This window comes from Flavobacterium franklandianum (assembly GCF_007097365.1).
GTDB classification, from domain to species: Bacteria; Bacteroidota; Bacteroidia; order Flavobacteriales; family Flavobacteriaceae; genus Flavobacterium; species Flavobacterium franklandianum.
In genome coordinates, this window is sequence record NZ_VJZR01000014.1 from 29,404 (window position 1) to 87,074 (window position 57,671).

At 33.6% G+C, this 57,671-nt stretch carries 58 protein-coding genes (1 of these 58 running past the window's edge); 36 read left to right on the top strand and 22 right to left on the bottom strand.

Annotated elements, in window-relative coordinates; all coding sequences use genetic code 11:
- Positions 1–111 precede the first annotated feature (111 nt).
- The 3 genes from mazG to def all read right to left on the bottom strand — a co-directional run bounded on the left by mazG (position 112) and on the right by def (position 2,123).
- Positions 112–885, bottom strand: a complete 774-nt coding sequence (mazG, locus tag FNW17_RS13470; RefSeq protein ID WP_144071904.1) for a nucleoside triphosphate pyrophosphohydrolase — start codon at positions 883–885, stop codon at positions 112–114.
- 81 nt (positions 886–966) lie between these two features.
- Positions 967–1,479, bottom strand: coding sequence for a DUF5606 family protein (locus FNW17_RS13475; RefSeq protein WP_144071905.1), 513 nt, complete (start codon positions 1,477–1,479; stop codon positions 967–969).
- 56 nt (positions 1,480–1,535) lie between these two features.
- Positions 1,536–2,123 (bottom strand): peptide deformylase, encoded by a 588-nt coding sequence (gene def, locus FNW17_RS13480; protein ID WP_143390757.1) that lies wholly within the window; start codon positions 2,121–2,123, stop codon positions 1,536–1,538.
- Positions 2,124–2,312: 189 nt separating this feature from the next.
- On the opposite strand from def, the gene FNW17_RS13485 reads away from it, so the two are divergent.
- Complete coding sequence (locus FNW17_RS13485) at positions 2,313–4,589, top strand: FUSC family protein (protein ID WP_144071906.1); 2,277 nt, start codon at positions 2,313–2,315, stop codon at positions 4,587–4,589.
- Here the strand turns inward: FNW17_RS13485 and ruvX are convergent.
- From ruvX to FNW17_RS13500, 3 genes are read right to left on the bottom strand one after another with little or no spacing between them, the layout of a single operon-like run.
- On the bottom strand, positions 4,552–4,968 hold the full coding sequence (gene ruvX / locus FNW17_RS13490; RefSeq protein WP_143390755.1) for a Holliday junction resolvase RuvX: 417 nt from the start codon (positions 4,966–4,968) through the stop codon (positions 4,552–4,554). The genes FNW17_RS13485 and ruvX overlap by 38 nt on opposite strands.
- The gene (locus FNW17_RS13495) at positions 4,969–5,250 is read right to left on the bottom strand and encodes a type II toxin-antitoxin system RelE/ParE family toxin (protein ID WP_143390754.1); all 282 of its coding nucleotides are present in this window, start codon (positions 5,248–5,250) and stop codon (positions 4,969–4,971) included.
- Entirely contained in the window at positions 5,240–5,473 is a 234-nt protein-coding gene (locus tag FNW17_RS13500; protein WP_143390753.1) for a hypothetical protein, read from the bottom strand. The genes FNW17_RS13495 and FNW17_RS13500 overlap by 11 nt, the downstream gene beginning before the upstream one ends.
- A 98-nt stretch (positions 5,474–5,571) precedes the next feature.
- On the opposite strand from FNW17_RS13500, the gene FNW17_RS13505 reads away from it, so the two are divergent.
- Together FNW17_RS13505 and FNW17_RS13510 are read left to right on the top strand one after the other, a co-directional pair.
- A complete protein-coding gene (locus FNW17_RS13505; RefSeq protein WP_144071907.1) occupies positions 5,572–6,387 on the top strand; it encodes a 2,3,4,5-tetrahydropyridine-2,6-dicarboxylate N-succinyltransferase in 816 nt (271 codons plus the stop codon).
- A gap of 150 nt (positions 6,388–6,537) precedes the next feature.
- Positions 6,538–7,602, top strand: coding sequence for a glycosyltransferase family 9 protein (locus tag FNW17_RS13510; protein ID WP_144071908.1), 1,065 nt, complete (start codon positions 6,538–6,540; stop codon positions 7,600–7,602).
- Between the two features lie 2 nt (positions 7,603–7,604).
- On the opposite strand, the gene FNW17_RS13515 is transcribed toward FNW17_RS13510, so the two are convergent.
- The 3 genes from FNW17_RS13515 to FNW17_RS13525 are packed head-to-tail and all read right to left on the bottom strand — an operon-like array spanning position 7,605 to position 10,013.
- A complete protein-coding gene (locus FNW17_RS13515) occupies positions 7,605–8,378 on the bottom strand; it encodes a PhoP regulatory network YrbL family protein (protein ID WP_235893285.1) in 774 nt (257 codons plus the stop codon).
- Between the two features lie 21 nt (positions 8,379–8,399).
- On the bottom strand, positions 8,400–9,182 hold the full coding sequence (locus FNW17_RS13520; protein WP_143390750.1) for a DUF5672 family protein: 783 nt from the start codon (positions 9,180–9,182) through the stop codon (positions 8,400–8,402).
- A gap of 30 nt (positions 9,183–9,212) precedes the next feature.
- The gene (locus FNW17_RS13525; protein WP_143390749.1) at positions 9,213–10,013 is read right to left on the bottom strand and encodes a glycosyltransferase family protein; all 801 of its coding nucleotides are present in this window, start codon (positions 10,011–10,013) and stop codon (positions 9,213–9,215) included.
- Positions 10,014–10,202: 189 nt separating this feature from the next.
- Here FNW17_RS13525 and FNW17_RS13530 point away from each other — a divergent pair, with 189 nt between their 5' ends.
- The 7 genes from FNW17_RS13530 to FNW17_RS13560 all read left to right on the top strand — a co-directional run bounded on the left by FNW17_RS13530 (position 10,203) and on the right by FNW17_RS13560 (position 15,121).
- Positions 10,203–10,769, top strand: a complete 567-nt coding sequence (locus FNW17_RS13530; RefSeq protein ID WP_144071909.1) for an L-threonylcarbamoyladenylate synthase — start codon at positions 10,203–10,205, stop codon at positions 10,767–10,769.
- Positions 10,770–10,803: 34 nt separating this feature from the next.
- On the top strand, positions 10,804–11,187 hold the full coding sequence (locus tag FNW17_RS13535) for a GxxExxY protein (protein ID WP_144071910.1): 384 nt from the start codon (positions 10,804–10,806) through the stop codon (positions 11,185–11,187).
- A gap of 22 nt (positions 11,188–11,209) precedes the next feature.
- The gene (locus FNW17_RS13540) at positions 11,210–12,625 is read left to right on the top strand and encodes a CCA tRNA nucleotidyltransferase (protein WP_144071911.1); all 1,416 of its coding nucleotides are present in this window, start codon (positions 11,210–11,212) and stop codon (positions 12,623–12,625) included.
- A 55-nt stretch (positions 12,626–12,680) separates the two neighbouring features.
- A complete protein-coding gene (locus tag FNW17_RS13545; protein ID WP_144071912.1) occupies positions 12,681–12,947 on the top strand; it encodes a hypothetical protein in 267 nt (88 codons plus the stop codon).
- Positions 12,932–13,228 (top strand): type II toxin-antitoxin system RelE/ParE family toxin, encoded by a 297-nt coding sequence (locus FNW17_RS13550; RefSeq protein ID WP_144071913.1) that lies wholly within the window; start codon positions 12,932–12,934, stop codon positions 13,226–13,228. The genes FNW17_RS13545 and FNW17_RS13550 overlap by 16 nt, the downstream gene beginning before the upstream one ends.
- A 1-nt stretch (position 13,229) precedes the next feature.
- Entirely contained in the window at positions 13,230–14,252 is a 1,023-nt protein-coding gene (locus FNW17_RS13555) for a COX15/CtaA family protein (RefSeq protein ID WP_144071914.1), read from the top strand.
- 95 nt (positions 14,253–14,347) lie between these two features.
- Positions 14,348–15,121, top strand: coding sequence for a CDP-alcohol phosphatidyltransferase family protein (locus FNW17_RS13560; protein WP_144071915.1), 774 nt, complete (start codon positions 14,348–14,350; stop codon positions 15,119–15,121).
- Between the two features lie 94 nt (positions 15,122–15,215).
- Here FNW17_RS13560 and FNW17_RS13565 read toward each other — a convergent pair whose 3' ends face one another.
- The 8 genes from FNW17_RS13565 to FNW17_RS13600 all read right to left on the bottom strand — a co-directional run bounded on the left by FNW17_RS13565 (position 15,216) and on the right by FNW17_RS13600 (position 21,600).
- Positions 15,216–15,974 carry a LytR/AlgR family response regulator transcription factor gene (locus FNW17_RS13565; RefSeq protein ID WP_144071916.1) on the bottom strand — a complete coding sequence of 253 codons (759 nt, stop codon included), beginning with the start codon at positions 15,972–15,974 and terminating at the stop codon, positions 15,216–15,218.
- Positions 15,975–16,046: 72 nt separating this feature from the next.
- Complete coding sequence (locus FNW17_RS13570; protein ID WP_144071917.1) at positions 16,047–16,400, bottom strand: 2TM domain-containing protein; 354 nt, start codon at positions 16,398–16,400, stop codon at positions 16,047–16,049.
- A gap of 14 nt (positions 16,401–16,414) precedes the next feature.
- The gene (locus FNW17_RS13575) at positions 16,415–16,732 is read right to left on the bottom strand and encodes a 2TM domain-containing protein (RefSeq protein ID WP_185965310.1); all 318 of its coding nucleotides are present in this window, start codon (positions 16,730–16,732) and stop codon (positions 16,415–16,417) included.
- Between the two features lie 14 nt (positions 16,733–16,746).
- On the bottom strand, positions 16,747–17,028 hold the full coding sequence (locus FNW17_RS13580) for a 2TM domain-containing protein (RefSeq protein ID WP_144071919.1): 282 nt from the start codon (positions 17,026–17,028) through the stop codon (positions 16,747–16,749).
- A gap of 10 nt (positions 17,029–17,038) precedes the next feature.
- Positions 17,039–17,341 (bottom strand): 2TM domain-containing protein, encoded by a 303-nt coding sequence (locus FNW17_RS13585; protein WP_144071949.1) that lies wholly within the window; start codon positions 17,339–17,341, stop codon positions 17,039–17,041.
- A gap of 16 nt (positions 17,342–17,357) precedes the next feature.
- On the bottom strand, positions 17,358–18,692 hold the full coding sequence (locus FNW17_RS13590) for a histidine kinase (protein WP_394344380.1): 1,335 nt from the start codon (positions 18,690–18,692) through the stop codon (positions 17,358–17,360).
- Between the two features lie 29 nt (positions 18,693–18,721).
- Positions 18,722–19,342: a hypothetical protein gene (locus FNW17_RS13595; protein ID WP_143390738.1), complete on the bottom strand. Its 621-nt coding sequence runs from the start codon at positions 19,340–19,342 to the stop codon at positions 18,722–18,724.
- Between the two features lie 119 nt (positions 19,343–19,461).
- Positions 19,462–21,600, bottom strand: a complete 2,139-nt coding sequence (locus FNW17_RS13600) for a TonB-dependent receptor (protein ID WP_144071921.1) — start codon at positions 21,598–21,600, stop codon at positions 19,462–19,464.
- A gap of 135 nt (positions 21,601–21,735) precedes the next feature.
- Between FNW17_RS13600 and FNW17_RS13605 the strand changes: the two genes are divergently transcribed.
- The 7 genes from FNW17_RS13605 to FNW17_RS13635 all read left to right on the top strand — a co-directional run bounded on the left by FNW17_RS13605 (position 21,736) and on the right by FNW17_RS13635 (position 27,462).
- Positions 21,736–22,293 (top strand): sugar O-acetyltransferase, encoded by a 558-nt coding sequence (locus FNW17_RS13605; protein ID WP_144071922.1) that lies wholly within the window; start codon positions 21,736–21,738, stop codon positions 22,291–22,293.
- A 288-nt stretch (positions 22,294–22,581) separates the two neighbouring features.
- Entirely contained in the window at positions 22,582–23,862 is a 1,281-nt protein-coding gene (locus FNW17_RS13610) for a chloride channel protein (protein WP_144071923.1), read from the top strand.
- 6 nt (positions 23,863–23,868) lie between these two features.
- Positions 23,869–24,483: an HPP family protein gene (locus FNW17_RS13615; protein WP_144071924.1), complete on the top strand. Its 615-nt coding sequence runs from the start codon at positions 23,869–23,871 to the stop codon at positions 24,481–24,483.
- A gap of 106 nt (positions 24,484–24,589) precedes the next feature.
- Entirely contained in the window at positions 24,590–25,222 is a 633-nt protein-coding gene (locus FNW17_RS13620; protein ID WP_144071925.1) for a DUF998 domain-containing protein, read from the top strand.
- A 73-nt stretch (positions 25,223–25,295) separates the two neighbouring features.
- Positions 25,296–25,835: an IS1096 element passenger TnpR family protein gene (locus FNW17_RS13625; protein ID WP_144071926.1), complete on the top strand. Its 540-nt coding sequence runs from the start codon at positions 25,296–25,298 to the stop codon at positions 25,833–25,835.
- 79 nt (positions 25,836–25,914) lie between these two features.
- The gene (locus FNW17_RS13630) at positions 25,915–26,325 is read left to right on the top strand and encodes a four helix bundle protein (RefSeq protein WP_143390732.1); all 411 of its coding nucleotides are present in this window, start codon (positions 25,915–25,917) and stop codon (positions 26,323–26,325) included.
- A gap of 78 nt (positions 26,326–26,403) precedes the next feature.
- Positions 26,404–27,462, top strand: a complete 1,059-nt coding sequence (locus FNW17_RS13635) for a nucleoid-associated protein (protein WP_144071927.1) — start codon at positions 26,404–26,406, stop codon at positions 27,460–27,462.
- A 306-nt stretch (positions 27,463–27,768) separates the two neighbouring features.
- On the opposite strand, the gene yidC is transcribed toward FNW17_RS13635, so the two are convergent.
- The 5 genes from yidC to FNW17_RS13660 form a co-directional block, all read right to left on the bottom strand.
- Positions 27,769–29,673, bottom strand: a complete 1,905-nt coding sequence (gene yidC, locus FNW17_RS13640) for a membrane protein insertase YidC (RefSeq protein WP_144071928.1) — start codon at positions 29,671–29,673, stop codon at positions 27,769–27,771.
- A gap of 127 nt (positions 29,674–29,800) precedes the next feature.
- Entirely contained in the window at positions 29,801–31,414 is a 1,614-nt protein-coding gene (locus FNW17_RS13645; RefSeq protein WP_144071929.1) for a CTP synthase, read from the bottom strand.
- 346 nt (positions 31,415–31,760) lie between these two features.
- On the bottom strand, positions 31,761–32,333 hold the full coding sequence (locus FNW17_RS13650; RefSeq protein WP_144071930.1) for an outer membrane beta-barrel protein: 573 nt from the start codon (positions 32,331–32,333) through the stop codon (positions 31,761–31,763).
- Positions 32,334–32,666: 333 nt separating this feature from the next.
- Positions 32,667–36,206, bottom strand: coding sequence for a pyruvate:ferredoxin (flavodoxin) oxidoreductase (nifJ, locus tag FNW17_RS13655; protein WP_144071931.1), 3,540 nt, complete (start codon positions 36,204–36,206; stop codon positions 32,667–32,669).
- A gap of 136 nt (positions 36,207–36,342) precedes the next feature.
- On the bottom strand, positions 36,343–36,693 hold the full coding sequence (locus FNW17_RS13660) for a 4Fe-4S dicluster domain-containing protein (RefSeq protein WP_144071932.1): 351 nt from the start codon (positions 36,691–36,693) through the stop codon (positions 36,343–36,345).
- Positions 36,694–36,843: 150 nt separating this feature from the next.
- Here FNW17_RS13660 and FNW17_RS13665 point away from each other — a divergent pair, with 150 nt between their 5' ends.
- From FNW17_RS13665 to FNW17_RS13755, 19 genes are all read left to right on the top strand, one after another.
- Positions 36,844–38,697: a 2-oxoacid:acceptor oxidoreductase subunit alpha gene (locus FNW17_RS13665; RefSeq protein WP_144071933.1), complete on the top strand. Its 1,854-nt coding sequence runs from the start codon at positions 36,844–36,846 to the stop codon at positions 38,695–38,697.
- Entirely contained in the window at positions 38,697–39,710 is a 1,014-nt protein-coding gene (locus tag FNW17_RS13670) for a 2-oxoacid:ferredoxin oxidoreductase subunit beta (protein WP_144071934.1), read from the top strand. Before FNW17_RS13665 ends, FNW17_RS13670 begins: the two co-directional genes overlap by 1 nt.
- Before the next feature lie 94 nt (positions 39,711–39,804).
- Positions 39,805–40,155, top strand: coding sequence for an NADH-quinone oxidoreductase subunit A (locus FNW17_RS13675; protein WP_144071935.1), 351 nt, complete (start codon positions 39,805–39,807; stop codon positions 40,153–40,155).
- A complete protein-coding gene (locus FNW17_RS13680) occupies positions 40,146–40,706 on the top strand; it encodes an NADH-quinone oxidoreductase subunit B (RefSeq protein WP_143390723.1) in 561 nt (186 codons plus the stop codon). Before FNW17_RS13675 ends, FNW17_RS13680 begins: the two co-directional genes overlap by 10 nt.
- A gap of 88 nt (positions 40,707–40,794) precedes the next feature.
- Entirely contained in the window at positions 40,795–41,256 is a 462-nt protein-coding gene (locus FNW17_RS13685; RefSeq protein ID WP_144071936.1) for an NADH-quinone oxidoreductase subunit C, read from the top strand.
- Between the two features lie 224 nt (positions 41,257–41,480).
- Positions 41,481–42,599 (top strand): NADH-quinone oxidoreductase subunit D, encoded by a 1,119-nt coding sequence (locus FNW17_RS13690; RefSeq protein WP_144071937.1) that lies wholly within the window; start codon positions 41,481–41,483, stop codon positions 42,597–42,599.
- 10 nt (positions 42,600–42,609) lie between these two features.
- Positions 42,610–43,662 carry an NADH-quinone oxidoreductase subunit NuoH gene (gene nuoH / locus FNW17_RS13695; RefSeq protein ID WP_143390722.1) on the top strand — a complete coding sequence of 351 codons (1,053 nt, stop codon included), beginning with the start codon at positions 42,610–42,612 and terminating at the stop codon, positions 43,660–43,662.
- A 5-nt stretch (positions 43,663–43,667) separates the two neighbouring features.
- On the top strand, positions 43,668–44,144 hold the full coding sequence (locus tag FNW17_RS13700) for a 4Fe-4S binding protein (RefSeq protein WP_144071938.1): 477 nt from the start codon (positions 43,668–43,670) through the stop codon (positions 44,142–44,144).
- 111 nt (positions 44,145–44,255) lie between these two features.
- Positions 44,256–44,777 (top strand): NADH-quinone oxidoreductase subunit J family protein, encoded by a 522-nt coding sequence (locus tag FNW17_RS13705; protein ID WP_143390720.1) that lies wholly within the window; start codon positions 44,256–44,258, stop codon positions 44,775–44,777.
- A complete protein-coding gene (gene nuoK, locus FNW17_RS13710) occupies positions 44,774–45,091 on the top strand; it encodes an NADH-quinone oxidoreductase subunit NuoK (protein ID WP_143390719.1) in 318 nt (105 codons plus the stop codon). Before FNW17_RS13705 ends, nuoK begins: the two co-directional genes overlap by 4 nt.
- A 12-nt stretch (positions 45,092–45,103) precedes the next feature.
- Positions 45,104–47,032: an NADH-quinone oxidoreductase subunit L gene (gene nuoL, locus FNW17_RS13715; RefSeq protein ID WP_144071939.1), complete on the top strand. Its 1,929-nt coding sequence runs from the start codon at positions 45,104–45,106 to the stop codon at positions 47,030–47,032.
- 9 nt (positions 47,033–47,041) lie between these two features.
- On the top strand, positions 47,042–48,538 hold the full coding sequence (locus tag FNW17_RS13720; RefSeq protein ID WP_144071940.1) for a complex I subunit 4 family protein: 1,497 nt from the start codon (positions 47,042–47,044) through the stop codon (positions 48,536–48,538).
- A 10-nt stretch (positions 48,539–48,548) separates the two neighbouring features.
- On the top strand, positions 48,549–49,979 hold the full coding sequence (locus FNW17_RS13725; RefSeq protein WP_143390716.1) for an NADH-quinone oxidoreductase subunit N: 1,431 nt from the start codon (positions 48,549–48,551) through the stop codon (positions 49,977–49,979).
- Between the two features lie 3 nt (positions 49,980–49,982).
- On the top strand, positions 49,983–50,309 hold the full coding sequence (locus tag FNW17_RS13730) for a hypothetical protein (protein WP_144071941.1): 327 nt from the start codon (positions 49,983–49,985) through the stop codon (positions 50,307–50,309).
- Positions 50,310–51,505: 1,196 nt separating this feature from the next.
- Positions 51,506–52,285, top strand: coding sequence for a polysaccharide deacetylase family protein (locus FNW17_RS13735; protein ID WP_144071942.1), 780 nt, complete (start codon positions 51,506–51,508; stop codon positions 52,283–52,285).
- Between the two features lie 10 nt (positions 52,286–52,295).
- Complete coding sequence (locus FNW17_RS13740) at positions 52,296–52,970, top strand: response regulator transcription factor (protein ID WP_144071943.1); 675 nt, start codon at positions 52,296–52,298, stop codon at positions 52,968–52,970.
- 3 nt (positions 52,971–52,973) lie between these two features.
- Positions 52,974–54,314, top strand: a complete 1,341-nt coding sequence (locus FNW17_RS13745; protein WP_144071944.1) for a sensor histidine kinase — start codon at positions 52,974–52,976, stop codon at positions 54,312–54,314.
- Positions 54,315–54,424: 110 nt separating this feature from the next.
- Positions 54,425–54,619: a hypothetical protein gene (locus tag FNW17_RS13750; protein ID WP_144071945.1), complete on the top strand. Its 195-nt coding sequence runs from the start codon at positions 54,425–54,427 to the stop codon at positions 54,617–54,619.
- A 131-nt stretch (positions 54,620–54,750) separates the two neighbouring features.
- Positions 54,751–57,671: the 5' portion of a polysaccharide deacetylase family protein gene (locus FNW17_RS13755; RefSeq protein WP_144071946.1), read on the top strand. It continues 475 nt past the right edge of the window; the window shows 2,921 of its 3,396 coding nt (coding positions 1–2,921); it begins with the start codon at positions 54,751–54,753; its stop codon lies off the right edge, out of view.

Here is a 57,671-nt window from a genome sequence, read left to right on the forward strand (position 1 = left end):
ATATTTTTTGGCTTCATTCCAAAATTGAAATATTTGAAAATCATAGATTTTCAATTACAATTTTTTGGCTTCATTCCAAAATTGAAATATTTGAAAATCATAGATTTTCAATTACAATTTTTTGGCTTCATTCCAAAAAACATCCATTTCAGCTAAAGTCATATCCATTAAGGGTTTGCCTAATTCACCTGCTTTGCTTTCTAAATATTGAAACCTTTTGATGAATTTTTTGTTGGTTCGCTCCAAAGCGTCTTCGGGATTGATGTTTAAAAATCTCGCATAATTTATCATCGAAAACAAAACATCGCCAAATTCGGCTTCCATTTTATCTTGATTTCCAGATTCTACCTCAACTTGAAGTTCTGCCAATTCTTCCTGAACTTTATCCCATACCTGGTGAGGTTCTTCCCAATCAAAACCTACACCCTTTACTTTGTCCTGGATTCGACTGGCTTTTACTAGAGCAGGTAAACTTTTTGGCACACCTTCGAGAACGGATTTTTTGCCTTCTTTTAGTTTGAGTTTTTCCCAGTTTTGTTTCACTTCTTCCTCATCTTTCACCACAACATCGCTGTAAATATGTGGATGACGATGAATGAGTTTTTCACATATTTCGTTACACACATCGGCAATGTCAAAATCATTAGTTTCGCTTCCTATTTTGGCATAAAAAACAATATGCAACAACAAATCGCCTAACTCTTTTTTGACTTCGTTCAAATCATTGTCCAAAATAGCATCGCCCAATTCGTAGGTTTCTTCGATGGTTAAATGGCGTAAACTTTGGAGCGTTTGCTTTTTGTCCCAAGGACATTTTTCGCGTAAATCGTCCATTATATTCAATAATCGTTCGAAAGCTTGGAGTTGGTTTTGTTTGGAGTTCATTGTATCTAGGTTTTGTGTAAAAATAAGAAATCCTGTCAGGAAAACATCGTGACAGGATTAAAATATATTTTAGAAAGTAAATTACGCCTTCTTGGCTTTCGCTTTTTTGGCTGGAGCCTTTTCGGCTGGAGTTTTATCTGCAACTACTTCTTCGACAACGCTTTCTTTGATTGCTTCAGCGTTCTCTCCCAAAGTTTCGGGATTCGGCTCTTCTTTAGATACCATTCCTTTGGATTGAAGTAAGTTATACCAATTCAAAACTTTTTTAATATCAGACGGATACACTCTTTCGGAATCGTATTCAGGAAGAATTTCAGAAAAATAAGCCACTAGTGTAGCATTGTCTTCTTTATGCGAAATTGCTGGGCCTTCATTTTCTTTGATGGCGATGTTTCGCATCACTTCGGTCAATGGTTTCTCTTCGTTGATGGTGTAAATTGAAATTTCTGACAATAAACTCACGTTAACTTTCAAGCTAACCGATATTTTTTTTCCATCGACTAAAGATTCAGCCAAAAAGCCGGTACGAGTTTGAACTTTTAGTGCATACAGTCCTGGTTTTCCAGAAATTGATAATATTTTTTCTAAATTCATTTTTTTATAAATTATATGTTTTTTTTAATTTGAGGAACTGAAAACTGACTACTTACTTATCTTCCTTTTTTATTGCAAAATTTCATTCGATAATCTGGCCTGGTTTTACCATCCATAATGTTTTGCAATTTCTTTTTAACTAATTGTCTTTTTAGACTCGAAATCAAATCTGTAAATAAGACTCCTTCGTTATGATCGTATTCATGTTGAATAACACGTGCAATCAAACCATCGAAAACTTCGGTTTTTACATTAAAATCTTCGTTGCAATACTCAATTGTGATTTTTTCGTTGCGATAAACTTCTTCACGAACATCAGGAATACTGAGACAGCCTTCGTTAAAACTCCATAATTCGCCTTCTTCTTTCAACATTTTGGCATTGATAAAAGTGCGTTTGAATCCTTTTAACTGGATTTGTTCCTCAGAGGGCAAATCTTCATCATCACTAAATGGGGTAGTATCAATCACAAAAAGACGAATGTTCAAACCTACTTGTTGAGCTGCAAGCCCAACACCATAAGCATTGTACATTGTTTCATACATATTGGCTATGATTTCTTTCAGATTAGGATACTCTGGAGTAATCTCCTCTCCCACCTTTCTTAAAATTGGATCGCCATATCCTACAATTGGTAAAATCATTAATTTTGTATTAATTATTATCTACTAAAAATTCTAAAACTCTCATCTAATTTTCAGTTTGCAAAAATAGTAAAAAAATGCGCATTCAATATATTCATGATTAATATTTAAATTTAGTTTAGAAATCTAAGTCCTATATGCTATTATAATATCACTCAATTCTTACCTTTGCAAACAACCCAAAGAAATATGTTTCCAAAAATAAAGGACTTTACTATTGGTACTAATTTGTACAATGCTCTCAAAGTAGTTCTTGCTGCCGTTATCCCTGCGTTTCTATTTTCGTATTTGGGCAATTTAGAAATTGGATTAACCATAGCCATAGGCGCCTTATTTACATTTCCGAGTGACACTCCTAGTAATTTGAAACATAAAATTAATGGTTTGCTGGTAACGGTTTTTATTCTTGCTGGAGTCAATTTATTAATCAATGCCACTTATCCGTATCCCATTCTTTTTTACCCCGTATTTGCCATTTTAGTTTTCACATTATCTATGCTTGCCGTTTATGGACAAAGAGCTACAATGGTTGCCTTTTCGGCATTAATGATACTTTCCATTTCGCTTGCGCACACTCATAAAGGCATAGAAATGCTGCAACACTCTGGATTGTTGCTTTGTGGCGGATTATTTTATCTTCTCATTTCCATTATTTTTTATTACATCAATCCGCATCGCTATACCGAATTACAAATTGTTGAATGTATCAAACTGACATCAAAATATTTGAAACTAAGAGGTGATTTGTGGGAATTGAATTCCGACAGAAAAGAAATTACCCGAAAACAATTGATTCTTCAAGTCGAATTGAATAATATTCATGAAAACATTAGAGAAGTTCTAGTTCGAAATCGAACAGATTATGGCTCTTCTCATCAAAACAGAAAAATGCTTTTGGCTTTTATGTCCTTGGTAGAAATAATGGAATTAGCCGTATCTACTTCCTTTGATCATAATAAATTACATCAAAAATTCGATGCACACCCAAAGGTTTTAACGACCTATCAAAGCTTAGCCTATAATCTGGCCAAAAATTTAAAATCATTATCCAAAAAAATAAAAAAAAGAAAGCAATACATCCAGAATAATAATTTAATCGAAAATTTATTTTCCTTCGAATTTGCCATTTCCGATTACGAAAAAACACTCGGTGAGGCTGAAGCTTCAGAAGGGGTTCATATGCTCTCAAATATGTTGCATTATGCCGAAAAACAGGTTGAGAAAATAAAAACTTTGGAGCGTGCATACACCTCAACCGTTAAACTCAAAGACCTAAATGGAAGGGATAAAGATTTAGACAAATTAACCATTTCGCATTATTATCCGTTAAACACTTTGGTCGAAAATTTTAGCTTTTCTTCGCTTGAATTCCGACATTCATTGCGAATTACCACCACATTATTAATAGGATTGATAATTGGAAAAGTATTGCCGTTTGAAAATGTATATTGGATTTTATTGACCATCGTTGTGATTATGCGACCTGGATATGGCCTCACAAAAGAAAGAACATTAAATCGATTTATAGGAACGCTCATTGGTGGTGTTATCGGTTTTGCCGTTTTAGCATTAGACCCAAGTTCGACAATTCTTGCTGCATTAACGATCCTTTTTTTGATTTTAGGATTGACTTTTAATCCATCAAATTATAAAATTGGTACAACCTTTATTACTTTACACGTCATTTTTATTTTTGCTATATTAAATCCAAGCGATAGCAATATAGTTCTGTATCGCGTTTTAGACACTTTTGTTGGGGCTATTTTGGCTATTTTGGCCAATCATTTTTTGTGGCCGTATTGGGAATCGTTAAATACCAATCAAAATATCAAAAATTCTATCGAAGCCAATAGAAATTATTTAAAACAAATTTCAATCCTTTATAATGACAAAGAAGGCATAAATACAAAATATCGATTGGCAAGAAATCAGGCTTTTATAGAAATTGGAAACCTGATGGCCTCTTTTCAAAGAATGTTGCAAGAACCCAAATCGAAGCAAGACAAATTGCAACAGGTGTATAAATTTACAGTTGTCAACAATGCTTTACTTTCGTCTGCGGCTTCGTTAGGCACGTATACACAATCGCATAAAACAACCAAAGCTTCTAAATCATTCAATTTCATATTCAATAAAATTATAAAAAATCTAGATTCTGCTATTTCCATTTTGAAAGACGAGAATAATCAAATCGAAAACGATACGATAATAGATGAAAATTTAAATAATAATTTAATTGAATTAAAGAAAATTCGGGAACAAGAATTAGCTCAAGGAAGTGATGTCAATAGCGAGGCTTTCAAACATAAAATGCGAGAAGCACAATTGGTAATTGAACAATTGATTTGGTTAACCAATCTGTCTGAAAACATCCTAAAAACAACAAAAGTATTATTGAAAACCGAAAAAAATCCTGAAAACAATTCTCTTAAAACATTTTTCGGGTCAAATAATCCTGAAGCATAATTGTAGCCGATATTTCGTCGATTAGTGCTTTGTTTTGACGTTGTTTTTTACTTAATCCACTGTCAATCATTGTTTGGAAAGCCATTTTTGAAGTAAACCGCTCGTCCACTCTAATGACTTTCATATCGGGAAAATGATTGGTAAAATGTGTCACAAATCCTTTGATGATAGAAGCGCTTTCAGATGGCTGGCCGTTCATTTGTTTGGGTTCGCCAATGAGGACTGCTTCAACCTTTTCTTTGGAAAAATAATCTTTAAAAAAAGCAATGGCTGTGGCTGAGGGAATCGTCGTCAAACCTGAAGCAATTATTTGCAACTCATCGGTAACGGCTATTCCGGTTCGTTTTTGTCCGTAATCTATGGCGAGAATTCTTGGCATTTATAAGGAGTCTTTATATTTTATGAAACCGAAGACAGAAACAATTTTCTTCTCAATATCTACCTCATAAACAACCACATATCCTTTAAAAACATAATCCCTTATATTTTCATTTTCAATATATCTTGATTTCTTAAAATGAAATGGTTGTTCTAAGTCTTTTTTGATATTTTTAAGTAAATCTTTCCTGAATTTTAATGCTGCTCGTGGTTTGTCTTTATAAATGTAACGAACTTGCTCTGTCAATAATTTTAGAAATTCATTGGAAATACTAACTATCATATTCCGAAAATGTTTTATCTAAAATTGCATCAACTTCGTCTATTGAATACATTTTCTCAGTACCGCTTTTTAGTTTAGCGTAAGCAATAGCTATTTTTTTCTTATTTTCATCAAAATCTAAATCTTCTTGAACTATTTTCAATTCATCCGAAGAAAACGAACTCAATAATTCCAAGATTTTGGCTTTAATTTTGGGCTGAAATTCTAATCTAATGGTTTCCATAATTCGAAATTTAATATTACAAATATATAACATTTTCCATTCGATTTGACTTTTTGGTTTTGGTTAAAAATCCTATCTTTGCTGAAAATTTTATCAAAATGAACGAATTACAATCCATAATAGAACAAGCTTGGGAAAACCGCGCTTTGTTACAAGAAACAAAAACTACTGATGCCATTAGATCAGTTATCGAATTATTAGATGCAGGAAAATTGCGTGTTGCAGAGCCTGTTGGCGAAGGATGGCAAGTAAACGAATGGGTAAAGAAAGCAGTTGTGCTGTATTTCCCCATCCAAAAAATGGAAACATTAGAAGCTGGAATTTTCGAATACAACGACAAAATGTTGCTAAAAAGAGATTATGCCGAAAAAGGAGTTCGTGTAGTTCCCGGAGCATCTGCTCGTTATGGCGCTTTTCTTGCTAGTGGCGTAATTATGATGCCAAGTTATGTAAACATTGGTGCATATGTTGATTCTGGAACAATGGTAGATACTTGGGCAACTGTGGGTAGTTGTGCCCAAATTGGTAAAGACGTTCACCTTTCTGGTGGTGTTGGAATTGGTGGTGTTCTGGAACCTTTGCAAGCTGCTCCAGTAATTATCGAAGACGGAGCTTTTATCGGTTCTCGTTGTATTATTGTCGAAGGTGTTCACGTGGGTAAAGAAGCCGTACTAGGTGCGAATGTATGTTTGACCGCTTCCACCAAAATTATTGATGTAACTGGCGAAACTCCTATTGAAAGAAAAGGATTTGTTCCTGCTCGTTCGGTTGTAATTCCTGGAAGCTATACCAAGAAATTTGCTGCTGGAGATTTCCAAGTGCCTTGCGCCTTGATAATTGGTACTCGTAAAGCATCCACTGATTTGAAAACATCCTTGAATAATGCGTTACGCGAATATGATGTGGCAGTGTAAGTTTTAAATTCCAATATTTTAAATTTTAAATTCCAAATTCCAATTATCAAATCGATTGGAATTTGGAATTTTTCTTTTATAATTTATTCCTAAAAATTGATTTTTTTTGCTTCAATTTGTATTGTTAAAAAAAACGATTCCTTCTTCAAAATGAAAATACTAGTTATACAACAAAAAATGATTGGCGATGTGCTTGTTAGCAGCATCATTTGCAATAATTTACGTTTGGCTTATCCAGATGCTCAAATCGATTATTTGGTTTACGAATCGACAATTCCGGTTTTGGAAGGCAATCCCAATATCGACAATGTTCTTATATCTCAGGAAAAACACCGCAAAAGCAAAAGAGAATTCTTGAATTTGGCACACGAAATTCGAGGTGTCAAATACGATTTAATCATTGATGCTTATTCTAAATTAGAAAGCTGGCTGATTGTTTTGTTGAGCGGAGCCAAAAGGAAAATCTCATATAAAAAATTCGGACGCACCTTTTTATACACCGATAATGTTCCCTTTGCCGAACTCCCAAAAACAAATTTGGGTTTAGCCATCGAAAGACGACTTTCCTTATTAGAACCTCTTAATTTAAAAATTGACATAGATCCTTTTCCTAAATTATATGTTACTGATAAAGAAAACCAAGATGCGATTGCGCTTTTTGAATATCATCAACTAAAGAAAAATCGAAAAACAGTAATGATTAGCCTTTTGGGAAGCGAAAATCTAAAAACCTATCCATTGGAATATATGGCGAAAATTATTGATTCCATTGCCGACCATCGAGAAGTAAATATTCTTTTTAATTATTTTCCAAAGCAAATTAAGGATGCCAAAATTGTTTTTGATGCTTGCAAACTTTCCACTCAGGAAAAAATCTATTTTGAATTATTAGGTAATGATTTGCGTTCCTTTATTGCGATAATGAACAATTGCGATTTGATTATTGGCAACGATGGCGGGGCAATTAATATGGCAAAAGCTTTAGAAAAACCTTCATTTATTATTTTTTCGCCTTGGATTGAAAAGAAAATCTGGGCCACTCTCGAAGATGGCATACATCATATTTCGGTTCATTTGAACGACTTCAAACCCGAATTATTGGTTTCAAAAACGGATAAAGAGCTCAAAAAAAATGCTCTTTCATTGTATCAAGAATTCAAACCCGAATTGTTCAAGGACAAAATCGAATTGTTTTTAAAACAGAATTTTTTATGAATTTAAGACTTCCAGAATTTCAAAGTCTTCTTCAACTTAATTTTTTTATGGAATTTTATTTGAAAATCATTAGTGTAAAACCACATTTTTTCAAAAATTTCAGCTTCAGTTTGAGTCGGATATAATTTAGAATATTCGTTGCTCATCACGGCAATCATTTCCTTTTTGGGAGTCAAATGACTGATGTTTTTCATTCTTGAATCAAAATCCATAGCGTCGTGAAAATTCATTCGATTCAAATCAACCAAGAAGAAATCATAGTTTCCTTCGGCATTTTTTTTAATCAAAGTATTGCCTGGAGAATGATCTAGGAATTCAATTCCTTTTTCGTGTAAATCGAATGAAAACTGGGTAAATTGTCTTAAAATGTTCTCGTGATCTAAAAAATTTGGAATTTCGACCAATTCCCTAAAAGTCAAATCGCAATTCAGGTGTTCGCTCACATAATAACTATCCTTGAGTCCTATGATGTCATAATTCTCAAAATAAGCAATTGGCTGAGGGGTTCCAATTCCTTTTTCTAATAAAGTTGTGGCATATTCAAAAGAGCGTCTAGCTTTGGATTTTCTGAAATATTTATATGCTATTTTATTTATAAGATGTGGAATTTTGAAGGATTTGATATTGATTGTTTTCCCATCTAATTCAAAAAGTTTAATTTTATTCCTTTGTCCATCGCCAAAAAGAATTCCTGAATCAGAATTGAATTCTTTAATAAAACCAAGCACGTCTTTAGAATTAGTAACCGATTTAGAAAACATAAGTTTTATTGTCATTTTATTATTTTAAAAGTAATTCTAATATTGGCTTAAAATTTTGCTCCAAAACTTGATAACTTTTGGTTTGTTAATTCCGTGACAACCAAATGGAAGTTGGTTATTAATTAAAGAAAAAGCTATTTTAGGCTTTCGATCTATTGCAAAATGCAATGCCTCTTTATAATCTGGAATTCTAAAATTTTCATCAAATTCAATTGCTTTTAGTGACCAGAAAACATCTTCAATAGCATAAATTTCTTTTTCTTTTGCGTTCAAAAAATCGAGAATAAATTTTTCATTATTTTTAGCAATAGAAAAGTGTGAAGTTACTTTACGTAAAGAAAAACCTCCATTTCCAACTTTAAAAAAAGTTTGTTCACGACCATTTTTCTTTTTAGTTCTAAATTTTTTGGCTACAAAATTAAAGAACTTTGCCCAAATAGATTTTTTTAAACTTGCAATCCAAGGAGCACCAATATAGTCATATCCTTTTTGACACCATTCAGTTAATTCGTCTTTAAAAACAAAAGCATCCAATTGATAAATTAAAATATATTCCGAATCCAAAAAGCGTTCATAAAATAAAGGTGACAACAATAATTCGTTATATCCTTCTATGTTTTGAAAATAATGTTTTGGAAAACTTTCAACAGTAATAGCATCAAATTTTTTAGTAATATAAGAACTATCTAGACCTTCCGGTTGAACCAAAACAACTTCATAATTACCAAGAACTTTAACACATTGCAAAAAAGATTTTTCTTCAAGTTCTCCAAAATAGGATTTATAGACAGGTATTACAACTTTAACTAAGTTTTGCATTTTATACAATAATTTAATTCTATTTTCTGATTAATATTTTTTCTCGTATTTTGCATTTGCAATTTTTCCTTTGCTATCAATCTTCCAAGAACTAGAATCGTTTGCAGTTTCAAAGTAAAAAGCTTGCTCTTCCGAAAGATTATTCACATCTATATACCAGCCTCCATGAATAGCTACATAGGGATAATCTGTACGCAAGGCTGTTTTGAATTTCTTGTTTTTTCTGTGATAAAAAGGTTTGTATAAGGCAAAAGTGGTATCGATATCGGCATCAAAAACACCATCGGAAACTTTTGTTTTCCAAAATTTAGTTTCCCAACTAATTACTTTTTCTCTGTTAGGATTACTCAAAGGAATATCATCAATTTGTAAACCAAAACCAACTTTCATCCGTTTTTTATTCTGTAACAAAATAGATTGAAATTTAACCATAAAATCTTCTGGACAACTCTCTAAAGGCACAATGTCTGGATCTGTCACAACATAATATCCTTTGCCATACTTAACAAACAAATCATACCTTTTCCAAAAAACCAAATGACCATAATTCTTTTTTAATCTATGAATTTTAACTTTGTTTTGAATTGAATCTAAATAATCCAATAAAGGTTTATATGTAGAATTATTGTCAATGATAACAACATTTGAAAACCCTCTTGCTAATAGAAAATCAATTAATTTCTCTAAATATTCTAACTGATTAAAACTGGTAATAATAATAGGGGTTTTATATAAATCATCTATAGTCAACACTTTATGAGATGATCCGGAAAATTTATAATAATAAAAAGTAATTCTAATGTACAAGTATTTTAATATCGTTTCTACCATTTTAAAAAATAAAATATTAATCAAAAATATATGCTGTATATGAAGTTTAAAATTTTTTATTGCATAATATCAATAAGCAAAAATAATCTTATAATTCATAAAACGTCAATTATTCTAAATTAAATTTAAGGTTGTTTCCGTTTAGAAAGATTATTTTTGCAAATAATCTTTCTTGATAAAAAAAATTTTATGGACAGTAACGAAGAAATCCACAAAGCATTTGAAGTAATACAAAATGGAGGCATCATCCTCTATCCAACGGACACCGTTTGGGGAATTGGTTGCGACGCCACAAATCCCGAAGCGGTTGCCAAAATCTATAAACTCAAACAAAGAGCCGAAACACAATCGATGATTTGCCTAATGAATGGCGAGAAAATGATGTACAATGTTTTCAAAGATATTCCGGAAGTAGCTTGGCAAATTATGGATTTATCCGAAAAACCAACTACTTTAATATTGGATAAACCCAGAAATGTTGCACCTAATTTAATTGCAGCTGACAATACATTAGGAATCCGTATCGTAAAAGAACCTTTCTGTTTCAAATTGATGGAAAAGATGCGAAAACCATTGGTTTCTACTTCAGCAAATATCTCGGGACAACCCACTCCTATTGCCTTCAAAGATATTAGTCAAGAAATTATAAAAGGTGTAGACTATGTTGTAAATTTGCACCGTGATAAAATTGCCGGAAAACCCTCGACAATCATAAAATTGACGAGCGATTCGCAGGTGAAAGTAATTCGGAAATAAATTTTACCGCAAATTCGCAAATTATTTTTTTTTTATGGAAGAATATATTTATAAAGATGAAAATTATACAATAGTAGGAATTCTATTTGAAGTGCATAAAAATCTCGGAAAAGGTTTTTCTGAAATAGTTTATAAAGATGCTATTGAATTTGAATTGCAGCAACTAAACATTCCATATCAGCGAGAAAAAGAGTTTTCTGTTAATTATAAAGATACCACTTTAAAGCATAAATTTTACGCAGACTTTGTAGTTTACGATAAAATTATTCTCGAAATAAAAACCGTCGATTGTTTCAACAACAGTCATTATAATCAATGTTTAAATTATTTAAAAGTCTCTAAAAACAAATTGGCAATACTTGTCAATTTCAATTTAGTTTCTTTAGAATACAAACGCATCATAAGTTCAAAAAAATAATTTGCGAATTTGCGGTAAAATTATGAATTACAAATCAGCCTTAAATAATAAAATATTCGAAGTCATTTCTCAAGCTTCCCAAGAACTTAACATCGAAAGTTATGTAATTGGAGGTTTCGTGAGAGATTTAATTCTTGAACGAGACTTCAAAAAAGACATCGATATTGTTGCCGTGGGCAGCGGAATTGAACTCGCATTGAAAGTTTCGGAATTATTACCCAACAAACCAAAAGTCCAAGTTTTTAAAACCTATGGAACGGCAATGTTGCGTTTTGAAGACACCGAAATCGAATTTGTAGGCGCTCGAAAAGAGTCTTACAATCTTGAAAGTAGAAATCCTGTTGTCGAAAATGGAACCTTAGAAGACGACCAAAATCGTCGTGATTTTACCATCAATGCTTTGGCATTATCCTTAAACGCAGCCAATTTTGGAGAATTGTCTGATCCCTTCAATGGATTGGAGGATATGAAAAACAAAATCATCAAAACACCTTTAGATCCAGACATTACTTTTTCTGATGATCCTTTGCGAATGCTCAGAGGAATTCGTTTTGCTAATCAATTGGGATTTGAAATTGAAGAAAAATCGCTGCAATCCATCAAAAAAAATGCCGAAAGAATTAAGATTATTTCTGGCGAAAGAATTGTCGATGAATTGAACAAAATCCTTTCGACCGACAAACCATCGGTTGGATTTTTATTGCTGTATAAAACAGGACTTTTAGACATTATTCTACCCGAATTAACCGCTTTGAATCAAGTAGAGGAAATTGAAGGTCAAACCCACAAAAATAATTTTTACCACACACTAGAAGTGGTCGATAATATTTGCCCAAATACAGACGATGTTTGGTTGCGTTGGTCGGCATTGTTGCACGATATTGGAAAAGCACCAACCAAACGTTTCAACAAAAAACAAGGCTGGACGTTTCACGGTCACGAATTTTTGGGTGGAAAAATGGCCAAGAAAATCTTCGAAAGATTGCATATGCCGTTGAACCACAAAATGAAATTTGTACAAAAAATGGTAATGATGAGTTCACGTCCGATTGTTTTATCGGAAGATATGGTTACAGATTCTGCTGTTCGTCGTTTGGTTTTTGATGCTGGTGAAGATGTAGAAAGCCTGATGACTTTGTGCGAAGCTGACATTACTACTAAAAACCCAAGCAAGTTCAAGAAATACCATCAAAATTTTGAAATCGTTCGCAAGAAAATCGTAGAAGTTGAAGAACGTGATCACGTTCGGAATTTTCAACCGCCTATTTCTGGCGAAGAAATTATGGCGATTTTTAATTTGCAACCTTCACGCGAAATTGGAGTTTTGAAAGAAGCCGTAAAAGAAGCGATAATGGAAGGCGAAATTCCAAATGAATACCAAGCTGCTTATGATTTTGTGTTAAAAAGAGGAGCAAAATTAGGTTTGAAGAAAGTTTAACTACTGTTCACTCTTCACTATTTAAAAAATTCTTAATTTTATAAAAATTTTGATTATGAATATAGCTGAATTAAAATTAGGAATCATAGCGCAAATTATTGCAACTGACGATACGGCACTTTTGAATAAAATTCAAGGAATTATAAACGATTTTGAATCTAATTCATTGGTTAATGAACCTGCTCTAACCTATGAAAGAATCAGAGTTTTTTCGGATGAAGAACAACGAAAAATAAATCTTGCTGTCCAACAATATGAAAATGGGGAATGTATTTCGGATGAAGATGCCCAAAAAGAAATTCAAGAATGGCTAGAAGATTAATTTGGTCTGTAGAATCCCGAAATTCAAGAAAAAATATTTTTGACTATTGGAACAATCGAAATAAATCAAAGGTTTATAGTCGAAAACAAAATTTACTTTTCAATACCAATTTAAAAATCGTTGTACAACTTCCTGAATTAGGCAAACCAACTTTTAGAAAAGATTCTAAATTTATCATTATAAGCCATTTTGAAATTATTTACAAAATAACCCCAGATGAAATTGTTGTTCTAGACATCTGGGACACTCGCCAAAAACCTCAAGACTTTCCAATAAAATAAAATGAAAAATAAAAATAAATCCGTAATAATCTGGCTACTTTCAGGTTGCTTTTTATTGTTTGTAATGGTTGTGGTTGGCGGCATTACCCGTTTGACCAATTCGGGATTATCAATGACCGATTGGCATTTAGTAACCGATACTTTCCCTCCTTTAACCGAAGCAAAATGGCAAGAAACCTTCGAGCAATACAAGAAATTCCCTGAATACCAAAAAATCAATATTCATAACGACTTTACACTTTCAGATTATAAATTCATCTACTTCTGGGAATGGTTTCACCGATTTATAGGACGAATCATTGGATTGGTATTTCTCGTTCCTTTTCTCTATTTCCTCCTTAAAAAACGACTTTCTAGAGAAACTATAAAAAAATGTGCGGTGCTACTTGGAATGGGCGCTTTTCAAGGATTTTTGGGTTGGTTTATGGTGCGAAGCGGCTTGATTGACAATCCCGACGTAAGCCATTTTAGACTAGCTTTGCACTTGACTTTTGCCTTTATCACTTTTGCATACACACTTTGGGTTGCCTTGGATTTGATTTATCCAAACAAAGCAGCCGCTATAATTCCCTTGCGAAAAATTGCTCGTTTTGCATTGGTTTTTCTGCTATTGCAAATCATTTATGGAGGTTTTGTTGCGGGTTTAAATGCTGGTTTAATTCACAATCATTGGCCAATGATGAGTGATGGACAATTCTTTCACGAAAGTATTATTTTAGAAAAAGATAGTTGGTTACTTCGACTTACCGAAGGCAAAAGCGGCGTTCAATTTGTGCATCGAACAATGGCTTATGTGGTAGTTGGATTTATTTTGCTTTTGGCTTATAAAAGCCATAAATTTGATTTAAACAAAGAGCAAAGATCAGGGATAAATGCTTTGGTTATCATCGTGTTTGTACAATTTGGATTAGGCGTATTTACCTTGCTTTACAGTGTTCCGTTATGGTTGGGATTGACTCATCAAGTAATGGCTTTCTTTTTGCTTACGGCAATGACCTATACTTTGCACAGGCTTTCTAAATAATAAATAACCCACAGTTATCTCGAAAGCTTTCGGGAGTGGTCTATTCAAAATAATACCTGACTATATTGTCGCATCCTTTTGTTTAACATCAACAAATGTCTAAACTTGCTGCCGAAGATAAATTCTTAGATTTATCAGATTACGGGAGACCTATTGGAAAATGGTTTGCCAATCAACTAAAAAACACGCGATTTACGCCCATTCACGTCACGCTCCTTTTTGGTGTTTCTGGCTTGATTGCCATCTGTTTTATCATAAAAAACCATTACTATTTAGCTGGCTTTTTTATCATTTTAAAATCAATAATTGATGCTGCCGATGGCGAATTAGCGAGGATAAAAAACACCCCTTCTTACGTTGGTAGATACCTCGATAGTGTGTTTGATATTGTATTAAATTTTTTGTTTTTTATGACGATTTTTTACGTGTCTAAAACCTCTTTTTGGATGACAATTTTAGCCTTTTTTTGCATCCAATTACAAGGCACTTTATACAATTACTACTATGTGATTTTGAGAAATAAATCTACAGGAGGCGACAAGACTAGCAAAATTTTCGAGGATAAATCTCCACGAGCTTTGCCTGGAGAAAGACAAAAATCAGTTGATATTTTGTTTGGTATTTACACTCTAGTTTATGGCCTTTTTGATAAAATTATTCACAGTTTAGACAGTGAAGCTTACAAGGTCAAAACGTTCCCAAACTGGTTTATGACGATTGTTTCTCTTTACGGATTGGGTTTTCAATTGTTAATTATTGCACTAATGCTAGCTTTGAATTGGATAGAATATATCTTTCCGTTTTTTATAATTTACACTTTGCTGGTTTTTGTATTAATTGGTATCAGAAAGACTTTTTTCAAGGCTTAAAATCTCCATAGATTAAATCTATGCTATAACGTCAAGTCACTAAACACCAGTGTTTTTAAACGCAATTATATAATTTATTAATTCAAATTAAAAATCAACCAATCCAAGCCTTAAAATCAGCTACTTTTTCGCGACTTACAATCACTTCATCTTCCTTATACGAAGGTAAAATGACTTTCAATCTTGAGTTAGAATACACCACTATTTCCTTAATGGATTTTAATGGAATAATGAACTTTCGACTGATTCGATAAAATTGTTTGGCATCTAATTCTTGCTCCAAAATTTCCAAAGTAGATTCGATCAAATAATTTCGGTTATCGAAAGTATGAATATAAGTTCCCTTATTTTCGCTAAAAAAACATTCGATTTCGTCGGTAGAAATCACTTTGAGATGCTGCCCTATTTTGACCGTAAAACGCGTTTTAAAATTCTTGTCGAATGGATTTTGGAACATTTTTTTGATTTGTTCAAAATCCAATTGAAAGGTGTTTTCTCGTTTTGGCAAACGGGTTTTAAATTTCGAAATCGCCACTTCTAAATCCTCTTCATCGATAGGTTTTAAGAGGTAATCAATCGAGTTTAATTTGAATGCTTTTAACGCATATTCATCATAAGCAGTTGTGAAAATTACTGCACTTTTTATGTCCACTTTTTCGAAAATTTCAAACGACAAACCATCCGATAATTGAATGTCGAGAAATATCAAATCAGGATGCTCATTATTAGAAAACCAGTCTATGGATTCCTCAACAGAATGAAGCATCACTCCTACTTCTATATTAAGTTTTTCGAGTTTGCGTTGTAACAATCTCGCTGCTGGTTTTTCGTCTTCAATTATTATTGTGGTCATTCTTAAGTTAGAGGTTAGAGGTTAGAAGTTGGAAGATGGAAGATGGAAGTTTACTGAATACAGAACATTACTTCACTCCCATTTTTCACTTTTATCTTTTTCCATAAATTCTTGAATTTTTCTTTCTTCCCAGTTTTGTCCAAAAAAGAGATTGCTTCCAAAAACTGATAATCCGTGAGCTAACAATCCAATTCCCCAAAATAAAGCCGTTGAAAAAGTTTCCCATCTCAGAAAAACTTCGTTTCCAAATAAACTTCGATTATAACTTGAAATAATTATAAACGCATTTACCAAAACATACACCATTGCGTGAACATAAAACCCTTTGATTCGTTTTACTCGCTTATACGCCAAATTATAACGCTCATCTGGGTTGAAATTTTTATCTTGAAAATTTTCAAATAACTTTTTTTCAGAATCTCTCATTGTGTTTTGCTTTATTATAGCCAAGTATTTTTTGATTGTTTTTCTTTTTCCATAAACTCTGAAATCTTCTGGTTTTCCCAGTCTTTTCCAAGAAAAGGCATATAATTAAAGACTATCATTCCGTGAAAAACCACTCCAATTGCCCAAATCAACAATTGCCAATAAAACCAATAATCAAACCATAAATAGTTGGGAGATGTAAGTATATTTATAACAAATACACCCGCATTAACCACTGTAAATGCTATTAAATGACCATGAAACCCTTTGATTTCTTCCACTCTTTTTCTAGCTTTATAATAGCGTTCTTCGTTTTGATAATTATTTTCCATAATTATTTCCAAGTTTAATTATTATCTTCTTTATCCAAAATCTCTTGTACTTTTCGTGCTTCCCAATTAGCGTTAAATGCAAAAACTTTTAAAGCATGCATCAACAAGGGGATTCCACCACCAATTACCGAATACCAAAACCATTGAAAATCAGAATCATACTCCAAATTAAATAAAATCACAACAGGAATTATACTAAGATATATAATCAAATGTCCATAAAATGCTTTGATTTTATCAAATCTTTTTCTTGCTTTAAAATAGCGTTCGTCTTCTTCTTGATAATTATTTTCCATTTTTTGAAGATTATTTCCAAGTTTGTTTTTTATCTTCTTTTTCCATAAATTCTTTAATTTTTTGCTCTTCCCAGTCTTTTCCAAGAAAAGGTAAATAATTAAAGACTTTCATTCCGTGAAAAACTACTCCAATTCCCCAACCCAGCATTGGCCAAAAAAACCATAAATAAGCAGGCGAAGTGAGAAGATTAATAACCATAAGACCAATATTTACAACAACATAAGCAATTAAATTTCCGTAAAATCCTTTGATTTCTTCTACTCTTTTTTTTGCTTCGTAATAGCGTTCTTCTTCTTGATACTTATTTTCCATCATTTCAAATATTAAATTATTTCCAAGTTTGTTTGTTTTCCTCTTTCCTTAAAATCTCTTGAATTTTACGTTCTTCCCAATTGGAACTGTATCCAAAAACCTTAAAAGCGTGCATTAACAATCCAAATCCCCATCCTGTGGCAGAAAACCAAAACCATTGAAATTCTGGCATATAAGTTAAATTTATAAAAATTAAAACTGGTATAACACAACAATAGGAAATTAAATTCCCATAAAATCCTTTGAGTTCTTCTACTCTTTTTTTGGCTCTGTAATAAGCGGTGTTTTCATTATAAGTTGCAGTTTCCATAACCGAAATTTGTTTGGTTAAAACAGGTATTTTTACTGTAAAGGTTTGATCGTTTTGCTCAATCAACACTTTCCTATTCGTAATAATTCCGTAGCGATTGATGATGTTCTGCAGCCCGACTCCTTTTCTGTCTTGTAGCACTTCTTTTTTTTGATAATCATTTTGAATAGCGAGATAATCGCCTTCCATAAAAATACGAATGTGCAAGGGTTTTTGTTCGCTAACTACATTATGCTTTACTGTATTTTCCAACAAAAGCTGTAAAGAAAGTGGAACGACCTTGGCTTCAGGATTAAGAATTGATGTTGGCAATTCATAAAACAGGCTATTTTCAAAACGCATTTTTAACAAATTCATATAGGTTTTGGCGAAAGCCAATTCCTCTTCAACCGAAACTAATTCTTTGTCTTTTTGTTCCAAAACATAACGATAAATTTTAGACAAAGAAGTTGTAAATCGTTGTGCATTCTCCGGATTTTCTTCAATCAAAGAACTCAAAACATTCAAACTATTGAAAAGAAAATGCGGGTCGATTTGGTTTTTTAAACTTTCAAATTTTGCATTTGCCGTTCCAGCAATTATTTTTTGTTGTTTAACTTTATTCTCCTGAAAGCCTTTGTAGAGGTAAATAAAATGAACAATAAGTAAGATAAAAAAAGTAAAAATAGAAGCTACGAAATAATCCGATGCGCTTTCGTTAGCTATAAAAACACTTAATGGCTTATTTTCAATTATAGTAATAATAAAAAGTCTCAGTAGATAAATAACAAATAACGAAAGAAAAAAAGAAGAAACAAAACCAATAAATATTCTTTTTTTAGAAAATCTTTCGTTGACGAAAATCTTATCTAATGTAATAAACAAGAATGTATTGGAGAGATGCAATGCAAAGCTATAAAGTATTGTATATAAAAACATTACACCTAATCTCTCATCAAAAGAAAAACTCCCATTAAAAACTCGAATTAGACTAAGCACTCCAAAAATGGCTAATCCGATAAAAACGGCTCTAGGAAATTCTCTTACATAATCATTTTTCATCGCCATAACTATTTAATTACAATCTTAATTTATTTACAATTTTTCAAAGCTGCTTCTGCTCTTTCTAATCCCCATTTTGGAGAAAAAGGTGTTTCAGGTTTAAAAGTAGCAAAAAGTGAGATAGCTTTTTCAATTTGGGCACACATTGGCTTGGTATCTGTTCCCCAAAATTTGGCTCCACCAATTTCAAATTCTGCTTTTCCGAAAACAACTCGAGGATTTTCGGGGGCAATCGCCTCAGCTTTAGCATACAATTCCATTACGGTTCCGGACAATTTTTGGCCGTTGGTCATTGGGTCAAAAGCAATCCAAGCAGTATGAATCATAGCTTGCATCACTAAAAGTTCGGCGTTATTAGGTGTTTTTATCAATTCGACATCCAAAGCATTTTGAGCTTTGGTCAACAACAAATCGATTTGTGTTGCATCTTTTGTTCCAAAAGCCGTTGTAGTATTTACCAAAGCCACGTAATAATTGGGTAACCAAGATGTTTTTTCGGCGGTAACAATTCTTTCGAACATCGCCGATGCTTCGGTATTTTTGCCTTCGCCCCAAAGTTGGAACGCTTTTCCCATACCTTGCTCAAATTGTCCCTGAGCAGAAACTAAACTTGTAATAAATAATACGATTGCAATGATAATTCTTGTCATAATTTCTAGTTTTTAATTGGTTGATTAATTCTTGAACAAATTTATATTGGTTGTAATGTTTTTGAAATTTACATTTACTGAACTGTTGAAATTTGAGGATGAATTGTAAAATTAGGATACTACAAATTCTCCAACTGATTCGTTTTTTTATCCTTGCTTATCGTCCAAAAGAAACCCACAAAAAAGAATCGATCTGCAGTGGGAACAATCGCTTGACTTTCATAAATTCCTGCTAAATTTGGCGTATTGGCATAATTGTAACCATACACGTTTTTGATTCCAGCAATATTGGTCACCGAGAAAAAAAGTATTTTTTGAGGCGAAACCAAATACGCCCAATTCACGCTTAAATTGTTGTAGGTTTTGGTTTTTCCGTCCATAAAAACAGTTTCATTCGGATTATTATACGGTCTTCCGGAACTGAAAGTGTATGTGGCTCCAATTTGCGAACGCCAATCTTGAATCCAATATTTGGTTACCAACGACAAGGTGTGATCTGCAACAAAACTAGGCGTTGCCTGTTTTGGAAAGTTTGCATAATTACGTTCCGTGTCGATATAAGAATAAGAAATCCAATATTCCAAGTTTTTAATGTTCTTGTTATCTCTCCAAAACAGCTCTAAACCTTTGGCAAAACCCGTTCCGTTATTATTGAAATTGCTATTAAAAACAGGCGTATTTGTGTTGTATTTTACTAAATTATCATAGCTTTTATAATAAACTTCTGCTTTAAATATTTGTTTGTCTTTGTTGAATTCATAACTCAAAATATAATGTTGTGCTTTTTCGGCTTGCAAATTAGTGGAGTATTTCAGATAATCGTTTTTTGGAGCTTGTTCGAATGTTCCGTAAGCCATTGAAAACTGCTGGTTTTTGGCCAATTTATACCCCAAAGCCAATCTTGGAGCTATGGAACTTTCGTCTAACAAATAATTCTTCGAAAATCTAAAACCTACTTTTGCAATCAAATTATTAGTAAACAAAAAATCCGTTTCAGAAAAAGCGGCAAAAATATTCGAATTATATCCAGTATTGAAATTAGTAACCGATTCTGAAAAATTGGTATAAAAATAATCGGCTCCAAAACTGGTTTTTATTTTATCCGAAATGGGTTTTACAAATTTCAATTTCAAATGACTGGCATTTTCTGATGAATCGTAATTATAGACATCATAAATCCCACTATTTTGACTTTTGGCAAAGCTAATTCCGGCAAAAATGTTCCAATTAGTTCCAAAACCACCTTTATAAGAAAGATTCGAATACAAATTATTGTTTTTGTTTTGGGTACGTATTTTGTCAGGATAATTAATATCATCTTGTTTCAAATCGAAATTGGCTGCCGTGTAAGAAGCGTAAAATTTCAACAATCCTCTGTCTAATTTTTGTCTAAAGACAGTTTCTCCACCAATAGATTGGTAAGGTTTGATCCATTCGATATTATCAGGCAACAACGCTTGATAGGGTTGCAAATTAATGTAACTCGTATTGACACTCAAGGAATTATTTTTCCATTTTTGGGTATTGCCAAGACTCGCACCAAGAGACATTACACCAATATCCGTTTTTTCCAAATCGGGTTCGTCGATGGTATTCATCACTAAAATACTCGAAAGTGCCTCGCCATATTCAGCGGAATAACCGCCAGTAGAAAATGAAGTCCCTTTGAAAAGCAAAGGCGAAAAAGTACTTCTCGTAGGTACATTATTTGTAGTTTGAAGATAAGGTTGTGCCACTCGAAGCCCATCAACAAAGGTTTGGGTTTCGTTTGCTTCTCCGCCACGGACAAAAAGTTTTCCGCTTTCGCCAACAATTTGAGTTCCTGGCAAAGTTTTAAATGCCGAAACTATATCGCCTGGATTTCCAGCCGTTGTCAAAATATCCAAGGGTTTCAATACAGAAACTCTTGATTTTCCACCCGATTCTAGAGTTCCTGCAGTGATTAAAACTTCGTTTAATTCGGTTGCAATGCGTTTCAAAATAATAGTTTTATTTTGAAATTTATTCATAACAATTTCAAGTTTTTTAATTTCAAAAGACAAAACACTAATCACTAAAGTTTTATTTCCTTCGGCTGTTGTTGTAAAACTAAAATCACCATCGCTATTAGAAGTTCCACCATCATAGCTTCCATCAATAAAAACATTGGCATTGAAAACGGGATTGTTTTTTTCGTCCACTATTTTTCCGGAAATCATCGTTTGAGAAAATGAGATTATGGTGAAAAATAAAATGGCCATAAGTAAAAATGGTTTCATATTATAAGTTTTTGATGAAGCAAATGTATTGCTGCAATTAGAAAATTGAAATATTAGTTCACCGAACTGTGGAATTTTAGGGATGAGTTGTATCCTTGCTTGTTTTCTTATATATTTACGACAAACTAGTATTTTATGAAAACTGAAAAAGAAAAAATGATAGCAGGAGAATACTACTTGGCCGGCGACGCAATTCTAGTAAAAGAACGCCGAAAGGCAAAGAATTTACTCCACCGATTAAATGTAACTGAATATCGCTTGACAAAAAAAGCAAAAGAAATTCTAAACGAATTAATTCCAAATATTGGTAAAAGTTTCTACATAGAACCACCTTTTCATTGTGATTATGGGTATAATATTACTTGTGGCGACAATGTTTATTTTAATGTGAATTGTGTCGTATTGGATTGCGCTCCAGTAAAAATTGGTTCGAATGTATTTTTTGCACCTGGAGTACAAATTTATACAGCAAATCATCCTTTAGAAGCTGAGTTAAGAAAAACACTCGAAAATGCTTTGTCTATTTCTATTGGAGATGATTGTTGGATTGGTGGAAACACTGTCATTCTTCCCGGAATTACTATTGGAAATGGTTGTGTGATTGGCGCAGGTTCTGTAGTGACAAAAGACATTCCCGATAATTCATTGGCGGTTGGAAATCCAGCGAAAGTAATCAAGAAAATAAACGAATAAAAATAAATGCTAATTGTTCCGCAATAAGTTATTTAAAGAATTACGATTTTATCAAATAAAAAGATTTATTTTACTACTTTTTTATCAATTTTTTAAAGACAAAGCTCTAGATAAAAATTTTAATAATGACTATCGACTCAGCAAATATTAAGAAGAATAACTCCACTTTACGCACAAAAAAAGTATAACTCATAAAGAAATCATAAAAAACAGTGATTCGATTTACTTTTCAATTCAAATCTAATTTTCTTTCTCTAGTTTTGTAAAACCCACAAAACCTATTTTTAGATGACCAATACCACTCGTATTAAAAGAAATTACCAATTAATCAAATTCCAGAAATTAGTAATTGTTTCTATTTTAATTGGTTTTCTTTCCTCTTTTTTAGGAGTTGTTTTAAAGAAAATAACAGAACATTACGAAGAAATATTTTTTAATCAAGCCTCCATAAACCCCTTTTTCTTTGTTGTTTTCCCGGTTTTCGGATTATCCATCATTTATTTTTTACGGGAATATTTGTTCAAGAAAAAAGAAAACAAGGGCATCAAAGAAATCTTTGAAAGTACCAATACCAAGTCAAAGAATTTACCCAGCTATAAAATCCCGTCCCATTTCATCAACGGATTGTTAACGGTTGTTTTTGGGGGATCTACAGGAATTGAAGTTTCCACTGTTGTCGCTTCGGCAACCATTGGTTCTGTTGCCCAAAGAAAAGAAAATGTTTTTAGACAATACAAAACTGAATTGATTTGTGCAGGTGTTGCTGCAGGAGTTACCGCTTTATTTGGCAGTCCAATTGCAGGGATTCTTTTTGCCGTTGAAGTAATTTCCCGAAAAGTAACTCGTGCATTTATTGTTTCAAATGTTATTGCTGTTTCAATCGCTTATGGATTAATTACTATTTTAAAAGAAGAACCTTTATTTGCTGTTTCCATCACAACTTGGCATATTAAAGCCATACCTTATTTTATTCTTTTAGGAATTTTGGCAGGATTAAATTCGGTTTATTTAACCCGATGTGTATTGTTTTTCAAATCGCAATTTTCAAAAATTAACACTCATTATTATAAAATACTTATAGGTTCGGCAGTTTTGAGTATTGCATTATATATTTTCCCACAATTGTATGGTGAAGGCTATCACGCCATCAAAACCATTTTTGGCAACTCGAACGAAATCCCGTTGACTTTAACTTTGGCCTTAACTTTCGTTGGATTATTACTATTAAAACCCATCGTGACTTCAATAACACTTGCCTCTGGCGGTGATGGCGGTGTTTTTGCGCCAAGTTTATTTATTGGTGCATTTTTAGGATTGTTGGTCGCTTCGATTTTGAATACTTTTTTTAATGCTGGAGTAATTCCGGTGAATTTTATGATTATTGGAATGGCGGCTGTTTTGAGTGCCAGCATTCACGCACCTTTTACAGCGATTTTCTTGGTTTGCGGTTTAACCAACGATTATACCTTATTCATTCCCCTTTTAGCAGTTTGTTTGCTTTCAAAATATACAGCCAAAATGATTTATCCTTATACAGTTTACACTTTTTCGCCAAGTATGGCAAATTAACTACTTATGCCAATAGAAAAAATAAAACGGAATTATCGCAAAACCAAATACATTCTTTACAAAGAAACTTTGGTGGATTGGAAAGAACATTTTTGGGCCTTTTTGGGTTCGTTTGTAGCTATTGGTGTTTTGGCTTATATTCAATCCATTCATTTTTCGGGAAATGATGCCGTGTATTTAATTGGTTCTTTTGGCGCATCGAGCGTATTGGTTTATGGGATTATTCAGAGTCCGTTTTCGCAACCTCGCAACTTGGTGGGTGGTCACTTAATCTCAGCATTTATAGGCGTTACAGTTCATAAATTGGCTCCCGATATTATTTGGATAGCTGCTCCATTGGCTGTTTCACTTTCCATCGTTTTGATGCAAATTACCAAAACCTTGCATCCACCAGGAGGAGCAACGGCGCTTATTGCTATTATTGGTTCCGATAAAATAAAAGCTCTCGGTTATATCTACGTGTTTTCGCCTGTATTAATTGGCGTTTTGATACTGCTTCTTACTGCTTTAATTTTCAACAATATGACTTCAAATAGAAGTTATCCAAGCCATCCTAAATACCATCTCATTAGAAGAAAGCTAATTCATAAAATTAAAAAAAGAACATCCTATATTAATTGAAGACAATTTTTAAATACCAACCTCATATTGTACTTTAGAAAATCAATCTCAAAATCTTTTAACTCAATAAGATTAGGATAAAGTTTTGACTTTAAAAATAAAAAATATGCAAAAAAATATTATTTTCTGGATAGGAAATTTAGGCGTTTTACTTTTTGTATTTACTACTGTAATCGCTGGATTTTTCAATCCTAGTTACAATCATTTTTCATGTTTTATAAGTGAATTATATGCTGTTGATGCTCCAAACGCAGATTTAATTCGGTTTTATGGATACTTACCCAGCGGAGTCTTTTTTATACTGTTTGCTTTACTTGCTCAAAAAGCGACGCCAAAATCAAGGTTAAAATCAATGGGTTTTTTAGGTATGATATTAGGTTATGGTTTTGGAACAATCATTTGCGCTATTTACAATTGTGACACTGGATGTAATCCTAAATTTATTAATCCGAGTTTATCTCAAATAATTCATAATTTAATGGGAATGTTAACTTACTTGATTGTTCCATTTTCAATATTATTAATTGCTATTGCTTCAAGAAGTTGGAAAAATAGCTTTCAATACACTTTAATCAGTTATATAATTTTTGGAATTAGTTTTACTTTTGTGGTTGTTTTAAATTTAAATCTAGATTCGCAATACAAAGGGTTAATTCAACGAATTATCGAAGGGAGTATTTTATTTTGGATAGTATATGGCGAATTTTATTTTTCAAATAAATCTTATCAACAAATCTGAAATCTGTCCCGAAACTTCGGGATAAAATCTAAAATTAAATTTTACCTTTGACCTTTCAATAAAAACAAAGATTATGGTTTATAAATTTAGGGTAATTCTTGATGCCGAAGAGGACATTTTTAGAGACATTGCAATACTTGCCGAAGATACTTTAGAGGATTTACACAACGCCATCTTCAATTCTTTTGGATTTGACGGTATGGAAGTGGCTTCTTTTTATACTTGCGACAATACTTGGAACCAAGAAGACGAAATTGCGATGTTTGATACTGGTGATATTCCGGGCGAACAAAAAACGATGAGTGATTACTTACTTTCGGATATTTTGGACAAAGAAAATACCAAAATAATTTATGTTTACGATTTCATTAGTATGTGGACTTTCCTTGTAGAACTAGCTGCTATCGAAGAAATTGTAGCTGGAAATACGTATCCTGAAACTATTTTCTCAGTGGGAGAAATGCCCGCCGAAGCCATGGAAAAACATTTTATTGCCGAGGACGAAGAGGAGGAATACAATGAATTTGAAGACGATCTAGACGAAGAAGATCTAGATATGTTCGAAGGTGACGATAGTTTTGAAGACTATGGGTTTGAAGAGAATTGGAATTAAAAAAAGGGTTTAAAAGTTTAAAATTGTTTAAGGTTGTTTGAGGTTGTTTGAGGTTGTTTAAAAGTTTAATTTCATTTATATGGCTACAATAACAAAATTTGAAGATTTAGAAATTTGGCAGGATGCAAGAAGGCTTTCAAAAGAAATTATTTTCATATCTAAAAACACCGATTTAAACAAAAATTTTAAATTCAATGCTCAAATAAAAGACTCATCAGGATCAGTTATGGACAACATTGCTGAAGGATTTGAAAGGAATGGAAACTTAGAATTCCGTCAATTTTTATCAATTGCAAAAGGTTCTGCGGGAGAAACTCGTTCCCAATTATATAGAGTTTTTGACAATGATTATATCAATGAAGAACAATTAAAATATCTTGTTATTGAATATGAAAAATTAAGTATTAAAATTCACAATTTCATCACCTATCTAAACAAAAAAGATTTTAAAGGAACAAAATTTATAGACCCACAAACCCCAAACTCTTAAACAATCTTAAACTTTTAAACTTTAAACTTTAATCCGCTTAAACAATTTTAAACGACTTTAAACAACCTTAAACAATTAATGATAAATCTATTCAACACACATATTGACACCTTATCCATTCACAGAGTGGGAAATAAAAGCCGCAACGAAGCCATTTTTCTATCGGAAGAATCTTTTAAACTGAATGATGAAATCGTACCTTTAATCAAAGAATTTTTCTTTAAACCTTTTAGAGAAAAAGAAGAAAACTATTTTCAATTTGCTCACGAAGTAGATTTGGAATACAACGATATGTTTAAATTTGCTACACAGATTTTCGAAAATCCAAGCTGTTTACACGAAGTTTCAAAGCAAATAACCACACATTTGTTTGAGCAATCGAATCATCCTCACATCAAAAATGGGGAGGTTTATGTAACGCATTTGACAAACCTGAATATCGACAACAATGTGGTGGACGCTATTGGAATTTTCAAAAGTGAGTTGCAATCGGATTTTTTGCAGTTTGAAGAAAAAGAATCTAATCTAGAAATGATTTTGCAACACGGCATCAATCTCAGCAAATTGGACAAAGGTTGTATCATCTTTAATTATAAAAAAGAAGAAGGATACAAAATCCTGACGGTTGACAGCAACCGTTATGATGCCCGTTATTGGTTGGAACATTTCCTATCGGTTGATGCTTTTGAAGACGAAAATTTCATCACCAAAAAATACTTGAAATTTTGTCAAGGTTTTGCCAAAGACGTTGTTTTTCCTGCCGAAGACAAGAAAGAAGAAGTGATGTTTATGAACCGCTCGGTGAATTATTTTGCCAAAAATGACCAGTTCGAAGAGACCAATTTCTTGAACGAAGTTTTGGATAATCCTGATTTGATTCCAGAATTCAAAAACTATAAAGTTGACAAAGGCGAAAAATACAGCATTGAAGATATTACGACATTCCCAATTGCCAATGCAGCGGTTTCGGATGCTAGAAAATCGATTAAAAACGTAATCAATTTGGACACACAAATTCAAATTAAAATGGATTTCATTAATCCAGAAAGTGCAGAAAAGTATGTAGAAAAAGGCTGGGACGAAGAAAAGCAAATGTATTACTACTTAGTTTATTTTAATAAAGAAGTGAAGAGTTAAAACATTCTGTTTAAAATTATCCCTATTGTCATTTCGACCAACGGGAGACTCGAGCGAAAGCGAACAGGCGAAGCAAATCACATAATGTGAGCAACTAATGAGATTCCTCCTTTGTCGGAATGACAAAAGCGAGTCTTTTTCACCTTAGCTAAATGACTTTTTGATTGATATAAAAAAAACAATAACCAAATTCTAATTAGTCATTAATATAAAAAGGCATCATTCTATAAAAAATGATGCCTTTAATTTTGATTTATAACCATAAAATCCCGTCTAGTTTTAATAACGAGACGGGATTTTTTATGACTATTTCTTAGCTTTTTTAGCCTTTTCAGCTTCAGCCTGTTCCATAACTTGTTGCAATTTTTGTTGGAACTTACCTTGTTTTTTTGGCTCTTTCAATTTATTTTCTTGAATTTGAGCGTGAATTTTATCGCTATCGATGAAATAACGTTTGATAACAATCATAATTCCAATGGTAATCAAATTCGAAATAAAGTTATACAAACTCAATCCAGCACCGTAACTATTGAAGAAGAACAACATCATTATTGGTGAAATGTAAATCATCATTTTCATCATTTTGGCCATATCTGGCATTCCTTCTTGTTGAGGAGCCGCCATTTGCTGATCTCCTGAAGTCATTTTCATATAAAAGAAAATGGCAATCGATGCAAGCACTGGGAACAAACTGATGTGATCTCCGTATAATGGAATATGAAAAGGAAGTTTAACAACCGCATCAAAGGAAGATAAATCGTCAGCCCAAAGGAAACTTTTTTGTCTCAACTCATATGCCGATGGGAAAAACTGAAACGAAGCATACATAAACGGAATTTGTATCAATGCTGGAATACAACCTGCCATAGGATTTACTCCCGCTTTGTTGTACAACTTCATTGTTTCCTGTTGTTTCTTCATTGGGTCTTTTTTGAATTTTTCACCCAATTCAGTGATTTCCGGTCGCAATACTTTCATCTTGGCTTGTGACAAAAATGATTTAAACGTAATAGGCGACATCGCAATTTTAATCAAAATCGTAAAAATAATGATGGCAATTCCAAATGATAGCCCTATACTTGAAGTTAAAAACCCAAATAACGGAATGAAGATAAACATATTAATCCATCCGAAAATCCCCCAACCTAATGGAATGATTTTTTGAAGATTTTTATCATATTTCTTTAATGTTTTATAGTCTGATGGTCCAAAATACCAATTCATTTTATAATCAATTTCACCATTACTAAATGCCAAAGGCAGATTTGCTTTTAATTGTTTGGTATAAACTGTATCAATTGTTTCATCGTTCACCAAATTGTTTGATTGCAATTTAGCGGTAACAAATGGTTTGTCTGTCAATAAAATAGTGGAGAAAAAGTGTTGCTTAAAAGCTACAAATGAAGCTTTAGTAGAGTTTTCTTCCTTGTCTTGTCCCTGAGCTACATAGTCAATTTTATCATCTTCATATTGAAAATAAATTTCGGTATAACGGTTTTCATACGAAATGCTTTTCTCGTTTCTATACGTTTTTAAACTCCATTCTAAATCCAATGGTTTAGTGGTATTCAACACTTTATTCAAGCCTTGGGAACGCAAATCAAAACCAATCATATAATCGTTTGGTTTCAAAATGTATTTGTATTCTAGAAATTCATTGGCACCAGCCTTCAATTTCATAGAAAGGATTTGATCTGTTCCCACTTTGGTCAAAGTAGGTTCGAAATACATGTCTTTGGTATTTAATGTTCTATTATCGCTGGTTTGCAATTGAATGCTCAAATTGGCGTTATTGTCTTTAATCAATTTTACCAATTGTCCTGAACCTTTCTTGAATTTCTCTAAATTTTTCAAAGTAGCTTCTACAATAAAACCGCCTTTATTGGCGATTTTAAGTATTACTTTTTCGTTTTCGATAGTGGTAAAACCTTCTTTTGCAGATGGTAGTGTTGCGGAATATGCAAAACCACCTAATGTTTTTTGAGCTTGAGCCAATTGAACTGAATCGCCTGCGACGGCTGCGGTTGGAGTTGTAATGGGTTTTACTGTTACTGCCTTTGCTTGGGCTTCTTTGGCAACTAATTCTTTTTTTGCTTTTTCAGCTGCAATAGTTGCTTCTGAAGGCTTGTTTTGATACATTATCCAAATCAAGATTCCAAAAATCAATACGAAACCAATAATCGAATTGAGGTCTATTTTTTTTTCTTCCATTTTTAAATTTTTTTCCTCAACCCAGCCCTCTCCAAAGTAGAGGGAGCAGAGTCTGGAATGTGTTTATTTATTATTTACTTCTTGTTATTTATTACTAAACTGACCACTAAAAACCGATCACTGAATACTACTTTTTCTTTGCTTTTACAACTGCTGCCACAAAATTCACAAAAAGTGGATGCGGGTTTTCTACGGTACTTTTGTATTCTGGATGGTATTGAACTCCTATAAAAAAAGGATGGTTTTCTAATTCTACAATTTCGACCAAACCAGTTTCTGGATTGACACCAGTGGCTTTTAATCCTGCTTTTTCCAATACCTCAACATAACTGCTATTGTATTCGTAACGATGACGATGACGTTCAGAAATAGTTTCCTTTCCGTATATTTTATAGGCTAATGTGTCTGGTTTTAAATTACATTTCCAAGCGCCAAGACGCATTGTTCCGCCTTTGTCAGTAATGGTTTTTTGTTCTTCCATCAAATTGACAACTGGATGTGATGTTTCTGGATTCATCTCGGTAGAATTGGCATCGGCATAACCCAAAACATTTCTAGCATATTCGATGATTGCCATTTGCATTCCTAAACAAATTCCTAAAAACGGTATTTTATTTTCACGAGCATAACGAACGGCTTCAATTTTCCCTTCAATTCCTCTTCCTCCAAAACCTGGAGCAACAAGAATTCCATCTAATCCCGACATTTTTTCAGCGACATCCGAAGCATCTAGAAATTCAGAGTGAATAGAAACCACATTAACTTTTGTTTCATTTAATGCACCCGCGTGAATGAATGCTTCTAAAATTGATTTGTAAGAATCTTGCAATTCTACATACTTACCAATTAAACCAATATTAACGATATGTTTTGGATTTTTTAATCTTCGTAAAAAAGTGTTCCAATGTCTTAAATCTGGAGCAGCTTTTTTAGGCAAATCCAATTTTTTTAAGGCCACAACATCAAGACCTTCTTCGAGCATCAAATTTGGCACTTCATAAATCGTTGAAGCATCTATAGATTGAATTACAGCTTCTCTTTTTACGTTGCAAAATAGCGCTAATTTATTACGCAATTCTTCTGAAATTTCGTGTTCTGTTCTACAAACCAAAATATCAGCTTTGATACCACTTTCCATTAATGTTTTAACGGAATGTTGCGTAGGTTTTGTTTTTAATTCTCCGGCTGCAGCCAAATAAGGAACCAAAGTCAGGTGAATAACTAAACCATTATGTTCTCCTAATTCCCAAACCAATTGACGAACAGATTCGATATAAGGTAAAGATTCAATATCACCGACAGTTCCGCCAATTTCGGTAATTACAATGTCAAAATCGCCTGACTTACCTAGCAATTGCATTCTGTCTTTAATTTCATTGGTAATATGAGGAACCACTTGAACTGTTTTTCCCAGGAATTCGCCTCTTCGCTCTTTTTCGATAACTGAGAGGTAAATTCTTCCTGTGGTCACATTATTCGCCTGAGAAGTTGGCACATTCAAGAAACGTTCGTAATGTCCTAAATCTAAATCGGTTTCTGCTCCATCATCGGTTACGTAACATTCTCCGTGTTCGTATGGGTTTAATGTTCCGGGATCGACGTTGATGTATGGGTCAAACTTTTGTATGGTCGTTCGGTAACCTCTAGCCTGCAATAATTTTGCTAATGAAGCCGCAATAATCCCCTTCCCTAAAGAAGACGTAACTCCGCCTGTAACAAAAATATATTTCGTTTGATTCATTTTATTGGTGTTGTAGTTGTTGTTGTTTGGTAAAATTGCAAGCGAATAGTTTGCAAAAACGCTGCAAAAATACAATTATAAATCGAGAAAAAACTAATTTGAAATTGAGATAATTTTGATTTTATTGACAACTATGAATTGGTTAACGTTTTTTAGTTAAAAATCATAAATAAAAAAACCTACCCAAGATTTTTAATCCCGAGTAGGTTCTTTTTATTTAATAATCCAGTTTTTATTCAACTGCTATCTGATGACTTTCTACTTGGTCGCTATTATGATTTTTTTTGGGAAATGCAGTCAAAAAAGGGTTAGTGATTTTTCATAATTATTTTTTTTGTTATTAATTTTATTCTTTTTCTAAAAATATTTGAAAACCTATTGTAAATTGAAGATTATTCTGTGTAGCATCATTTAGAACTCTGAATTTAGCAGATGAATAATTGATACCCAATTCCATTGCGACAGAACTGTTAAAGAAAATGGTAGGACCTAAACTAACAGAATATCCATCCTGACGTTCTTTATACTGACCGCTTGAAAAAGCATTGTTTCCAAAAAAATATTCGCCATCTAGGTAAATATTAACAAGTTTTTCTGGTTTCAAAAAATAATACCTTGTATATGCACCATATTTTACCCAGTACCTATCACCATCATCACTAATTCCATTTTTAATTTTAGAATCGTTGTAGCCAACTCTTACCCCTGCTTGCAGTTTATCAATTATAAAATAACCTACGTTTGCATTTATAGATAGTTCTGACGTTTTTAGCTTATCGTTTTTGAAGCTATTATTATAAAATTCTTTGTTGGAAAAACTTCCATTTCCTCCGACCATCCAATTTCCTTTTGTGATTTGAGAATGGGCCGAAAGAGTAAATAAAATTGTTGTTATAAAAAATATTTTAATTGTTTTCATATGTTAATATTATTTGTTCATAGTGTTTTGTTGGTTAAATATTTGCGATAATATCATTGAATATTTACTTACAAATTTCTTGCCAAAATATCAGTTTTTTCTTTTTTTATAGAAATCAAAACATTGTTTTTTTGTACGTTTTTAATTATAGTTTCAAAATTACAAAGTCCACAACATTATATTTTACGGTTTCCCGTAATTGACTTAACTATTTTTCATTCTTGTACTCAAAATCCATAAAAAAAACCTACCCAAGATTTTAAATCCCGAGTAGGCTTTTCACATTCACTATTTATACTGCTTTTTTGGGCAGTTTAAATTATATAGAAGCTATTACAAATCTCTGTAAAGTTCTAATCTTTCCCATTTAGAATCTACTTCTTCTTGAGCTTGAGTAAGTAATTTAGCTCCTAATTCAGCATTTTCTTTCACAACTCTGGTAAAACGAGATTCGTTGTACATAAAGTCGCTCAAAGGAATAGTAGGTGATTTAGAATCTAATTTGAATTTTTTACCTTTTGCTTCCATCGGATTGAATCTAAATAATGGCCAGTAACCTGAATCGATTGCTTTTTCTTGTTGCGAAATGGCGTTTTTCAATTCGTAACCGTGTTCACCACAATGAGAATAAGCAATAATCAAGGATGGTCCAGGATAAGCAGCCGCTTCTTCAATAGCTTTAAGCGATTGTAGGTCTTTGGCACCCATTGCAATTTGAGCTACATACACATTTCCGTAAGAAATAGCTTGAAGCGCTAGGGATTTTTTACCTGTTTTTTTACCACCAATTGTAAACTTAGCACTTGCTCCAAGAGGAGTTGATTTAGAAGCTTGTCCACCAGTGTTAGAATACACCTCAGTATCCATTACTAAAATATTAATATCTTCTCCTGTTGATAAAACGTGATCTACTCCACCGTATCCGATGTCATAAGCCCAACCGTCTCCACCAAATATCCAAACCGCTTTTTTACGAAGATATTCGGTCAATTGATTTAATTTTTTAGCGTCTTCATTGCTATCGCCAAGGTTTGATAACACTTTTTTAAGCGCATCTATTTGAGTAAATTTCTCGTTTTTCAAGGCTTCAGTTTCTTCTGTGTTGTTTAGAATAGCGTCAACTAATTCTTCACCAACAATTGATTTTAATGAAACTAATAAATCTACAGCAATTTCTTGTTTTTTGGACAAACCTAATTTTAGACCTAATCCAAACTCCGCATTGTCTTCGAAAAGTGAATTTGCCCAAGCTGGACCTCTACCAAATTCATTGGTTTTATAAGGAGTTGTTGGTAAATTTCCACCATAAATAGAGGAACATCCTGTGGCATTAGCAATCAACATACTATCGCCATACAATTGCGTAATCATCTTGATATAAGGAGTTTCTCCACAACCCGAACAAGCTCCTGAGAATTCGAATAAGGGTTCTAAGAATTGTGAGCCTTTCACATTAGTAATTTGCAACGCAGTTCTGTCATAATAAGGCAATTCAACAAAATGATCCCAGTTTACATTTTCTTCCACATCCACTTCAATTTTCTTGTGCATATTGATCGCTTTGAAGTTTTCTTTTTCTTTGCTTACCGCTGGACAAACCACCACGCAAAGATCACAACCGGTGCAATCTTCTGGAGAAACTTGCAATACATATGATTCACTCGCCTTATCAAATGGTCTTCCTATGGCAGCTACACTTTTTAAAGAAGTTGGAAAACTAGCAATATCTTCGTTATTAACTACTTTAGATCGAATGGCTGCGTGAGGACAAATAGCCACACATTTATTACATTGTGTACATAAATTTTCGTCGTCCCAAACTGGAATAAAGTCGGCAATTCCGCTTTTTTCGTATTGTGAAGTTCCTGTTGGGAATGTTCCATCTATAGAGAAAGCACTTACTGGAAGTTCATCTCCAAAACCGGCTAATATTTTTTCTAACACATCGGTAACAAATCCATCAGGCGCATTTTTCATCGCTGACGCTAATTGTTTTTCGCTAGAAGCCACTTTTGGATACTCTACTTGATGTAAATTTTCCAACGCTTTATCCACTGCGTTAAAGTTCATTTTTACCACTTTTTCGCCTTTATGAGAGTAGGATTTTACGATGGCAGCTTTGATTTTTTCGATAGCTTCATCTTTAGGTAAAATTCCTGAAATGGCAAAGAAACAAGTTTGCAAAATAGTATTCGCTCTTTTTCCAAGACTGGCTTCAAACGCCACTTTTGTAGCATCAATTACATAGAATTTAACTTGTTTGTCGATAATTCCTTCTTGAATTTGGATTGGTAATCTATCCCAAATTTCTGCTGTAGAATAAGGAGAATTTAATAAGAAAGTACCCCCGTGTTTCAAGTCGGCAATCATATTGAATTTTTCAACAAAATTAAATTTATGACTGGCAATAAAATCGGCTTTATCAATTAAATAGTTAGAATTGATTGGGTCTGGGCCAAAACGCAAATGCGAAATAGTTTGCGCTCCTGCTTTTTTTGAGTCATAAACAAAATACCCTTGAACATAATTATCGGTAGTTTCACCAATGATTTTGATAGAGTTTTTGTTCGCTCCAACAGTTCCATCAGAACCTAAACCATAAAACATACAGCTTATTGATTTTCCTTTAATATCAAAAGAATTGTCATAATACAAACTTCTAAAAGTCACATCATCATTGATACCAATAGTAAAGTGATTTTTAGGTTTTTTATTCAACAATTCGTCGTAAATTCCTTTCACCATCGCTGGAGTAAACTCTTTGGATGACAATCCGTAACGACCCGCAACCACAATAGGCATTTCTCTTCCACTTTCAACAAGTGCGGTAACGATGTCTAAATACATTGGATCTCCAACGCTTCCTGGTTCTTTAGTTCTATCCATTACAGCAATTTTTTGAACTGTTTTTGGCAAAACATTTACAAAAGCATCAATAGAAAAAGGTTTGAATAAACGAACTAAAATAACCCCCACTTTTTCGTCTTCTTCCAACATTACTTGAAGAGCTTCTTTTACAGGACCTTCGGCAGAACCCATAATGATAATAACTCTTTCGGCTTCTGGATGACCTATATAATCGAACAAATTGTATCTACGTCCAGTTTGCTCATAGAATTCGTCCATAACATTTTGAACTACGGCTGGAACTCTGTCGTGAAATAAATTGGCTGCTTCTCTTGCTTGGAAGAATACATCAGGATTTTGAGTGGTACCTCTTAATACAGGACGGTCAGGATCTAATGATCTTTGTCTGTGTTCCATCACTTTATCTTCTGGCATCATCGCTTTGATGATTTCGTCTGGAATACTGTCGATTTTTGAAATTTCGTGAGAGGTTCTAAAACCATCAAAAATATTCATAAATGGAATTCTAGTTTTCAATGTTGCCACTTGCGAAATCAAGGCAAAATCGTGTGCCTCTTGAACAGAACCACCAAATAACATTGCGAATCCAGTTTGTCTACACGCCATAACATCGGAGTGGTCTCCAAAGATAGACAAGGCGTGAGTAGCAATTGTACGAGCTGCAACATGTATAACGCAAGGCAATAATTCACCTGCAATTTTATACATATTAGGAATCATCAACAACAAACCTTGAGAGGCAGTAAATGTTGTAGTTAATGCACCAGCTTGTAAAGCTCCGTGAACAGTACCTGCAGCACCAGCTTCACTTTGCAATTCAACAATTCTTGGAACGTTATTCCAAATATTTTTTTTGCCTTTTGAACTGTAAAGCTCTGCGTGTTCCCCCATCGGCGAAGAGGGTGTTATAGGATAAATAGCACAGACTTCATTAGTTTTGTGAGCAATGAGAGCCACTGCTTCATTACCATCACAAATTACTTTTTTAAATGTTTTATTCTTCATTTTTATAAAGTTTTTTTAAACCATCTTGAATTTGTGACTATCTATTCAATCTACAAATTACTTGACAGTATTTAATTATAAGAGCAAAAAAAAGCTAAACTGCCATTCGGCTTTTAGCTTTTTTTATCTCGGTGATTTACTCATTATGCAACCATGCTTTTTTGTCTAATAATTGAGCTTCTGTTTCAACATGATTTTCATCAAGTATGCAACAATCTACTGGACAAACTGAAGCACATTGTGGTTTATCGTGAAAACCTTTACATTCTGTACATTTGTCAGCTACAATGTAGAAAAATTCATCAGAAATTGCGTCGTGTTCGTCATCGGCGTCAATATCTACTCCAATAAGATTTTTTACCATCCCTTTTAAAGAAGATCCATTTGAATAAGACCATTTGTCATCTGGTTCATAAATTGCGTTGTTTGGACACTCTGAAATGCATGCATCGCAATTGATACATTCGTCCGTAATTATTATTGCCATAGCATATATTTTTTTTAATTCCCTGTAAAATTAAATGTCTTTTTATTACTTTTATATGATAATAGTCATACTTTTTTTTAAAAAGTGAAATTAAATTTGGCCTATCAATTATTAAATTTAATGTATTAATATTGAAAATAACTTTTAATTATGATTGAAACAAAAACAAAACCTCAACCTGAAAAACTGGAAGCAGTAGTCATCCGATTCGTGGGTGATTCAGGTGACGGAATGCAGCTAACAGGAACACAATTTTCTGATACTTCTGCCATGTTTGGCAACGATATTGCCACTTTCCCAAACTATCCAGCCGAAATTAGAGCTCCACAAGGCAGTTTGTATGGAGTTTCAGGATTTCAAGTACATATTGGAAGTGTCGAAGTTAGTACGCCTGGTGATAGTGTCGATTTATTGGTTGCCATGAATCCAGCTGCTTTGAAAACCAATTTATATGCTTTAAAACCAGGGCATACGTTAATAGTAGACATCGATTCGTTTACAAAAAAGAATTTAGATAAAGCAGAATATACCACAAATCCGTTAGAAGATGGAAGTTTGGACAACTATAGAGTTATCGAAGTTGATATGACCTCTTTGACTAAAGTAGCATTGAAAGATGTTGTTGGTTTAGATAATAAATCGATTTCGAGAAGTAAGAATATGTTCTCTTTAGGGATGGTGTATTGGATGTATGATCGTTCTAAAGAGTACACCATCGATTTTTTTAATAAAAAATTCAAGTCTCAACTTTCCCTAATTGAAGCCAATACCAAAGTGCTAAATGCAGGTTATTATTATGCCGAAACGCTGGAGCTTATCCCAAATTCATACACCATTTCTCCAGCAAAAATGCCTGCTGGAACCTATAGAATTATTATGGGGAACACGGCAACGGCTTGGGGATTTTTGGCCGCAGCCGAAAAATCAGGATTGGAATTATTCTTAGGATCGTATCCAATAACACCCGCTACCGATATTTTACACGAATTGGTTAAACACAAACATTTTGGCGTAAAAGCGTTTCAAGCCGAAGATGAAATTGCTGGTATAACATCCGCAATTGGTGCTGCTTTTGCTGGAGATTTAGCCATAACAACTACATCAGGTCCTGGACTAGCATTAAAAGGCGAAGCCATTGGTTTAGCAATTATGACCGAATTACCATTAGTAATTGTCGATGTTCAACGAGGAGGCCCTTCAACAGGTTTGCCAACAAAAACAGAGCAATCCGACTTAATGCAAGCAATGTACGGTCGAAATGGGGAAAGCCCATTAATTGTTATTGCTGCAAGCACTCCGTCTAACTGTTTTAATTTTGCCTATGAAGCTGCCAGACTTGCCTTAGAACATATGACACCTGTTATTTTATTGACAGATGGTTATATTGCAAATGGCTCTGCTCCTTGGAAAATAAAAACCGTTGCCGAAATGCCTGAAATTAAAAGCAATAGAATTACCAAAGTCAAAGAAAACTGGCATCCCTATGATAGAGATTCAAATACTCTAGCTCGAAATTGGGCAATTCCAGGAACCGAAGGTTTAGAACACCGAATTGGTGGTTTAGAAAAAGATGCAGTTACAGGGAATATTTCCTATGAACCTGCGAACCACGAAAAAATGACCGAAATAAGGGCAGAAAAAATTGAAAGAGTAAAATTCAATATTCCAGATTTAGAAACTGAATTTTACGATCAAGGCGATTTATTGGTAATTGGTTGGGGAGGAACTTATGGTTCAATACATTCAGCGGTTAAACATTTTAATGAAGATAGCAATAATAAAGTGGGATATGCTCATTTTAATTATATCAATCCAATGCCAAAAAATACAGAAGCCATTTTATCTAAATTCAAAAAAATTCTGGTTTGTGAATTAAACAGCGGACAATTTGCCAGTTTATTAAAAATTAAACATAGTAAATTTGAATTTTTACAATTCAACAGAATTCAAGGATTACCTTTTGCAAACGAAGACCTAATTCAAAAATTTAAATCACTAGTATAATGGAAACAACTGCTGAAAAAAAATATACCGCTAAAGATTTTACAAGCGATCAAGAAGTAAGATGGTGTCCGGGTTGTGATGATTACGTGATTTTACGTACCATGCAAAAAGTACTGCCAGAAATGGGTGTTGCAAGAGAAGACATCGTTTTTGTATCAGGAATTGGTTGTTCCTCCCGTTTTCCCTATTATTTAGACACTTACGGAATCCATAGTATTCACGGTAGAGCTCCCGGAATTGCTTCGGGTGTGAAATTAGCCAATCCTAAGTTAAGTGTTTGGATTGCAACCGGTGATGGCGATGCAATGGCTATTGGTGGCAACCACTTTATTCACGTATTACGTAGAAATATCGATTTGAATATTCTGCTTTTTAATAATGAAATTTATGGTTTAACCAAAGGGCAATTTTCACCCACTTCATTAATTGGTCAAAAAACAAAATCATCTCCTTACGGAAATACACAACCTCCATTTTCTCCAGGCGAATTAGCTTTAGGTGCTCAAGCGAGATTCTTTGCAAGAGTTGGTGGCGGTAGCCCAAAAGAGATGGCACAAATTTTTATGGATGCACATCAATTCAAAGGAACTTCTTTGATAGAAATTTTACAAAATTGTGTGATTTTTAATGACGGTTGCTTTAATCACATCACAGATAAAGAGGTAAAAGACGACAAACAAATCTATCTTGAACACGGTAAGCCAATGATTTTTGGAAAAAATCGTGACAAAGGATTGGTTTTAAACGGACTAAAATTAGAAACCGTAACTATTGGAGAAAACGGAATTACACAGGAAGATTTATTGGTACACAATGCCAAAGAACAGGATCCAACGCTGCACTATATGTTGGTTCGATTAGCGACACCTTTTGCAACTGGAGTGATACGAAGTTTTGAAGATGTCACCTTAGAAGAAAGAGAAGATGCTTTGACAGCACAAGTTAAAGCCAATTCAAGTTTCAGAAAAACTGACGATTTGTTCTTCTCAGGAGAGACTTATGAGGTGAAATAAAAATAAATTTAACAGTAAGATTTACTACCCTATGGGAATGGTAGATTAAATACTGTAAATTTGCGAAGTAATACAATAGATAAATTTAATATATATGGGTTCAGAAGCAATTATAGTTTTCTTATTAGCCGGAATTGTTCTGGTCGCCGGTGCCAACTTTCTATCTAATTTAATTTCGCCAAAATCAGACAACACCCAAAAACGGGAACCGTATGAAAGTGGAATGACCACCATTGGACCAACTTGGGTTCAGTTTAAAGTGGGCTACTATTTGTACGCCATTTTATTCTTAGTTTTTGATGTCGAGATAGCCTTTTTGATACCTTGGGCAGTAGTTTTCAAAGAAATCGGTATAGTAGCATTTTACGAAATTATCATCTTTTTAGTAATATTAGGTTTAGGCTTAGCCTACGCTTGGAAAAAAGGAGCATTAAAATGGGAGTAAATAACACACCAGAAATACCAGCAGATTTCCCAGGAAAAGTAATTCCTGGAGGTAATGGAGCAAATATTTTGGTCACTTCATTAGATGAAATAATAAATTGGGGACGAGCTAACTCGCTTTGGTCACTTTATTTCGGAACGAGCTGTTGTGCTATCGAAATGATGCAAACTGGAGCCGCTCGTCACGATTATTCTAGATTTGGATTCGAAGTTGCAAGACCTTCGCCACGACAAGCCGATTTAATTATCATTGCAGGAACCATTGTCAACAAAATGGCACCGGTTTTACGCCGATTGTACGATCAAATGGCCGAACCAAAATACGTAATTGCAATGGGAGCTTGCGCCATTTCTGGAGGTCCATTTTATTATAATTCTTATTCTGTCGTAAAAGGAGCTGATCACGTAATCCCTGTAGATGTTTACGTGCCGGGTTGTCCGCCTCGTCCAGAAGCATTATTGGAAGGAATGCTAATGCTTCAGGCAAAAATCAAAACAGAAAGTATGAATAATAAAGTTTTCCCTATCGACGGGTTTGACGAAGGACTATAAAAGTACGAGGATTGAAATACGAGGTACGAAGTGATTTTACTTTCAGCCTCTTACTTCTAACTTCTAACCTCTAATCTCTAACATAACAATGACTAACGAAGCATTACAAAATTTAACAAGCAGCTGGGTTCCCGAATTGGAATTCACTGAAGAAAAATCCCAGTTTTTAAATATCACCGTTCAGCCCGAACAGCTTCACTCACTAATGACGCAATTGAAAAGCAATTCCGAAACGAATTTCGATTATTTGTTTTGCTTAACTGGTATGGATTGGGGGGCAGCATTAGGTGTTGTTTATCATCTAGAATCTACTACTCACAGACATCAAATAGTGGTAAAAGTAAAAACCGAAGACCGGGAAAACCCAACATTCGACACGGTTTGCAACATTTGGTACACTGCCGAATTCCACGAAAGAGAAGTTTTTGACTTCTTCGGAATAAAATTCAACAATCATCCTAACTTGAAAAGACTTTTCTTGACCGAAGACTGGGATGGATTTCCGTTGAGAAAAGATTATGTAGATGAAATTAATATGATTATCAAATAACAAAGTTATTTTTCTTTTGAACCATTAAGAAATTAAGGTTCATTAAGATTAAAACTTAAATTTTCTTAATTCCCTTAATGGTTTAAAAAATGAAAATATAATAAAGTTGTTTTTCTTCTGAACCATTAAGAAAATTAAGGTTCATTAAGATTAAAACTTAATTTTCTTAATGGTTTAAAAAATGAAAATTTAAGTCCGCAAAGCGGGCGTACAAATAAATAAAAATGGATACAACTGTAATAAACAATTTTAAATCCGAAGAATATCAAATTAATATGGGGCCGCAACACCCTGCAACTCACGGAGTTTTGCGACTTTTATTGACTATTGACGGTGAAATAATCAAAAGAGTAGAACCCGACTTAGGCTACATCCACCGATCTATCGAAAAAATGTGTGAACGCGACAGCTATCAGCAAATCGTGCATTTGACCGACCGAATGGATTATCTTTCTTCGCATATCAACAACGAAGCCGTTTGTCTAACTGTTGAAAATGCACTTCAATTGGAAATTCCAGAACGTGTAAAAGTCATTCGAACCATCATTGCCGAATTAACCCGAATCGCATCTCACACATTGTGGTGGGGTGTTATGGGAATGGACGTTGGAGCTTTGACTACTTATTTCTACGGTTTTAGAGACCGTGAATTGATTAACGATATTTTCGAAGAAACTTGTGGTGCTCGTTTGACGATGAACTACAACATTCCCGGAGGATTAATGTTCGATATTCACCCGAATTTTGTAAAAAGAACAAAGGAATTTATCGACCATTTCAAAACAAAATTACCCGAATACGATTTGCTTTTGTCCAACAATATCATCTTCCGAAAAAGGATGGAAGGCATTGGAATTTTATCCAAAGATGATGCGATTTCTTTTGGAGCTTCTGGTCCTGTGGGTCGTGCTTCTGGCTATTCCTGCGATGTGAGAAAACACCATTCGTACAGCGCTTACGATAGAGTAACTTTCAACGAAATCTTAAAAACCGAAGGCGACACCTATGCTCGTTACCAAGTTAGAATCTTAGAAATGTGGGAATCCTTGTCGATTATCGAACAATTGATAGACAATATTCCAGAAGGTGAATTTTTTACTAAAACCAATACCGTAATCAAATTGCCAGAAGGCGAATATTACCAAAAAGTAGAAACTGCAAGAGGAGAATTGGGGGTTTACATCGTTAGTACGGGGACAAAAAATCCATACCGAATGAAATTCCGTTCGCCAGGATTCTCTAATTTATCTTTATTAAATCACATCGCCGTTGGTGGAAAAATTGGGGATTTAGTGGCTACGATGGCAACTCTAGACCTTGTAATTCCTGATATTGACAGATAAAATTATTTTTATGAACATTACAAAAAATATTCACGAATGGCTTTTTAGCCTGATGCCAGCAACCACAGCAAGTATTGTGGAAATGGTTCTGATAGCCGTTGTTTACCTCGGTATTTTTGCAGTTGCCGGTTTATACTTGGTTTTACTCGAAAGAAAAGTAGCTGCTTGGTTTCAATTGCGCTTGGGACCAAACAGAGTAGGGTATCAAGGTTTATTACAAACTATGGCCGATGCCCTAAAATTGGTTTCCAAAGAGTTGACAGGAACCATCAAAGCCGACAAATTTTTATACAATTTAGCTCCTTATTTTGTTATTATAACCGCCTTGATGGCGATATCGCTTTTCCCTTTTACACAAGAATTTCAAGCCTTTGACATCAATATTGGTATTTTCTTTTTAATCGCTATTTCCTCGATTGGAGTAATCGGAATTTTATTGGCGGGTTGGAGTAGCAATAACAAATTTGCCTTAATTGGTGCAATGCGAAGCGGTGTTCAAACCATTAGCTACGAATTATCGGTTGGATTATCGCTATTGACAATGGTTTTAATGACAGGTTCCTTGCAACTTTCGCAAATTGTCGAAGTTCAAAAACACGGTTGGCTGATCGTTCAAGGACATATTCCTGCCGTGATTGCTTTTATGATTTATATGATTGCTGGAACTGCTGAAACCAATAGAGCTCCTTTTGATTTGGTGGAAGCCGAATCCGAATTGGGTGCTGGTTTCCACACCGAATACTCGGGAATGAAATTTGCCTATTTCTTCTTGGCAGAATTTATCAATATGTTTATCATCGCTTCCATCGCTACAACAGTATTCTTTGGAGCGTATTTATCTCCTTTTGGTATAACCGAAAACATTCCGTTGCTTGGTGTTTTTTGGTTTTTAATAAAAACATTAGCTATCATATTTTTAATGATGTGGTTCCGATGGACTTTTCCAAGGCTAAGAATTGACCAATTGCTAGTATTGGAATGGAAATATTTGCTTCCACTAAACTTAATGAACTTGATTATAATGGCGTTGATGGTACTGCTTGGATTAACAATTCAATTTTAAAAATTATGAGTTATTTTTCAGATATATATAATGGTGTAAAAACACTTCTTACAGGAATGAGTGTCACCGGAAAGTATTTTTTACATTCCAGAAAAGGGGCTATAACCCAACAATATCCTGACAACAGAGCTACTTTGCAAATGTTTGAACGTTTTCGTGGCGAGGTAGTGATGCCGCACGATGAAAACAACGAACACCGTTGTACAGGTTGCCAAAAATGTGAATTGGCTTGCCCGAACGGAAGTATCGAAATTATTTGGGACAGACAAATTGATCCTGAAACAGGCAAAAAGAAAAAAATGATAGACCAACACATTTATCATTTAGGAATGTGCACGATGTGTAGTTTATGCATCGAAGCCTGCCCTACCGATGCTATCAAATGGGCGCAGAATTTTGAAAATTCCGTTTACGATAGAACGTACCTCACTAGAGTTTTAAACAAACCAGGATCGAAACTAATGCCTGGAGTAGAAGATTAAGGGAAGTGGGAAGTGTGAAGTGGGAAGTGTGAAGTGGGAAGTGTGAAGTGGACTTAAAACGAATTGATTACAACAAAACAAATATCATTAAATAATGGAATTACTTAATTTATGGAAAAAATTGTATTTTATATTTTAGCGCTGATAATGATTGTCTCAGCTATTGCCTCTGTAAGCAGTCGCAAAATGCTTCGATCTGTGATTTACTTATTGTTTGTTCTCATCGGGGTAGCGGGAATTTACTTTTTAATTGATTACAATTTCTTAGCCGCCGTTCAATTAACGGTTTATGCAGGAGGGATTATCGTCTTGGTTATTTTCTCGGTTTTATTGGTGCATCATATCGAAATGGAATTGGAAATGGCTCAATTATCTAAAAAAATTCTCACCGGAATATCTTGTTTAATTGGACTTGGTCTTTTCTTATTCATTATTTATACCAATGATTTCAAAGTGGTCGAAAATTCGAAAACTACATCTGTTGAAGCTATTGGCCGAGGACTTTTGAGCTACGACTCAGGCGGATTTATACTGCCTTTTGAAGTCATCAGTATTCTGTTGTTGGCCGCTATGATTGGAGCCATCATCATTGGAAAAGGAGACAAACTAACTAAAAACGACGACACATTATGATAGCTGGAATTAGCATCTACGAAATTTTTACCCTTACCTCTATTTTATTTTTTATAGGTATTTATGGGTTTATCACCAGAAAAAACTTGATTTCGATATTAATATCTCTCGAGTTGATTTTAAATGCTTCGGCGATAAATTTTGTTGTCATCAACAAATATTTATATCCCGATGTGTTGCAGGGCGTTTTCTTTTCGATTTTTATTATTGCTGTGGCTGCCGCCGAAACTGCGCTTGCCGTTGCAATAATTATTAATCTTTACCGACAAATAAGCTCTGTTGAAGTGAAGGACACTGAAATTATGAAGTATTAATATTCAACAACTATGGACATCTCTTATATACTATTTATTCCATTAATTCCTCTAGCTGTTTTCTTGCTTTTGGGAATTGGTTACCAGAAAATCAAACCAACGGTTTCTGGATATATTGGCGTTGCTGGATTAGCAACTTCGGCAGCACTTTCTTATTATGCTGCTTACCAATACTTCTTCGTTAGCGGAAAAGTAGATGGTGTTTACCAAACAATCGTAGAAAAAACGGTTTGGATGAACTTCACCGATACCTTGCATATCGATATGGGAATTTTGGTGGATCCAATATCCATAATGATGCTCGTCGTGGTAACTACCATTTCCTTGATGGTACACATTTATAGCCGAGGTTATATGCACGGCGATACAGGATATACTAAATTCTTTGCTTTTTTATCGCTGTTTTCCTTTTCAATGCTTGGATTGGTATTGGCAACAAACCTTTTCCAAATCTATATTTTCTGGGAATTGGTGGGTGTTTCTTCCTATTTACTAATTGGCTATTATTATACCAAAACATCGGCAGTTGCTGCAGCAAAAAAGGCTTTTATCGTGACTCGTTTTGCTGATTTTGGATTTTTAATTGGAATATTAATAGTAGGTTATTACGCTGGCACATTTGATTTTGAAACTTTAAATGCAGTCAATCCAGAAGGTGAAGGTTTACTTTTAAATTGGGCTTCTACTTCCTTTATGGGATTATCCGTTATCACCTGGGGATTGCTACTCATCTTTATGGGAGGCGCAGGAAAATCGGCGATGTTCCCATTACACATTTGGCTACCCGACGCGATGGAAGGTCCAACACCCGTTTCGGCCTTGATACACGCGGCAACAATGGTTGTAGCAGGAGTGTATTTGGTGGCTCGTTTATTCCCGATGTATTATTTCGTTGAAGATGGTTTTGCCTTGAATGTTGTAGCTTATGTGGGTGCGTTTTCTTCCTTGTTTGCAGCCATAATCGCTCTCACACAAACGGATATTAAACGAGTTTTAGCTTTTTCGACGATGTCTCAAATTGGTTATATGATGTTGGCCTTGGGAGTTTCAAGTTATAAAGGTCACGAAGGTGTTGGTTATATGGCGTCAATGTTTCATTTGTTTACTCACGCAATGTTCAAAGCCTTATTATTCTTGGGTGCTGGTTCTGTAATTCACGCCGTTCACAGTAATTATTTGAAAGATATGGGCGGTTTGCGCAAGTATATGCCCATAACCAATATTACATTCTTGATCGCAGCATTGGCTATAGCCGGAGTTCCACCATTCGCAGGATTTTGGAGTAAAGACGAAATCTTGGTTGCAGCTTTCGAAAAAAATCAATTGCTTTATTTTGTTGGACTTTTCGTAGCGGGATTGACAGCCTTTTATATGTTCCGACTTTATTTTGGCATCTTTTGGGGAAAAAATACCAAGTACAAACACGAGCCGCACGAATCACCAATGTCTATGGCGTTTCCGTTATTGTTCTTGGCTTTTATGAGTATTGTAGCAGGATTTATTCCTTTCAGCGAATTTGTAACTGCCGATAAAGTGGCTTTCGAAGCACATTTAAATTTACCATTGGCAGCCGTTGCAGTTGGAACGGGATTAGTTGGAATCATCATTGCTTGGATTTTTTACAAAAAAGAAAATGATTTGGCCGAAAGGTTTGCCAATGCTTTTGGAATATTTTACAAATGGACTTTTCATAAATTCTATTTCGATGAAATCTATATGTTCGTTACCAAGAAAATTGTTTTTAATTTAATTTCTACTCCAATTGCCAAATTCGACAAGAAATATGTGGACGGAACGATGGAAGGCATTGGAAACAAAACAGTTCTAATTTCCGAAAAAATAAAAGGATTACAATCTGGAAGATTACAAGATTACGCTATGTTTTTTGTTTCTGGTGTTGTATTTATAGCCTTGATATTCATTTATTTATGGACAAACTAATCAATTAATATGGATATTTTATCACTTTTTGTAATTGTACCTGTACTCACAGTTATAGCTTTGTTTTTTTCCAATGGATTAAAACAGGCTCGAATTATTTCGATGATTGGAAGCTTTATTCAACTCGGAATGGCTATCAATTTGTTATTTACGTATTTAAAAGAAAGAGCTGTCGATAAAAGCGTTATGCTTTTCACTCAAGATTATGTTTGGTTCGAAAATTTCAATGTTCATTACGCCATTGGAGTAGATGGAATTTCAGTAGCATTATTGCTATTGACCTCAATTGTAGTGTTAGCAGGTGTTTTCATCTCTTGGAAAACCGACGATTTACCCAAAGAATTTTTTATTTCACTCTTGGTTTTAGCTACAGGTGTTTATGGATTCTTCATATCTATCGACTTATTTACGATGTTTGTGTTCTACGAAATCGCCGTAATCCCAATGTATTTACTGATTGGAATTTGGGGCTCAGGGCCAAAAGAATATTCGGCAATGAAGTTAACACTAATGTTAATGGGAGCTTCAGCCGTTTTGATGGTGGGCGTTTTGGGAATCTATTTCAATTCTAATGCCGATGGAGGGGCTTTAACGTTCAACATCTTAGAAATTTCGAAAGTACACATTCCCTTCGAAGCACAGAAATTATTTTTCCCTTTGACATTTATTGGCTTTGCCGTTCTTGGCGCTTTATTTCCATTTCATACTTGGTCACCTGATGGTCACGCATCGGCACCAACAGCAGTATCAATGCTACACGCTGGAGTTTTAATGAAACTAGGAGGTTATGGTGTTTTCAGAATTGCAATGTTTTTATTGCCATTGGGCGCTATCGAATGGTCTTGGTTTTTCATTATATTATCAGCAATTGGGGTAATTTATGGTGCCTTTGGAGCGTTGAAACAAACCGATTTAAAATACATTAATGCGTATTCCTCCGTGAGTCACTTAGGAATGGTGTTGTTCGCTTTATTGATGTTGAACAAAACTTCTTGGAACGGAGCCATTTTACAATCGCTTTCCCACGGATTTATGACTGCCCTATTCTTCGCCTTAATCGGGATGATTTACGGAAGAACACACACCAGAGACATTACAAAATTAGGAGGGTTATTAAAAGTAATGCCTTTCATATCAGTTATTTATGTTATTGCAGGTTTGGCTTCATTAGGATTACCTGGATTTAGTGGTTTCGTTGCCGAAATGAACATTTTTGTTGGTGCATTCCAACACGAAGAAATGTTTTATAGAGTAGCAACTGTAATTTCGGTATCCGCCATTGTAGTAACAGCCGTTTACATACTACGTGTTCTGGGAATTATGCTAATGGGTGAAGTGAAAAACGAAGAATATTTAAATTTACCAAAAGCAACTTGGTTCGAAATAACAGGCATAATGTTGCTCTTGATTCCAATGATTGGAATGGGTGTTGCTCCACTTTGGTTGAGCGATATGACAATGGAAAGTGTTGGACCATTTATTCAAGGAGTACTAAATCATTTATAAAATAACTAAAATGAATTTGAACAGTTTTATCGCAATGCGACAAGAAATTTTTCTCTTAACAATACTATTATTGTTGATCGTGGGCGAAATTTTCATCCATAAAAACAAAAAAGAAAGTCTAGTACATTTTGCCTTATTTCTATTTGGCATTCACACTATAATAGGCTTTTTTGCCATTGAAGAAACCAGTTTATTTGGCGGAATGTTTCGCACGAATACCCTAATTCATTTCTTCAAAAATGCACTTAATGTAGGCGTGCTAATAGTTCTGCTTCAATCAGCCGATTGGATTCAAGAAAAAATGGTGCCGCTAAATAAAGGAACAGAATTCTTTATGTTGCTATTTTCTTCCCTGTTAGGAATGTATTTTATGATTTCGGCTGGTGATTTTCTAATGTTTTACCTTGGATTGGAATTATCGACTTTGCCTGTGGCAGCATTGGTAGCTTGGGAAACTTCCAAAAGAATTTCGAGTGAAGCCGGTGTGAAATTTATCCTTTCAGCAGGATTAGCTTCAGGAGCTTCCTTATTTGGAATCTCACTTTTGTATGCCGCAACAGGTTCTATCTATTTTGCAGATATTTCAACAGTTTTAACTTCAACTAACTTAACATTATTAGGTTTCTTATTGTTTTTTGCAGGATTGGCATTCAAAATATCCTTAGTGCCTTTTCACTTTTGGACGGCTGATGTTTATGAAGGAGCTCCGATTGGCGTTGCTTCCTATTTATCAGTAATTTCAAAAGGAGCCGCTGCCTTTATTTTGATGATTTTATTGTTTACCGTTCTAAAACCATTGATGCACGTTTGGGAAAACATTATTTATGTGATAGCCCTAGCAACAATGTTCATTGGTAACTTATTCGCTTTGCGCCAACAAAATATGAAACGATTCTTGGCCTTTTCATCCATTGCTCAAGCCGGTTTTATTTTATTGGGACTAATCACGGGAACACAATTAGGAACAGCTACTGTAGTGTATTTTATATTGGTATATATCTTCACGAATTTGGCTGCTTTCGGAGTAGTTCAAGCTATCGCATTGCAAACAGGAAAAGAAAATAGAGACGATTATAACGGTTTGTACAGAACCAATCCTAACTTGAGTCTCGTGATGATGTTGGCTTTGTTTTCCCTAGCAGGAATTCCTCCTGTTGCGGGATTTTTTGGTAAATTTTTCTTATTCGCAGCAGCGGCAAGCAAAGGTTATTATTTATTAGTTTTCTTGGCTGTGGTCAATGTAACCATCTCTCTTTACTATTATTTATTGGTGGTAAGAGCTATGTTCATCAGAAAAAATGAAAATCCTATTCCATTTTTCAAAAGCAAAATTTATATGCGTTTGGGACTACTACTTACCGTTTTGGGTATTCTTGTTCTAGGATTATACAGCCCATTATACGATTACATTTTTGAATTAAGCACCCTTTTTAATAAATAAGTTATGGCATCATTAGACGGAAAACATTCATTTGGAAGCATCGGAGAAACAAGAGTCACTTTTGTGGAAAAAGGCGTTGACGAAGGTCGTAGGGATTTCTTGAAACAGCTCTTGGAACACAACGGCTTTGAAGTAATTTTCGAAGAAGAAAAGAAAAAAGTGGAAGAAGATCCTCAATTATATACTGTAGCAGTAACCGATATGGTTTTCAATCCGACCATCTGGATTTTCGAACGAAAAATGAAAACTCTCGATGGACACAAAGTAACCCAAGATTACTGGTTTCAAAGAACTACCGAAACCAATCCAATGTATTGGAAGAATTCGTAAATTCAAGATTAACCAACCAAAAGCCAATCTAACAAAATAGATTGGTTTTTTATTTGGGCGTGCCACCACCTTCGCTAGCTACGGTGCTGTCAGGCTGTTCGCTCTATCTTTATTTTCTTAAAGAAAGAAAACAAAGGATGCCGCTGCCATCCCTCACGCAACCCGTTTATAAGCTTACACTTATAACATTAATATCCCTAAGAACAAAATATCTTAATTTGCAATGTGGCAAATGTGATAGCGCTAATCTTCTTTCTCCTGAATTCAAAGGTGCTAAAATTCCATCTAAGACATAGTTATTTTTAACATCATAAATTACTGAACATCTTGCTTGAACTATGCTAGTGGTTGTTTGGTTTTTTGAATCAACATATAAAGATTTTAATTCACTAGTGATAGGTAAGGTAATTCGAGAACCATCTATCGCTAATAGTCTAAATTGCCCCCATATTTTTATAGCTTCATTATTATCAGTGTAAAATTTATCTATTAAAGTTTGAGAGTTTTTTAAAGACTTCTGGTTTTACTTTTATTCGAGCTTGAACAAATGCGCTCTTTGTAAACTTACCACCAATATTGGGTTTTAGAAAACTTATGAAGTTATCAATTTCCATAGTGAGGCTTTTTCTAAGAAAGTTTAACATAAATAGCAAGATAAATGGAAAATTCTGTTTTCTATTTCGTGTAAAGTGTTTTAATGAAACTTTATATTCATTTTTCAATACCTCACTAAATAATTGAATTTGTATCTTTTTGAAGATAAAAATAGTTATTTTTTTCAAAGTTAAAATCATTTAGCATCATATATATTTATGAATAATATTACTAAAAAATATATAAAATGTTGAAAATGTATGATCTAACCCCTTAATTTAATGACATTGGACGACCGCTAGAGAAGGTGAAGCCTCTAAAGTAAAAAATGACAAAAATGAAATCACCTATGAAGTAGGGATTGTTCTTGACGGAAAATTTTATGATGCTATTTTTGATCACAATGGCGATTTTATTGAAATTATACAAAAAAAATAGATTATTTATAAAATTTGGTTGGTTGGTTGGTTGGTTAGAAAGTCAGCAATGCGTTTTGTTGATTTTTTTCTTTATAACAAAAACTACTACTATTTCTTTAAAATTGAGATATTTAATATAAAAAAAATAGATTTACATTTGATACGATTAATTAATAAAGAGTTATGAAAATAAATATTTTTAAAATCATTCTAATTTCATCATTCTTAGCATTATTTTCTTGTGTAAATAAAATTAAAAATATTGAACCAAAACCATATAAAGCTGGCGTAGTCATTTCTTTTGACGATGCTTATGTAGATGAATGGTTTGATGCCGATAAAGTCTTGAAAAAATACGATTGGAAAGCTACTTTTTGTGTATGCAGAATCGATTCTATTGGTAAGCCTCAAATCAAAAAACTGCTTGATTTACAAAAAGAAGGTCACGAAATGGCTGGTCACGGTTATCATCATTATAATGCTGTGAAGTTCGTTCATAAATATGGAATCGATGAATATATGAAACAAGAAATAAACCCGATGATTGCTTCAATGAAGAAAAAAGGTTTTAACGTTTCCTCCTTTGCCTATCCTTACGGAGAAAGATCAGAGCCACTTGACAAGGCATTGTCGCCTAAATTTAAAGTAATAAGAGGTAGGGATTTTTGTGATAATGTTCCTGAAAAAGAAGGTAGTTATTTTAGAGATTCTAAATTTATGTATGCGTTTGATATTGACAATAATCACATTCATTTTAGCATTCCTTATCTTTTAGAATTACTGGATTATACCAAGAAGAATAATAAAATTTTGATTTTATGTAGCCACAAACCAGTTAAAAATTTGACTAAAAATTATCAAATAAAGATTGAAACGTTAGAGTTTGTTTGTAAATATATGAAGCTTAATGATATGAAATTTTATAGGTTATCTGACTTGGATAGTTTAGAAACCATCAAATAAACAAAACACAATGAACATACTAATTGTAGAAGACAACAAAGAACTAGCCACCGAATTAAAAGAATCTCTTTCAAGTTCGGGTTATGTGTGCAAAATTGCCAACACTTGCGAAGATGCACTTGATGAATCCAATAGTAATGATTATGATATAATGCTGCTCGATTTAGGTTTGCCCGACGGAAGTGGTTTTGATGTATTGAAATCAGTTAGAAAAAAAAAATCCAAAATGGCGGTAATTGTGGTTACGGCTCGTGGCGAACTTGATGATAAAATAAACGGACTGCAACTGGGTGCCGATGATTATTTGACCAAACCATTTGCACTTACTGAACTTCAAGCGCGGTTATTTGCTATTGTAAGACGATTAGGCGGATTTGCCCAAAACGAATTCGAACTTTATGGTTTTACACTTCAATTACAAGATTATAAAGTGAGTTATAACGGAATTCCAATAAAACTGACCAAAAAAGAATTTGATATTTTACAGTATTTAGTTTTGAATAAAAATCGAGTAATTACTCGTTTGCAACTTACAGAACACGTTTGGGGCGATATTCTTGAAGTGAATTCGGATAGTAATTTTATAGATGTTCACGTGAGGAACCTTCGCAAAAAATTAGATAAACACACCACCATAGAATGGTTTGAAACCGTTAGAAATGTTGGTTACAGGATAAATAGTTAAGCTATGAAATTAAAACACAAACTATCATTATTTAATATTATATCAAAATTATTATTGGTAGTTATTTTATGGATTGCCTTTCCGTATATCGTAAAAAAGGTGATTTATAATAATGCTGATAAAAATTTATTAGAAAAAAAAGAAAAATTTACTAATAATTTGGATTCTAAAGAAATTAAAGATTTTTTATTAACCAAAGATTCTACGGAAGAATATGTTAGTTTCTCTACATTACACGATGAATTTATTGTATTAGAAGTTTCTCCAAACCAAAAAAAAATTAATAGAAATGTGTTTTTTAATGATAAAAGAAAAATTGAAAATCAAGAATCTGAATATCGAATTTTGCAACACAACTTTACTTATAACAAAGTCAATTATCAACTTGAAATAGGTTCCAATATAAAAGATATAAATGAATTAGTCGAATTACTTCATTACAACATTCTATTCACTTTTTTGGGAGTCGCTTTTTTTACTTTTTTCATAGATCTTTCCTATGTTTCCTATTTACTGAAACCTTTTTATAAAATTGTAGAAACAAAAATCAAATTGATTAATGAACCCGAAAAGTTTATTCATATTCCTATAGATAATACAACTTCTGAATTTAAAGAGTTAGACACCGCTTTGAACCAAATGATGTACAGAATAAATGAACTTTTCCTAAAAGAAAAGCAATTTATTGGCAATGTTTCGCACGAATTATTAACGCCAATTTCAATTTTAAAAAACCGATTGGAAAACTTAATTCAAAACCAATCGTTGAATGATAACGCTGTCGATAAAGTTTCAGATTCATTACAAACCTTAGACTTGATGAAAAAAGTAATTGCCAATTTACTTTTAATATCCAGAATAGACAACAAACAATATCAAATTAATGAAGTGATTGATTTTGACAAAATTATTTCCGAATTAATTGAAAATCTTGAAGATCGAATTCAAGAAAAACATCTTGTAATCACAAAGAATATTCTTCATCAGGTTCATTTTGCAGGAAACCAAACACTTATTAAAATCTTATTGAGTAATCTATTAACCAATGCTATTAAATACAACAATTACAAAGGAAGTATTGTTATTAGAGATGAAATTATAAATCATAAATACTATTTGACCATTTCCGATTCAGGACTTGGAATGAGTACCGAACAAGCTTCTCAAATTTTTAATCGATTTTCTCGTATTCATTTTGACCAAGAAGGACAAGGCATTGGGCTAGCCATTGTGAATAGTATTGCCCAGTTGCATCAAATAGAAATTCAAGTTGCATCCGAAATAAACCAAGGAACTAACTTTACATTAATCTTCCCATATCCTAAAAACTTAATAAAAAGTTAAAGTTTTTATCATTGGTAAAATCTTCATTTTCTCTTCATTTAGCCGTTATACATTTGACCTATAAATAATAACGTTTATAATAAATTATAACAATTTAAATTTTAGAAATTATGAAAAAAGTAATGATGTTAGCATTAATGGTTCTAGGAACTTCGGCTTTGGTAAGCGCTCAAACAACTCCTGTAAAAACTGCAACAGCTAAGGAAGTAAAATCGGGAACACACAAAAAAGAAAAAAAACACGAAACAAAAATGGAATCTACAAAAAAAGAAACCAAAAAAGCTGAAGCAGCAAAAAAATATTAGTTGTTAAAGAAAAGTTTTAATAAATAATTAAGATTGATGATGAGGAAAGCTGTTCAAATTAAAAAATTGAATGGCTTTTTTAATGCAATATCTTAAAAAAACAATATTTAGAAAATAGTAGGAAATAGACAATGAGCGATAACAAACAAATATTTCAAACCACAACCAAAGCAAGATGGAGAACTTTTCAGTGGTCAAGTCGGATTTTTATTTTTGGAATACTGCTATTAATTCCCGTTTTTATTCTTACACTCCACCGAGGATTAAAACCAAAATTACCCTTATTAACCAACGTTTATAACGACGTTACAACGCTATTAAATCCAAGTATTCCTGTTGCATTTGACCAACAAGAATTAAAAAAATACAGAGGGTTTGATGCTTTTTTGCGAGAAAAAGAAAAAAATGACAAACTAAAAAATAGTGTAAAAGTCAACCACAAAGAACAAGTAAGAGCAGCATTTTATGTGGATTGGGATCCACAAAGTTTGTTTTCATTGCAAAAAAACATCAAAAAACTAAATATGGTTATTCCAGAATGGTTTTTTATTGACCCAAAAACAGAATTACTTAAAACAGAAATTGATACCGCCGCATTAAAAGTAATGAGAAAAAACAATGTTAGAATTGTACCTCTCATTAATAATATTGACATTTCAAAACAAGATGGAGATTTTGATGGAAACTTGATACATCGCATTATCAATAATCCAGCCAAAAAAGTGCGATTGATTAATGATATTGCTAAAACGCTAAAAAAATATAATTTTCAAGGAATCAATATCGATTTTGAAGAATTTAAAGAAAAAGGCGATGAACCCATTATTGCTTTTCAAAAAGGATTGTACGAAAAACTACACCCAATGGGCTTGATTGTTTCTCAAGATATAATGTCTAGTAATGAAGATTTTAACATAAAAGAACTGGTAAAACACAACGACTATATGTTTTTAATGGCATATGATGAGCATTATGCAGGCAGTATTTCCGGTGATATAAGCGGACAGAAATGGATAGAAAGTCTGCTTGACGAAACTGCAAAAGAAATCCCTGAAAACAAAATAATTCTTTGTTTTGCAGGTTATGGTTACGATTGGCAAGAAGGTAAAGAAGGACAAACGGTTACGTATCAAGAAGCTTTATCAAACGCCAGATTATACAAAGCCACAATAGATTTTGACAAAGATAGTTATAATAACAACTACGCTTATACTGACAGTAATGGCAACAAACATATTGTAAATTTTACCGATGCTGCTACCAATTTTAATACTATTCGCTTTGCTGACGAATACGGAACTGCAGGAACAGCCTTATGGCGTTTAGGAAGCGAAGATGATCGTTTATGGCATTTCTATAATCGTAGTTTAACTGATGCTAGTTTGCAAAAGAAACCTTTTGATTATAAAACATTAGAAAATGTAAATTTTGGCTTCGCAACCCCAGATTATATAGGCGATGGCGAAATATTGAATGTGGTAACCAACCCAGAACCTGGCAAAATAAACCTCGATATTGACAAAAAAGAGAACATTATTACGGAGCAAAAATACATTCAATTGCCCACAAAATATGTGATAAAAAAATATGGAAATGTAAAAAACCAAGTCGTTCTTACTTTTGATGATGGACCGGATCCAACGTATACACCACAAATTTTAGATATATTAAAAAAAGAAAAAGTATCAGCTACTTTTTTTGTAGTGGGTTTACAAGCCGAAAATAACATTCCGCTTTTGCAACGCATTTATAATGAAGGACACGAAATTGGCAATCACACCTTTACACATCCAAATATTGCTACAGTGAGTTTAGAAAGAGCTTCCACAGAAATGGAAAGTACTCGCTTATTAATTGAGGCTGTAACAGGAAGAAGCACCGTGTTATTTAGAGCACCTTACAATGCTGACGCAGAACCTACCACCGAATCTGAACTAAAGCCAATAACATTAAGTAAAGAGCAAAATTATTATACGGTAGGAGAAAGCATTGATCCCAACGATTGGGAAAAAGGAGCAAAAGCCGATAGTATTTATGCAAGAACCATAAAACTATACGAAGCCAATCCCGAAAAAGGAATAATATTACTACACGATGCTGGCGGAAATCGTCAAGCCACAGTTGATGCTTTGCCACGAATTATAAAATACTTTAAAAGCAAAGGAATACAGTTTACAACTGTTGCTAACTTGTTAGGCAAAACCAAAAATGACTTGATGCCAAAAGCAAACGAAAGTTTTTTGAGTGTTGATAATTTTATTTTTGATTTTGGTTATTGGCTTGGTCATTTCATATTTGCTACGTTTTGGGTTGCTATTATTTTAGGATTTGCTAGAATTCTACTTATGTTTATTATGGCTTTTATAAAAAAATACAAAGACCATAAACATCCTCCATCTTATAACTTGCAAAACACTAATCCATTTCCAAAAGTGAGTATTATTGTTCCTGCTTATAACGAAGAAATAAATGCAGTAAAAACCATTGATAATTTGCTTTTGCAAGATTATCCCAATTTTGATATTATTTTTATAGATGATGGTTCGAAAGACAAAACGCATCAAATGATCCTGGATGCTTTTAATACAAATCTAAAAGTGAGTGTAAACACCAAACCCAATGGAGGCAAAGCATCGGCGTTAAATTTTGGAATTAATTTGGCACAAAATGATTTTGTAATTTGTATCGATGCCGATACACAACTCAAAACCGATGCGCTGACGCAACTGATGAAATGCTTTACCATTGAAACCAAAAATAATCAGGAAATTGGAGCTGTTGCCGGAAATGTAAAAGTGGGTAACGAAAATACAATGCTTACCAAATGGCAAAGTATAGAATACACAACGGCTCAAAATTTTGATAGAAGAGCTTTCGATTTAATTAACGGAATTACAGTTGTTCCTGGTGCTATTGGTGCTTTCAAAAAAGAAGCAATTGCCAAAGCTGGAGGTTTTACCACCGATACTTTAGCAGAAGATTGCGATTTGACAATTCGTATTTTGCGCAATGGTTATAAAGTTGTTAATTGTGTAGAAGCAGTCGCAATTAC

Bases quoted from the DNA above. Each gene is read 5' to 3' on its own strand.
- mazG (WP_144071904.1), bottom strand. From the start codon at position 885: ATGAACTCCAAACAAAACCAACTCCAAGCTTTCGAACGATTATTGAAT.
- FNW17_RS13475 (WP_144071905.1), bottom strand. From the start codon at position 1,479: ATGAATTTAGAAAAAATATTATCAATTTCTGGAAAACCAGGACTGTAT.
- def (WP_143390757.1), bottom strand. From the start codon at position 2,123: ATGATTTTACCAATTGTAGGATATGGCGATCCAATTTTAAGAAAGGTG.
- FNW17_RS13485 (WP_144071906.1), top strand. From the start codon at position 2,313: ATGTTTCCAAAAATAAAGGACTTTACTATTGGTACTAATTTGTACAAT.
- ruvX (WP_143390755.1), bottom strand. From the start codon at position 4,968: ATGCCAAGAATTCTCGCCATAGATTACGGACAAAAACGAACCGGAATA.
- FNW17_RS13495 (WP_143390754.1), bottom strand. From the start codon at position 5,250: ATGATAGTTAGTATTTCCAATGAATTTCTAAAATTATTGACAGAGCAA.
- FNW17_RS13500 (WP_143390753.1), bottom strand. From the start codon at position 5,473: ATGGAAACCATTAGATTAGAATTTCAGCCCAAAATTAAAGCCAAAATC.
- FNW17_RS13505 (WP_144071907.1), top strand. From the start codon at position 5,572: ATGAACGAATTACAATCCATAATAGAACAAGCTTGGGAAAACCGCGCT.
- FNW17_RS13510 (WP_144071908.1), top strand. From the start codon at position 6,538: ATGAAAATACTAGTTATACAACAAAAAATGATTGGCGATGTGCTTGTT.
- FNW17_RS13515 (WP_235893285.1), bottom strand. From the start codon at position 8,378: ATGACAATAAAACTTATGTTTTCTAAATCGGTTACTAATTCTAAAGAC.
- FNW17_RS13520 (WP_143390750.1), bottom strand. From the start codon at position 9,182: ATGCAAAACTTAGTTAAAGTTGTAATACCTGTCTATAAATCCTATTTT.
- FNW17_RS13525 (WP_143390749.1), bottom strand. From the start codon at position 10,013: ATGGTAGAAACGATATTAAAATACTTGTACATTAGAATTACTTTTTAT.
- FNW17_RS13530 (WP_144071909.1), top strand. From the start codon at position 10,203: ATGGACAGTAACGAAGAAATCCACAAAGCATTTGAAGTAATACAAAAT.
- FNW17_RS13535 (WP_144071910.1), top strand. From the start codon at position 10,804: ATGGAAGAATATATTTATAAAGATGAAAATTATACAATAGTAGGAATT.
- FNW17_RS13540 (WP_144071911.1), top strand. From the start codon at position 11,210: ATGAATTACAAATCAGCCTTAAATAATAAAATATTCGAAGTCATTTCT.
- FNW17_RS13545 (WP_144071912.1), top strand. From the start codon at position 12,681: ATGAATATAGCTGAATTAAAATTAGGAATCATAGCGCAAATTATTGCA.
- FNW17_RS13550 (WP_144071913.1), top strand. From the start codon at position 12,932: ATGGCTAGAAGATTAATTTGGTCTGTAGAATCCCGAAATTCAAGAAAA.
- FNW17_RS13555 (WP_144071914.1), top strand. From the start codon at position 13,230: ATGAAAAATAAAAATAAATCCGTAATAATCTGGCTACTTTCAGGTTGC.
- FNW17_RS13560 (WP_144071915.1), top strand. From the start codon at position 14,348: ATGTCTAAACTTGCTGCCGAAGATAAATTCTTAGATTTATCAGATTAC.
- FNW17_RS13565 (WP_144071916.1), bottom strand. From the start codon at position 15,974: ATGACCACAATAATAATTGAAGACGAAAAACCAGCAGCGAGATTGTTA.
- FNW17_RS13570 (WP_144071917.1), bottom strand. From the start codon at position 16,400: ATGAGAGATTCTGAAAAAAAGTTATTTGAAAATTTTCAAGATAAAAAT.
- FNW17_RS13575 (WP_185965310.1), bottom strand. From the start codon at position 16,732: ATGGAAAATAATTATCAAAACGAAGAACGCTATTATAAAGCTAGAAAA.
- FNW17_RS13580 (WP_144071919.1), bottom strand. From the start codon at position 17,028: ATGGAAAATAATTATCAAGAAGAAGACGAACGCTATTTTAAAGCAAGA.
- FNW17_RS13585 (WP_144071949.1), bottom strand. From the start codon at position 17,341: ATGGAAAATAAGTATCAAGAAGAAGAACGCTATTACGAAGCAAAAAAA.
- FNW17_RS13590 (WP_394344380.1), bottom strand. From the start codon at position 18,692: ATGAAAAATGATTATGTAAGAGAATTTCCTAGAGCCGTTTTTATCGGA.
- FNW17_RS13595 (WP_143390738.1), bottom strand. From the start codon at position 19,342: ATGACAAGAATTATCATTGCAATCGTATTATTTATTACAAGTTTAGTT.
- FNW17_RS13600 (WP_144071921.1), bottom strand. From the start codon at position 21,600: ATGAAACCATTTTTACTTATGGCCATTTTATTTTTCACCATAATCTCA.
- FNW17_RS13605 (WP_144071922.1), top strand. From the start codon at position 21,736: ATGAAAACTGAAAAAGAAAAAATGATAGCAGGAGAATACTACTTGGCC.
- FNW17_RS13610 (WP_144071923.1), top strand. From the start codon at position 22,582: ATGACCAATACCACTCGTATTAAAAGAAATTACCAATTAATCAAATTC.
- FNW17_RS13615 (WP_144071924.1), top strand. From the start codon at position 23,869: ATGCCAATAGAAAAAATAAAACGGAATTATCGCAAAACCAAATACATT.
- FNW17_RS13620 (WP_144071925.1), top strand. From the start codon at position 24,590: ATGCAAAAAAATATTATTTTCTGGATAGGAAATTTAGGCGTTTTACTT.
- FNW17_RS13625 (WP_144071926.1), top strand. From the start codon at position 25,296: ATGGTTTATAAATTTAGGGTAATTCTTGATGCCGAAGAGGACATTTTT.
- FNW17_RS13630 (WP_143390732.1), top strand. From the start codon at position 25,915: ATGGCTACAATAACAAAATTTGAAGATTTAGAAATTTGGCAGGATGCA.
- FNW17_RS13635 (WP_144071927.1), top strand. From the start codon at position 26,404: ATGATAAATCTATTCAACACACATATTGACACCTTATCCATTCACAGA.
- yidC (WP_144071928.1), bottom strand. From the start codon at position 29,673: ATGGAAGAAAAAAAAATAGACCTCAATTCGATTATTGGTTTCGTATTG.
- FNW17_RS13645 (WP_144071929.1), bottom strand. From the start codon at position 31,414: ATGAATCAAACGAAATATATTTTTGTTACAGGCGGAGTTACGTCTTCT.
- FNW17_RS13650 (WP_144071930.1), bottom strand. From the start codon at position 32,333: ATGAAAACAATTAAAATATTTTTTATAACAACAATTTTATTTACTCTT.
- nifJ (WP_144071931.1), bottom strand. From the start codon at position 36,206: ATGAAGAATAAAACATTTAAAAAAGTAATTTGTGATGGTAATGAAGCA.
- FNW17_RS13660 (WP_144071932.1), bottom strand. From the start codon at position 36,693: ATGGCAATAATAATTACGGACGAATGTATCAATTGCGATGCATGCATT.
- FNW17_RS13665 (WP_144071933.1), top strand. From the start codon at position 36,844: ATGATTGAAACAAAAACAAAACCTCAACCTGAAAAACTGGAAGCAGTA.
- FNW17_RS13670 (WP_144071934.1), top strand. From the start codon at position 38,697: ATGGAAACAACTGCTGAAAAAAAATATACCGCTAAAGATTTTACAAGC.
- FNW17_RS13675 (WP_144071935.1), top strand. From the start codon at position 39,805: ATGGGTTCAGAAGCAATTATAGTTTTCTTATTAGCCGGAATTGTTCTG.
- FNW17_RS13680 (WP_143390723.1), top strand. From the start codon at position 40,146: ATGGGAGTAAATAACACACCAGAAATACCAGCAGATTTCCCAGGAAAA.
- FNW17_RS13685 (WP_144071936.1), top strand. From the start codon at position 40,795: ATGACTAACGAAGCATTACAAAATTTAACAAGCAGCTGGGTTCCCGAA.
- FNW17_RS13690 (WP_144071937.1), top strand. From the start codon at position 41,481: ATGGATACAACTGTAATAAACAATTTTAAATCCGAAGAATATCAAATT.
- nuoH (WP_143390722.1), top strand. From the start codon at position 42,610: ATGAACATTACAAAAAATATTCACGAATGGCTTTTTAGCCTGATGCCA.
- FNW17_RS13700 (WP_144071938.1), top strand. From the start codon at position 43,668: ATGAGTTATTTTTCAGATATATATAATGGTGTAAAAACACTTCTTACA.
- FNW17_RS13705 (WP_143390720.1), top strand. From the start codon at position 44,256: ATGGAAAAAATTGTATTTTATATTTTAGCGCTGATAATGATTGTCTCA.
- nuoK (WP_143390719.1), top strand. From the start codon at position 44,774: ATGATAGCTGGAATTAGCATCTACGAAATTTTTACCCTTACCTCTATT.
- nuoL (WP_144071939.1), top strand. From the start codon at position 45,104: ATGGACATCTCTTATATACTATTTATTCCATTAATTCCTCTAGCTGTT.
- FNW17_RS13720 (WP_144071940.1), top strand. From the start codon at position 47,042: ATGGATATTTTATCACTTTTTGTAATTGTACCTGTACTCACAGTTATA.
- FNW17_RS13725 (WP_143390716.1), top strand. From the start codon at position 48,549: ATGAATTTGAACAGTTTTATCGCAATGCGACAAGAAATTTTTCTCTTA.
- FNW17_RS13730 (WP_144071941.1), top strand. From the start codon at position 49,983: ATGGCATCATTAGACGGAAAACATTCATTTGGAAGCATCGGAGAAACA.
- FNW17_RS13735 (WP_144071942.1), top strand. From the start codon at position 51,506: ATGAAAATAAATATTTTTAAAATCATTCTAATTTCATCATTCTTAGCA.
- FNW17_RS13740 (WP_144071943.1), top strand. From the start codon at position 52,296: ATGAACATACTAATTGTAGAAGACAACAAAGAACTAGCCACCGAATTA.
- FNW17_RS13745 (WP_144071944.1), top strand. From the start codon at position 52,974: ATGAAATTAAAACACAAACTATCATTATTTAATATTATATCAAAATTA.
- FNW17_RS13750 (WP_144071945.1), top strand. From the start codon at position 54,425: ATGAAAAAAGTAATGATGTTAGCATTAATGGTTCTAGGAACTTCGGCT.